General features: G+C 70.6%; 43 protein-coding genes and 1 pseudogene. 10 read left to right on the top strand and 34 right to left on the bottom strand.

What is annotated here, in order from left to right; all coding sequences use genetic code 11:
- Positions 1–544 precede the first annotated feature (544 nt).
- From metK to pyrR, 12 genes are all read right to left on the bottom strand, one after another.
- Complete coding sequence (gene metK, locus D0D37_RS29245) at positions 545–1,747, bottom strand: methionine adenosyltransferase (RefSeq protein WP_162834524.1); 1,203 nt, start codon at positions 1,745–1,747, stop codon at positions 545–547.
- Positions 1,748–1,836: 89 nt separating this feature from the next.
- A complete protein-coding gene (coaBC, locus tag D0D37_RS29240; RefSeq protein WP_162834523.1) occupies positions 1,837–3,069 on the bottom strand; it encodes a bifunctional phosphopantothenoylcysteine decarboxylase/phosphopantothenate--cysteine ligase CoaBC in 1,233 nt (410 codons plus the stop codon).
- Entirely contained in the window at positions 3,062–3,331 is a 270-nt protein-coding gene (gene rpoZ / locus D0D37_RS29235) for a DNA-directed RNA polymerase subunit omega (protein ID WP_020658117.1), read from the bottom strand. Before rpoZ ends, coaBC begins: the two co-directional genes overlap by 8 nt.
- Positions 3,328–3,999, bottom strand: a complete 672-nt coding sequence (gene gmk / locus D0D37_RS29230) for a guanylate kinase (protein WP_116203807.1) — start codon at positions 3,997–3,999, stop codon at positions 3,328–3,330. The genes rpoZ and gmk overlap by 4 nt, the downstream gene beginning before the upstream one ends.
- Complete coding sequence (gene mihF, locus D0D37_RS29225; RefSeq protein ID WP_003096398.1) at positions 3,996–4,313, bottom strand: integration host factor, actinobacterial type; 318 nt, start codon at positions 4,311–4,313, stop codon at positions 3,996–3,998. The genes gmk and mihF overlap by 4 nt, the downstream gene beginning before the upstream one ends.
- Positions 4,314–4,420: 107 nt before the next feature.
- Positions 4,421–5,263, bottom strand: coding sequence for an orotidine-5'-phosphate decarboxylase (gene pyrF, locus D0D37_RS29220; protein WP_116203806.1), 843 nt, complete (start codon positions 5,261–5,263; stop codon positions 4,421–4,423).
- Entirely contained in the window at positions 5,260–8,577 is a 3,318-nt protein-coding gene (gene carB / locus D0D37_RS29215; RefSeq protein ID WP_116203805.1) for a carbamoyl-phosphate synthase large subunit, read from the bottom strand. The genes pyrF and carB overlap by 4 nt, the downstream gene beginning before the upstream one ends.
- Positions 8,577–9,704 (bottom strand): glutamine-hydrolyzing carbamoyl-phosphate synthase small subunit, encoded by a 1,128-nt coding sequence (carA, locus tag D0D37_RS29210; RefSeq protein WP_116203804.1) that lies wholly within the window; start codon positions 9,702–9,704, stop codon positions 8,577–8,579. Before carA ends, carB begins: the two co-directional genes overlap by 1 nt.
- The gene (locus tag D0D37_RS29205) at positions 9,701–10,264 is read right to left on the bottom strand and encodes a PH-like domain-containing protein (protein WP_116203803.1); all 564 of its coding nucleotides are present in this window, start codon (positions 10,262–10,264) and stop codon (positions 9,701–9,703) included. Before D0D37_RS29205 ends, carA begins: the two co-directional genes overlap by 4 nt.
- On the bottom strand, positions 10,264–11,550 hold the full coding sequence (locus D0D37_RS29200) for a dihydroorotase (RefSeq protein ID WP_116203802.1): 1,287 nt from the start codon (positions 11,548–11,550) through the stop codon (positions 10,264–10,266). The genes D0D37_RS29205 and D0D37_RS29200 overlap by 1 nt, the downstream gene beginning before the upstream one ends.
- Positions 11,547–12,479, bottom strand: a complete 933-nt coding sequence (locus D0D37_RS29195) for an aspartate carbamoyltransferase catalytic subunit (RefSeq protein WP_116203801.1) — start codon at positions 12,477–12,479, stop codon at positions 11,547–11,549. Before D0D37_RS29195 ends, D0D37_RS29200 begins: the two co-directional genes overlap by 4 nt.
- Positions 12,476–13,072, bottom strand: coding sequence for a bifunctional pyr operon transcriptional regulator/uracil phosphoribosyltransferase PyrR (gene pyrR / locus D0D37_RS29190; protein WP_116203800.1), 597 nt, complete (start codon positions 13,070–13,072; stop codon positions 12,476–12,478). The genes D0D37_RS29195 and pyrR overlap by 4 nt, the downstream gene beginning before the upstream one ends.
- 260 nt (positions 13,073–13,332) lie before the next feature.
- Between pyrR and bldD the strand changes: the two genes are divergently transcribed.
- Positions 13,333–13,821, top strand: coding sequence for a transcriptional regulator BldD (gene bldD / locus D0D37_RS29185; protein WP_003096372.1), 489 nt, complete (start codon positions 13,333–13,335; stop codon positions 13,819–13,821).
- Between the two features lie 749 nt (positions 13,822–14,570).
- On the opposite strand, the gene nusB is transcribed toward bldD, so the two are convergent.
- Genes nusB through D0D37_RS29170 form a run of 3 tightly spaced genes read right to left on the bottom strand, consistent with a single transcriptional unit; the run spans position 14,571 to position 16,733 of the window.
- On the bottom strand, positions 14,571–15,029 hold the full coding sequence (gene nusB, locus D0D37_RS29180) for a transcription antitermination factor NusB (protein WP_116203799.1): 459 nt from the start codon (positions 15,027–15,029) through the stop codon (positions 14,571–14,573).
- Complete coding sequence (gene efp, locus D0D37_RS29175) at positions 15,029–15,592, bottom strand: elongation factor P (RefSeq protein WP_116203798.1); 564 nt, start codon at positions 15,590–15,592, stop codon at positions 15,029–15,031. The genes nusB and efp overlap by 1 nt, the downstream gene beginning before the upstream one ends.
- A gap of 43 nt (positions 15,593–15,635) precedes the next feature.
- Entirely contained in the window at positions 15,636–16,733 is a 1,098-nt protein-coding gene (locus D0D37_RS29170; protein ID WP_116203797.1) for a M24 family metallopeptidase, read from the bottom strand.
- A gap of 94 nt (positions 16,734–16,827) precedes the next feature.
- On the opposite strand from D0D37_RS29170, the gene D0D37_RS29165 reads away from it, so the two are divergent.
- A complete protein-coding gene (locus D0D37_RS29165) occupies positions 16,828–17,433 on the top strand; it encodes a B-4DMT family transporter (protein ID WP_116203796.1) in 606 nt (201 codons plus the stop codon).
- On the opposite strand, the gene D0D37_RS29160 is transcribed toward D0D37_RS29165, so the two are convergent.
- The 7 genes from D0D37_RS29160 to D0D37_RS29130 form a co-directional block, all read right to left on the bottom strand.
- Positions 17,357–18,796: a glycoside hydrolase family protein gene (locus D0D37_RS29160; protein WP_244223716.1), complete on the bottom strand. Its 1,440-nt coding sequence runs from the start codon at positions 18,794–18,796 to the stop codon at positions 17,357–17,359. The genes D0D37_RS29165 and D0D37_RS29160 overlap by 77 nt on opposite strands.
- A 523-nt stretch (positions 18,797–19,319) precedes the next feature.
- On the bottom strand, positions 19,320–19,751 hold the full coding sequence (gene aroQ / locus D0D37_RS29155) for a type II 3-dehydroquinate dehydratase (protein ID WP_116203795.1): 432 nt from the start codon (positions 19,749–19,751) through the stop codon (positions 19,320–19,322).
- Positions 19,748–20,863, bottom strand: a complete 1,116-nt coding sequence (gene aroB, locus D0D37_RS29150; RefSeq protein ID WP_116203794.1) for a 3-dehydroquinate synthase — start codon at positions 20,861–20,863, stop codon at positions 19,748–19,750. Before aroB ends, aroQ begins: the two co-directional genes overlap by 4 nt.
- A 74-nt stretch (positions 20,864–20,937) precedes the next feature.
- Positions 20,938–21,477: a shikimate kinase gene (locus D0D37_RS29145; RefSeq protein ID WP_208720191.1), complete on the bottom strand. Its 540-nt coding sequence runs from the start codon at positions 21,475–21,477 to the stop codon at positions 20,938–20,940.
- The gene (gene aroC, locus D0D37_RS29140; RefSeq protein WP_116203793.1) at positions 21,474–22,661 is read right to left on the bottom strand and encodes a chorismate synthase; all 1,188 of its coding nucleotides are present in this window, start codon (positions 22,659–22,661) and stop codon (positions 21,474–21,476) included. The genes D0D37_RS29145 and aroC overlap by 4 nt, the downstream gene beginning before the upstream one ends.
- A gap of 49 nt (positions 22,662–22,710) precedes the next feature.
- Entirely contained in the window at positions 22,711–23,730 is a 1,020-nt protein-coding gene (locus D0D37_RS29135; RefSeq protein WP_116203792.1) for a prepilin peptidase, read from the bottom strand.
- Between the two features lie 106 nt (positions 23,731–23,836).
- A complete protein-coding gene (locus D0D37_RS29130) occupies positions 23,837–24,787 on the bottom strand; it encodes an AraC family transcriptional regulator (protein ID WP_116203791.1) in 951 nt (316 codons plus the stop codon).
- An 82-nt stretch (positions 24,788–24,869) separates the two neighbouring features.
- Here D0D37_RS29130 and D0D37_RS29125 point away from each other — a divergent pair, with 82 nt between their 5' ends.
- Positions 24,870–25,286 (top strand): pyridoxamine 5'-phosphate oxidase family protein, encoded by a 417-nt coding sequence (locus D0D37_RS29125; RefSeq protein WP_116203790.1) that lies wholly within the window; start codon positions 24,870–24,872, stop codon positions 25,284–25,286.
- Here the strand turns inward: D0D37_RS29125 and D0D37_RS29120 are convergent.
- Entirely contained in the window at positions 25,274–25,660 is a 387-nt protein-coding gene (locus D0D37_RS29120) for a hypothetical protein (protein ID WP_208720190.1), read from the bottom strand. The two genes, D0D37_RS29125 and D0D37_RS29120, sit on opposite strands and share 13 nt — an antisense overlap.
- Positions 25,661–25,761: 101 nt before the next feature.
- On the opposite strand from D0D37_RS29120, the gene D0D37_RS29115 reads away from it, so the two are divergent.
- Positions 25,762–26,187: a Rieske (2Fe-2S) protein gene (locus D0D37_RS29115; RefSeq protein WP_116203789.1), complete on the top strand. Its 426-nt coding sequence runs from the start codon at positions 25,762–25,764 to the stop codon at positions 26,185–26,187.
- Positions 26,188–26,236: 49 nt separating this feature from the next.
- Here the strand turns inward: D0D37_RS29115 and D0D37_RS29110 are convergent, their stop codons facing one another.
- Both D0D37_RS29110 and D0D37_RS29105 read right to left on the bottom strand, forming a co-directional pair.
- Positions 26,237–26,692, bottom strand: coding sequence for a PTS sugar transporter subunit IIA (locus D0D37_RS29110; RefSeq protein WP_116203788.1), 456 nt, complete (start codon positions 26,690–26,692; stop codon positions 26,237–26,239).
- Positions 26,689–26,925, bottom strand: coding sequence for a PTS sugar transporter subunit IIB (locus tag D0D37_RS29105; protein WP_116203787.1), 237 nt, complete (start codon positions 26,923–26,925; stop codon positions 26,689–26,691). The genes D0D37_RS29110 and D0D37_RS29105 overlap by 4 nt, the downstream gene beginning before the upstream one ends.
- Positions 26,926–27,169: 244 nt before the next feature.
- Between D0D37_RS29105 and D0D37_RS29100 the strand changes: the two genes are divergently transcribed.
- The 5 genes from D0D37_RS29100 (at position 27,170) to D0D37_RS29080 (ending at position 31,933) form a co-directional block, all read left to right on the top strand.
- Positions 27,170–27,967, top strand: coding sequence for a GntR family transcriptional regulator (locus tag D0D37_RS29100; RefSeq protein ID WP_116203786.1), 798 nt, complete (start codon positions 27,170–27,172; stop codon positions 27,965–27,967).
- Positions 27,964–29,202, top strand: a complete 1,239-nt coding sequence (locus tag D0D37_RS29095) for a PTS transporter subunit EIIC (protein ID WP_116203785.1) — start codon at positions 27,964–27,966, stop codon at positions 29,200–29,202. The genes D0D37_RS29100 and D0D37_RS29095 overlap by 4 nt, the downstream gene beginning before the upstream one ends.
- A gap of 28 nt (positions 29,203–29,230) precedes the next feature.
- Positions 29,231–29,500: an HPr family phosphocarrier protein gene (locus tag D0D37_RS29090; protein ID WP_116203784.1), complete on the top strand. Its 270-nt coding sequence runs from the start codon at positions 29,231–29,233 to the stop codon at positions 29,498–29,500.
- Positions 29,501–29,624: 124 nt separating this feature from the next.
- Positions 29,625–30,440 carry a serine hydrolase domain-containing protein gene (locus D0D37_RS29085; protein ID WP_116203783.1) on the top strand — a complete coding sequence of 272 codons (816 nt, stop codon included), beginning with the start codon at positions 29,625–29,627 and terminating at the stop codon, positions 30,438–30,440.
- Between the two features lie 242 nt (positions 30,441–30,682).
- Positions 30,683–31,933 (top strand): alpha/beta hydrolase, encoded by a 1,251-nt coding sequence (locus tag D0D37_RS29080; protein WP_244223715.1) that lies wholly within the window; start codon positions 30,683–30,685, stop codon positions 31,931–31,933.
- Here D0D37_RS29080 and D0D37_RS29075 read toward each other — a convergent pair.
- From D0D37_RS29075 to D0D37_RS29035, 8 genes and pseudogenes are all read right to left on the bottom strand, one after another.
- Positions 31,930–32,874: a D-2-hydroxyacid dehydrogenase family protein gene (locus D0D37_RS29075; RefSeq protein ID WP_116203781.1), complete on the bottom strand. Its 945-nt coding sequence runs from the start codon at positions 32,872–32,874 to the stop codon at positions 31,930–31,932. The two genes, D0D37_RS29080 and D0D37_RS29075, sit on opposite strands and share 4 nt — an antisense overlap.
- 25 nt (positions 32,875–32,899) lie before the next feature.
- Positions 32,900–33,463, bottom strand: a pseudogene (locus tag D0D37_RS29070) (GrpB family protein); the annotation flags it as partial.
- A gap of 41 nt (positions 33,464–33,504) precedes the next feature.
- Entirely contained in the window at positions 33,505–34,371 is an 867-nt protein-coding gene (locus tag D0D37_RS29065) for a shikimate dehydrogenase (protein WP_116203779.1), read from the bottom strand.
- On the bottom strand, positions 34,355–36,757 hold the full coding sequence (gene mltG / locus D0D37_RS47155) for an endolytic transglycosylase MltG (RefSeq protein WP_244223714.1): 2,403 nt from the start codon (positions 36,755–36,757) through the stop codon (positions 34,355–34,357). Before mltG ends, D0D37_RS29065 begins: the two co-directional genes overlap by 17 nt.
- Positions 36,754–37,254 carry a Holliday junction resolvase RuvX gene (gene ruvX / locus D0D37_RS29050; RefSeq protein WP_116203777.1) on the bottom strand — a complete coding sequence of 167 codons (501 nt, stop codon included), beginning with the start codon at positions 37,252–37,254 and terminating at the stop codon, positions 36,754–36,756. Before ruvX ends, mltG begins: the two co-directional genes overlap by 4 nt.
- Positions 37,244–39,907 (bottom strand): alanine--tRNA ligase, encoded by a 2,664-nt coding sequence (gene alaS, locus D0D37_RS29045; RefSeq protein WP_116203776.1) that lies wholly within the window; start codon positions 39,905–39,907, stop codon positions 37,244–37,246. The genes ruvX and alaS overlap by 11 nt, the downstream gene beginning before the upstream one ends.
- Before the next feature lie 79 nt (positions 39,908–39,986).
- Positions 39,987–40,289 carry a hypothetical protein gene (locus D0D37_RS29040; RefSeq protein ID WP_037362888.1) on the bottom strand — a complete coding sequence of 101 codons (303 nt, stop codon included), beginning with the start codon at positions 40,287–40,289 and terminating at the stop codon, positions 39,987–39,989.
- On the bottom strand, positions 40,286–40,681 hold the full coding sequence (locus D0D37_RS29035; protein WP_101434608.1) for a DUF948 domain-containing protein: 396 nt from the start codon (positions 40,679–40,681) through the stop codon (positions 40,286–40,288). The genes D0D37_RS29040 and D0D37_RS29035 overlap by 4 nt, the downstream gene beginning before the upstream one ends.
- A gap of 155 nt (positions 40,682–40,836) precedes the next feature.
- Here D0D37_RS29035 and D0D37_RS29030 point away from each other — a divergent pair, with 155 nt between their 5' ends.
- The gene (locus D0D37_RS29030) at positions 40,837–41,742 is read left to right on the top strand and encodes a hypothetical protein (protein ID WP_116203775.1); all 906 of its coding nucleotides are present in this window, start codon (positions 40,837–40,839) and stop codon (positions 41,740–41,742) included.
- Here the strand turns inward: D0D37_RS29030 and D0D37_RS29025 are convergent.
- Positions 41,726–42,583, bottom strand: a complete 858-nt coding sequence (locus D0D37_RS29025; protein WP_116203774.1) for an NAD(P)-dependent oxidoreductase — start codon at positions 42,581–42,583, stop codon at positions 41,726–41,728. The two genes, D0D37_RS29030 and D0D37_RS29025, sit on opposite strands and share 17 nt — an antisense overlap.
- Between the last annotated feature and the right edge of the window lie 451 nt (positions 42,584–43,034).

Below are 43,034 nucleotides of genomic sequence, written 5' to 3'. Positions count from 1 at the left end.
AGATGGGTATAAGGGGCAGTCGTCGCGGCGGGGAGTTCCGGGGCGGGGGTTTGCTGGCCTTTGCGGGATCGGGCGGGTTTGCCGGGCTTCTTCGCCGGGGTGGCCTTCGGCTCCGGGGTGGAGCGCGGAGGCTCCGGGAGATCCCATAGGGGGGTGGATTCGGAGCTGGTCACCTGAAGATCTCTACCAGACTGGTCCGACAGTCCTGTCGTCGAGCATCGGGAAGGTTCCCCCTTCGGGGAGTGCGGCGGGGCACCCCGAAGCTTGATTGTGCTGACGGTTCGAGGGTGGTTGTCAAGGCGGGAAAGATGCCTTGACAACCACCCCCGAACCGCAGGGAGGCTTCGTATCGGGGTGCAGGGCGGGGGCTGGCTGCCTCGATCGTTGGGTGCGTCGGCGGCGGGTTAGGTCCGTGAGGGGAACCCTGAGGGACTCAGAGTCCGTGAAGGTTCCCCTCACGGACCTAACCCGCGCCCGAAAGCCGTGAAGGGCTCCTTGAGGGAATGAGATTCCCTCAAGGAGCCCTTCACGGACCTAAAGCGGGTCAGGCGCCTGCCAGCGAGCGCAGGGCGTCCGCGCGGGCGGTGCTTTCCCAGGGCAGGTTCAGGTCCGGGCGGCCGAAGTGGCCGTACGCCGCGGTCGGGGCGTAGATCGGGCGCAGCAGGTCCAGGTCGCGGATGATCGCGGCGGGGCGCAGGTCGAAAACCTCGCTGATGGCCGACTGGATCTTGGTCGGGTCGACCGTCTCGGTGCCGAACGTCTCGACGAACAGGCCCACCGGAGCGGCCTTGCCGATCGCGTACGCCACCTGCACCTCGACCCGTCCGGCGAGCCCGGCCGCGACGACGTTCTTGGCCACCCAGCGCATCGCGTACGCGGCCGAACGGTCCACCTTGGACGGGTCCTTGCCGGAGAACGCGCCGCCGCCGTGGCGGGCCATGCCGCCGTAGGTGTCGACGATGATCTTGCGTCCGGTGAGGCCGGCGTCGCCCATCGGGCCGCCGATGACGAAGCGGCCGGTGGGGTTCACCAGGAGGCGGGTGCCGTCGGTGTCGAGGCCCAGTTCGGCCAGTTCCGGCTCCACCACGTGCTTGCGCACGTCGACCCCGAGCATCTGCTCCAGGTCGATCCCGTCCGCGTGCTGGGTGGACACCACGACGGTGTCGAGCCGCACCGGCTGTTCGCCCGCGTACTCGATGGTGACCTGGGTCTTGCCGTCCGGGCGCAGGTACGGCAGCACGCCGTCCTTGCGGACCGCGGTCAGCCGCCGCGACAGGCGGTGCGACAGCGCGATCGGCAGCGGCATCAGCTCGGGCGTGTCCGAGCAGGCGTAGCCGAACATCAGGCCCTGGTCGCCCGCGCCCTGTCGGTTGATCTCGTCCTCGTCCGATTCCACGCGCGACTCGTACGCGGTGTCGACGCCCTGGGCGATGTCGGGCGACTGCGACCCGATCGCCACGTTCACGCCGCAGGAGTTGCCGTCGAAGCCCTTGGCCGACGAGTCGTAGCCGATGCGCAGGATGACGTCCCGCACGATGGTGGGGATGTCCGCGTACGCCTCGGTCGTCACCTCGCCCGCGACGTGCACCTGGCCCGTCGTGATCAGGGTCTCGACGGCGACCCGGCTGCGCGGGTCCTTGCTCAGCAGGCCGTCGAGGATCGAGTCGCTGATCGCGTCACAGATCTTGTCGGGGTGGCCCTCGGTCACGGATTCCGACGTGAACAGCCTTTTCGTGGACGCAGACACGACCTCGTCACTTCCCTCGGTCAAGCGATGGCGCCCCACCGGATTTCAGGCGCTCCTGGCAAGACCCACCCTACCCAGCGGGCCTGTAGCTAGAGTCGACGCTGGATCAACGCTGTTACGGCATCCCACAATGTGGCCGCCAGCCGCGCCTTGGCTCCCTGCGCGATGACCTGCTCGGCGCCGTCCGAAGCGAGCAGCCAGCCCGAATTGTCCTCGGTGCCGAACGCCTTGCCGTCGCCGACCGCGTTGACCACGAGCAGATCCGCGCCCTTGCGGCGAAGCTTGGCGCGGGCGTGGTCGAGCACACTGCCGTTCTCGTCGCCGGTTTCCGCGGCGAAGCCCACCACGATCTGTCCGGAACTCCGTCCTTGCACCAGTTCGGCGAGGATGTCGGCGTTGCGGTCGAGCGTGATGACCGGGTCCGGGCTGTCGTCGGACTTCTTGATCTTGTGGTCGGCCAGCGTGGCGGGCCGGAAATCCGCGACCGCGGCGGCCATCACGACGACATCCGCGTCCGCCGCGGCGGCGTGCACCGCTTTGCGCATTTCCTCGGCGGTGGACACGCGGTGCAGCGTCGCGCCCGCCGGGGACGGAAGTTCGTCGGTGTGCCCGGCGACCAGCGTGACCTCGGCACCGCGCTGCGCGGCGACCCGGGCGAGGGCGAACCCCTGCTTGCCGGACGAGCGGTTGCCAAGAAAACGGACCGGGTCGAGCGGTTCGCGGGTGCCGCCCGCGGAGATGACCACGCGGAGGCCTTCGAGGTCTCGCGGCAGCGCGCGCGGTTCGGCGAGCAGCAAACGGGCCAGGTCGACGATCTCGGCCGGGTCGGCGAGCCGTCCCTTGCCGGTGTCGACACCCGTGAGCCTGCCCGCCGCGGGTTCGGTGACGACCATGCCGCGCGAGCGCAGCAGCGCCACGTTGTCGCGGGTGGCCGGGTGCTCCCACATCTCGGTGTGCATCGCCGGGAAGAAGGCGACCGGGCACCGGGCGGTGAGCAGGGTGTTCGTCAGAAGGTCGTCGGCGAGCCCGTGCGCGGCCTTGGCCAGCAGGTTCGCGGTCGCCGGGACGACCAGCACGAGGTCGGCCTCTTTGCCGACCCGCACGTGCTGCACCTGCGGAACCTCGGTGAAGACCCCGGTGTGCACCGGGTTCCCGGACAGTGCCTCGAAGGTCGCCGCGCCGACGAAGTTCAGCGCGGCCTCGGTGGGCACGACGCGGACGTCGTGCCCGGATTCGGTGAGGCCCCGCAGGACCTCGCACGCCTTGTAGGCGGCGATGCCGCCGCCCACGCCCAGGACGACCCTGGGCCTGGCGTCATTCACCCTCGGTGTGCTCGAGCAGCCCGCCGTGGATCTCGCGCAGCGCGATCGACAGCGGCTTCTCGCGGGGGCCCGGCTCGACCAGCGGGCCGACGTACTCCAGCAGGCCCTCGCCCAGCTGCGCGTAGTAGTCGTTGATCTGCCGGGCCCGCTTGGCCGAGTAGATCACCAGCGCGTACTTCGAGGAGACCTTCTCGAGCAGGTCGTCGATCGGCGGGTTGGTGATGCCTTCGAGCTCTTCCAGCGTCGCCTGTTGCACAGTCACTCGGGGTGCTCCGTATCGTCACATCGAGCGGCGGCAGAATCGCCACCGCCGGTAATCAAGTCTAGCAACCGCCGCGCGGCGACCTCGACGTCGGCGTTCACGACCCGTTCGTCGAACTCCCCGGCCGCGGCCAGTTCGCGTTCCGCCTCCGCCAGCCGGGCGGCCACGGCGGCCTCGGTCTCGGTGCCCCTGCCGGTGAGCCGCCCGACCAGTTCTTCCCAGGACGGCGGCATCAGCATGACCAGCCGCGCCTCCGGCATCGCGGCCCGGACCTGCCGGGCGCCCTGCAGTTCGATCTCCAGGACCGCCGGACGGCCGTCGGCCAAAGCCTTCTCGACCGGCTCGCGCGGCGTCCCGTACCGGTTGCCCGCGAACTCGGCCCATTCCAGCAGCCGGTTCCCGGCCACCATCCGGTCGAATTCGGCGGAATCCACGAAGTGGTAATGGTTTCCGTCGACCTCGCCCGGCCGCGGCGCCCGCGTCGTCACCGAAACGCTGAAGTACAGGTTCGGCTCGAGCAGGCGCAGCTGTCCCACCACACTCGACTTCCCGACTCCGGAAGGGCCGGAGACGACCGTGAGCCGGGGGCGGGAGATGTCTCCTGCCACCGGCTCACTGCCGCGGTCGGCGCCCCGGGTCACCGGGTAGTCCTGACCGACGCCGCTCACTCGCCGCTGAACTCGGCCAGCAGCGCCTTGCGCTGCCGGTCGCCGAGCCCGCGGAGCCTGCGGCTGGGGGCGATCTCCAGTCGTTCCATCGTCTGCTGGGCGCGCACCTTGCCGACGCCGGGGAGCGCCTCGAGCAAGGCCGAAACCTTCATCTTGCCGAGGACTTCGTTCTCCTCGGCCTGCTTCAGCACGTCGACCAGAGTGGTACCGCCCCGCTTCAGCCGCTCCTTCAGCTCAGCACGGATGCGGCGGGCGGCGGCGGCCTTCTCCAGCGCCGCAGCACGCTGTTCCTCTGTCAGCTGGGGAAGTGCCACGTTTTCCTCCGGTAGTTCTCACATCTGGGTGGGTGACGCGACGGTACCCACCCCTGAGCAGGGGCCACAATGCGGGGGTGGCTGGTGGAGCGCGATTCCGGGGCCTGCTATTGGCCTTTTCCGCGCGGTCCCGCCAACCGGCCGTTCACCTCTTGGGCCGCACGGCGTAACGCGTCCGTGTCCGGGCCGTGCCGCAGCAGATCGCGCGAGGAGGCCGGGAGCAGGCCCGGCACGCCCTCCCCGAACACTGCCCGCAAATCCGCCTCGGTTGCCCCCTGCGCCCCGAAACCGGGCGCGAGCACCGGTCCGTTGAGCCGGCTCAGGTCGACTTCCCCAGGAGCCACAGTGGCCCCTACGACCACGCCGACGTCGCCGTACGGCTCAGCACCCGCGTTGTGGTCCGCAGCAGCGTCCACGACGCTCTGAGCGACCGTACGGCCGTCTTCGAGCCGCGCGCGCTGCAACGCGTTCGCTTCCGGGTTGGACGTGCGCGCGAGGACGAAGAGCCCGTTGCCCGCTTCGCGCGCCGCCACGACAGCCGCGTCGAGCGCGCCGAAGCCGAGGTACGGCGACACCGTGGCCGCATCGGCGGTGAAAGCCGCCTTTTCGGCCACGTACGCCGCCGTATAGGCCGCCATGGTGGAACCGATGTCGCCGCGCTTCACGTCCAGCAGGACGAGCGCTCCGGCGTCGTGGGCGACGTCTACGACGCGTTCGAGCACCGCCACTCCGGCGGACCCGAACGCCTCGAAGAACGCCGACTGCGGCTTCACGATCGCCGCCACCTCGCCCAGCGCCTCCGCGGCGCTGAGCGCGAAGCGTTCGAGCCCGCTCGCGTCGATCGGCAGGCCCCACGCCTCGATCAGGCCCGGATGCGGGTCGATCCCGGCGCACAGCGGCCCTCGCGCGGCCACCGCTTCGGCCAGCCGGGCTCCGAACCGCGCGGTCACGACGTCGCCTTCAAGGCCGCCTGGAGGTCCTGCAGGCTGCGCACGCCGATGTCGCCCCGGATAAGCGCTTCGATGCCGTGCACGGCCGCCGCGGCGCCCTGGACCGTGGTGACGCACGGAATGTCGCGCGACACCGCGGCGGTGCGGATTTCGTAACCGTCCACGCGGGGTCCGCTGTTTCCGTACGGCGTGTTGATCACCATGTTGACCTCGCCGGCGAGGATCACGTCGACGATGTTCGGTTCGCCGGTGCCCGGGTCCGGTTCGGAGTGCTTGCGCACGACCGAACAGGCGACTCCGTTGCGCCGCAACACTTCTGCGGTGCCGGAGGTGGCGAGGATTTCGAAGCCGAGGTCGGCCAGCCGCTTCACCGGGAAGACGAGCGAACGCTTGTCGCGGTTGGCGACGGAGACGAATACCCGGCCCGAGGTGGGAAGGGATCCGTAGGCGCCGCTTTGGGATTTCGCGAATGCTTTCCCGAACGAGGTGTCGACGCCCATGACCTCGCCGGTGGATTTCATTTCCGGGCCGAGCAGGGAGTCGACGCCGTGTCCTTCCGGCGTGCGGAACCGGTGGAACGGCAGCACGGCTTCCTTGACCGCGACCGGGGAGTCGGCGGGCATGCGGCCGCCGTCGCCCTCGGCGGGCAGGACGCCGCTGGCGCGCAGGTCCTTGATCGTCGAGCCGGTCATCACCAGCGCCGCGGCCTTCGCCAGCGGGACGGCGGTGGCCTTGGAGACGAACGGGACGGTGCGCGAGGCGCGCGGGTTGGCTTCCAGGACGTAGAGCACGTCGTCCTTGAGCGCGTACTGCACGTTGAGCAGGCCGCGGACGCCGACGCCGCGCGCGATGGCCTCGGTGGAGCGGCGGACCGCGTCGAGGTCCTGCGCGCCGAGGGTGATCGGCGGCAGCGCGCAGGAGGAGTCGCCGGAGTGGATCCCGGCCTCCTCGATGTGCTCCATGACGCCGCCGAGATAGAGGTCCTCGCCGTCGAACAGGGCGTCGACGTCGATCTCGATCGCGTCGTCGAGGAACCGGTCCACCAGCACCGGGTGCTCGGGGGTGACCTCGGTGGCGCGGCGGATGTAGCCGGCGAGGGATTCCTCGTCGTAGACGATCTCCATGCCGCGCCCGCCCAGCACGTAGGACGGGCGGACCAGCACCGGGTAGCCGATGTCGTCGGCGATCCGCTTCGCGCCCTCGAACGACGTCGCGGTGCCGTACTTCGGCGCGGGCAGCCCGGCCTCGGTCAGCACCTCGCCGAACGCGCCGCGGTCCTCGGCCAGGTCGATCGCCTCCGGCGGCGTCCCGACGACCGGCACCCCGGCGTCGGCGAGGCGCTGCGCGAGCCCGAGCGGGGTCTGCCCGCCCAGCTGCACGATCACCCCGGCCACGGTGCCGGACTGCTGCTCGGCGTGCACGACCTCCAGCACGTCCTCGAACGACAGCGGCTCGAAGTACAGCCGGTCGCTCGTGTCGTAGTCGGTCGACACGGTTTCCGGGTTGCAGTTGACCATCACGGCCTCGAACCCGGCCTCGCGCAACGCGATCGCCGCGTGCACGCAGGAGTAGTCGAACTCGATGCCCTGCCCGATCCGGTTGGGCCCGGACCCGAGGATCAGCACCTTGGGCTTGTCGCCCTGGGCGGCGACCTCGGAGACGGCCGCGGGGTCGGTCTCGTAGGCCGAGTAGTGGTACGGGGTCTTCGCCGCGAACTCCGCCGCGCAGGTGTCGACCGTCTTGAACACCGGCCGCACCCCCAGCCGGTGCCGCAGCGCCCGCACGCCGTCCTCGCCCGCGAGTTCGGGGCGCAGCGCGGCGATCTGGCGGTCCGACAGACCGGTGCGCTTCGCCCGCCGCAGCAGGTCGCCGTCCAGCACCGGTGCGTCGCGGACCTCCGCGCCGACCTCGCCGATCAGCGCGATCTGGTCGATGAACCACGGGTCGATCCCGGACGCCTCGTGCACCTGCTCGACGGTCGCGCCGAGCCGCAGTGCCAGTTCCACCTCGTAGAGGCGGCCTTCGTGCGGCGTGCGCAGCGAGTCCAAAGCGGACTCGACCGTCGCGCCCTCGGGGTCGGGCAGGGTCCAGAACCCGGTCGCCTTCGTCTCGATCGACCGCATCGCCTTCCCGAGCGCCTCGGGGAAACTGCGGCCGAACGACATCGCCTCGCCGACGCTCTTCATCGTCGTAGTCAGCGTCGGGTCCGCGCCGGGGAACTTCTCGAACGCGAACCGCGGCACCTTCACCACCACGTAGTCCAGCGCGGGCTCGAACGACGCCGGGGTCTCGCCGGTGATGTCGTTGCGGATCTCGTCCAGCGTGTAGCCGATCGCCAGCTTCGCCGCGATCTTCGCGATCGGGAAACCGGTTGCCTTCGACGCCAGCGCACTGGAGCGGGACACGCGCGGGTTCATCTCGATCACGACCATCCGGCCGTCCTCGGGATTGAACGCGAACTGGATGTTGCAGCCCCCGGTGTCGACGCCGACCTCGCGCAGCACCGCGATCCCGACGTCGCGCATCACCTGGTATTCGCGGTCGGTCAGCGTCATCGTCGGCGCCACGGTGACCGAGTCGCCGGTGTGCACGCCCATCGCGTCCACGTTCTCGATCGAGCACACGACCACCACGTTGTCGTGCTTGTCGCGCATCAGCTCGAGTTCGTACTCCTTCCAGCCGAGCACGCTCTCCTCGATCAGCACCTCCGTCACCGGCGACTCGGTGAGCCCCGTCGACGCCAGCCGCTCCAGGTCCTCGGGCGTGTGCGCCATGCCCGAGCCGAGGCCGCCCATCGTGAACGACGGCCGGATCACCACCGGCAGGCCCAGTTCCTCGACCGTGGAACGCACCTCGTCCATGTCGTGGCACACCCGGCTGCGCGGCACGTCGGCGCCGATCGAGCGCACGATGTCCTTGAACTTCTGCCGGTCCTCGCCGCGCTGGATCGCGTCGATGTCCGCGCCGATCAGCTCCACGCCGTACTTCTCCAGCACGCCGCGCTCGTGCAGCGCCACCGCGCAGTTCAGCGCCGTCTGCCCGCCCAGCGTCGCCAGGATCGCGTCCGGCCGCTCCGCCGCGATGACCTTCTCCACGAAGTCCGGCGTCACCGGCTCGATGTAGGTCGCGTCCGCGAACTCCGGATCCGTCATGATCGTCGCCGGGTTCGAGTTCACCAGGGACACGCGCAGACCCTCGGCCCGCAGCACCCGGCAGGCCTGCGTGCCCGAGTAGTCGAACTCGGCCGCCTGCCCGATCACGATCGGCCCGGAGCCGATCACCAGCACGTGCTGGATGTCCGTCCTCTTCGGCATCAGGCCTTCTTCTCCATCAACTCAACGAATTCATCGAACAGCGGCGCGGCATCGTGCGGACCCGCAGCCGCTTCGGGGTGGTACTGCACCGAAAACGCCGGAACATCGAACGCGCGCACGCCCTCGACCGTGTCGTCGTTCGGGCAGTAGTGACTGATCTGCGCGGCCCCGTAAGGGGAATCGAACCGCTGACCCGGCTCGCCCTCCAAGGCGAAACCGTGGTTCTGCGCGGTGATCGCGACCCGCCCGGTCGCCACGTCGATCACCGGAATGTTGATCCCCCGGTGCCCGTAGCGCATCTTGTACGTGCCCAAACCCAAGGCGCGGCCCAGGATCTGGTTGCCGAAACAAATCCCGAACAACGGAATCCGCTGCTCCAGAACCGTTTTCGTCAACGCCGTCGCGTGCGCGGTCGTCGCCGGGTCGCCGGGGCCGTTGGACAGGAACACCCCGTCCGGCTCCAGCGCCAGCAACTCCTCCGCGCTCGTGCTCGACGGCAGCACGTGCACCTCGATGCCCCGCTGCGTCATCAGCCGCGGCGTGTTCGACTTGATCCCCAAGTCCAGCGCCGCGACCCGGAACCGCCGTTCGCCTTGCGCCGCAACGACATACGGATTGTCCGTCGAGACCTCGCCCGCGAGATCCGCGCCCTTCATCGGCGGGCTCGCCAGCACCTCCGCGACCATCTGCTCGTCGCTGCCCAGCGCGTCACCGGAGAACACCCCGGCGCGCATCGCGCCCTGCTCGCGCAGATGCCGCGTCAGCGTCCGGGTGTCCACCTCGGAAATCCCGACCACGCCCTGGCGCACCAGTTCGTCGTCCAGCGTGCGCTTCGCCCGCCAGCTCGACGGCGTGCGCGCGGGATCCCGCACCACGTAACCGGAAACCCAGATCCGGGCCGATTCGTCGTCCTCGTCGTTCCAGCCCGTGTTGCCGATCTGCGGCGCGGTCTGCACCACGATCTGCCGGTGGTACGACGGATCCGTCAGCGTTTCCTGGTAGCCCGTCATGCCGGTGCAGAACACCGCCTCGCCGAGCGACCGCCCGCGCGCGCCGTACGCCGCGCCGCGGAACACCCGGCCGTCTTCGAGAACCAGGGCGGCGGGGCCGCGAGTGCCGGTGCTCACTGGGCACCTCCCTTGATGTCGTGATCTGTGTGTTTCGGGGGACGGACCCCCGAACCCCCGGCGGGGGCACTGCCCCCGGGCCCCGGGGAAAGTTCGTTGATCCATTGTGGATAGTCGTCGAGTTCGTCGCCGCGGAATCCGGTGTCCAGTTCGACGTCGCCGAGCCGCCAGGTGATCACCAGCAACACATCGGTGCCGGTGACCTTCCCGGCGAGCCGGGAGTCGCGGCGGATTCCGGTGATCGAGGCGCGCGGGATCCAGAAGTCCGGCAGCCCGCCGCGTTCCACGGCCACCCCGTCCGGGTGCAGCCGCCAGACCGCGCCCGACCGCGGGCCCGCGCCTCGCGTGACGACGCGGTCCTGCCAGTTGCCCGCGGTCGTGGTGCCCACGCACACGCCGACGGATTCGAGCTGGAACTCGCCGGGGTCGGCCGGGATCTCCGGGAACGGCGCGATCCGCGCGCTCTGCGAACGCGCCTTGCGCCGCCAGCCGATCCACATGCCCAGCAGGCACAGCAGGAAGAACGCGACGATCCCCAGCGTCAGCAGCAGCCGCTCCATCAGCAGATCTTCCCCTCGCGCGCGGTGATCCGCCCGCGCAGCAGGGTCGCCGTCACCACGCCGGGCAACCGCATTCCCTCGTACGGGGTGTTGGCGGCGATGCTGGCCAGTTCGGCTCCACGCACGGTCCATTCGGCGTCCGGGTCGACCAGCGTGAGGTTCGCCGGTTCGCCCGCTTCGATCGGACGGCCGTGCCCGGCCAGATTCCCGACCTCCGCGGGCCGCTCGCTCATCACGCGGGCGACGCCGCGCCAGTCGAGCAGGCCGGTCTTGACCATCGTCTCGACGACCACCGACAGCGCGGTCTGCAGGCCGAGCATGCCGGGCCGGGCCGCGGCCCACTCGGTGTCCTTGTCCTGCGGGGCGTGCGGCGCGTGGTCGGTCGCGACGCAGTCCACGACGCCCTCGGCCAGCGCGGCGCGCAGCTTCTCCGCGTCGCCGCCGGTGCGCAGCGGCGGGTTGACCTTGTTGACCGGGTCGTAGGTCTCCAGCCGGTCGTCGGTCAGCAGCAGGTGGTGCGGCGTGACCTCGGCCGACACCTTCGTGCCGCGTTCCTTCGCCCAGCGCAGGACGTCGACCGTGCCCGACGTGGAGACGTGGCAGACGTGCAGTCGCGCGTTCGCGTGCAGCGCCAGCAGGCAGTCGCGCGCGACGATCGACTCTTCCGCCGACGCCGGCCAGCCCGGGTAGCCCAGCCGCGACGCCTGCTCGCCCTCGTGCGCCTGCGCGCCGACGGTGAGCCGCGGTTCCTCGGCGTGCTGGGCGATCACCGCGTCGAGCGCGGTCGAGTACTCCAGCGCGCGGCGCATCAGCAGCGGGTCCGCGACGCAGACGCCGTCGTCGGAGAAGACCCGCACCGCCGCGGTGCCCTTGGCCATCGTGCCCAGTTCGGCGAGCTTCTCGCCCTTGAGTCCGACGGTGACCGCGCCGACCGGGTGGACGTCGACCAGTCCGACCTCCTGCCCGCGCCGCCACACGTGGTCGGTGACGAGCGAGTTGTCGGCGACCGGATCGGTGTTGGCCATGGCGAACACGGCGGTGTAGCCGCCCAGCGCAGCCGCGGCGGAACCGCTGTCGATGGTCTCGGTGTCTTCACGGCCCGGCTCACGCAAGTGCGTGTGCAGGTCGACGAACCCGGGCAGCAGCACCTGCCCCTTGGCATCGACAACCTCGGCGCCTTCGGGAACGTTCACCTCGCCGATGGCGGCGATCACGCCGTCCTCGATCAGGACGTCCACCGGCTCGCCCTCGCCGTACGGGCGGGCACCCTTGATCACGATGCTCACGCGGCAGCTCCTTCACTGGCCAGGAGGTGGTAGAGGACCGCCATGCGCACGTGCACGCCGTTGCGGACCTGTTCGGTAATGGCTGAGGAGGGGGAATCCGCGACCGCGGAGGAGATCTCCATGCCGCGCAGCATCGGGCCGGGGTGCAGCACCACGGCGTGGTCCGGCAGCAGCGACTGACGGCGCTCGGAGAGCCCGTAGGAGATCGAATACTCGCGCGCGGACGGGAAGAACCCGCCGTGCATCCGCTCGGCTTGGACGCGCAGCATCATCACCGCGTCGACTGCGGGCAGTTCGGCATCGAGATCGTGCGACACCGTGACCGGCAGCTTCTCCACGCCGACCGGCAGCAGCGTCGGCGGCGCGACGAGCACCACCTCCGCGCCGAGAGTGCTGAGCAGGTGGATGTTCGACCGAGCGACTCGGCTGTGCAGGACGTCGCCGACGATCGCGATCCGCCGGTCCTTCAGGGAACCGAGGCGTTCGCGCAACGTCGCCGCGTCCAGCAGTGCCTGCGTCGGGTGCTCGTGCGTGCCGTCGCCCGCGTTGACCACTGCGGTGCCCGGCCCGGCCAGCCAGCCGGACAGCCGGTGCGCGGCACCCGAGGCGGGGTGCCGGATGATCACGCAGTCAGCGCCCGCGGCGGCGAGGGTGAGCGCGGTGTCCCGCAGGGATTCGCCCTTGTTCACCGAGGAGCTGGACGCCGAGACGTTGATCACGTCCGCGCTCATCCACTTCCCGGCGATCTCGAACGACACCCGGGTGCGCGTCGAGTTTTCGTAGAACAGCGTGATCACGGTGCGGCCGCGCAGCGTCGGCAGCTTCTTGACCTCGCGGCCGAGCAGCGTGTGCTTCAGCTCGTCGGCAGTGTCGAGCACGGCGGTCGCGGTGTCCGCGTCGAGCCCGTCGGTGGCGAGCAGGTGCTTCACCGGGTTTCTCCTTCCGGCGCGCGCAGCAGCACCGCGTCCCGGCCGTCGGTTTCGGACAACAGCACGGAGACGCCTTCGGCGCGCGCGGTGGGCACGTTCTTGCCGACGTAGTCGGCGCGGATCGGCAGCTCGCGGTGGCCGCGGTCGACGAGCACGGCGAGCTGGACGGCACGCGGGCGGCCGTGGTCGCGCAGGGCGTCGAGGGCGGCGCGGATGGTGCGGCCGGAGAACAGGACGTCGTCGACGAGGATGACGACCCGGTTGTCGATCCCGCCCGGCGGCAGCTGCGTCTGCTCGAGAGCGCGCGGCGGACGGCGGCGGAGATCGTCGCGGTAAAGGGTGATGTCGAGGGCGCCGTGCGGCGGCGCGACCCCGGCGAACTCGCCGATCTTCCCGGCGAGGCGCGCGGCCAGCGGAGTGCCGCGCGTGGGGATGCCGAGCAGCACCGGGTACTGCTCCGGCGGACCGGCTCCGAGAGCGGTCTTCTCGATGACCTGGTGGGCCATCCTCGCGATCGTGCGCGCGACATCGCCGGCGGACAGCAGCTCGCGCTCTCCCGCCGGCTCCGCCGCGCCACGCGGACGTGACGACAAGGCGGACCTCCTTCCCCGCCTCTCTGGACGGGTCCTTAAAGGACGTCGGCAACCGGCTGCTGCCGGAAACCGCACCGACAGTAGCAGGGCCGGTCAATCAGTCTTCCGGGTGGTACGCGCACGGCCGCCACCTGCACGGACCGACCTTCTGCTTGACCTGGTGACAACTATGCGTAACCATTACTCTGAGTATTCGACTCGAGGAGTCCCCGGCCCGGTCCTCCCGGCCGGCGCGGGGTGAGGAAACGGAGAACCACCAGATGGGCGATTACGCCAAGGCGCTCGGGGCCAAGCTCCGCGGGATCCGCCAGCAGCAAGGCCTGTCCCTGCACGGGGTCGAGCAGAAGTCCGGCGGACGCTGGAAGGCCGTCGTGGTCGGCTCGTACGAGCGCGGCGACCGGGCGGTGACCGTCCAGAAGCTGGCCGAGCTGGCGGACTTCTACGGCGTCCCGGTGGTCGAACTGCTGCCGGAGGGCCGCGTCCCGTCCGGGGCCGAGCCCGCCACGAAGATCGTGATCAACCTGGAGCGGCTCCAGCAGCTGCCCGCGGAGAAGGTCGGCCCGCTCGCCCGGTACGCGGCCACCATCCAGAGCCAGCGCGGCGACTACAACGGCAAGGTGCTCTCCATCCGCACCGAGGACCTGCGCTCGCTCGCCATCATCTACGACATGACCCCCGGCGAGCTCACCGAGCAGCTCATCGACTGGGGCGTCCTCCCGCCGGAAGCCCGGCCGTCCAAAGAGGACTGAGGACTGATGGCGGCAGCGGCCGTGCACGACGCGGCGGGCTTCCCGCACCCGGGGTACCGGGAACGCCCGCCGCGCTTCGGGTGAGGCCGGAGCCGCCGAAATGTTCGTCGTCCGCCGCGGCGCCCGGCCGGGCCGATCTCGCCCGCCGACGCGCTGACGTGCTCCGTTTGCCGTGCGGTGAATCCGCCTGACTTCCCCCGCGGGCGCCGCGCCGAGAAGGGGAGTTATCCGGTTCCGGCGCGTTTTCCGCTCCGGGTCGCGTCGCCGGGGACTGTTTCCTCGCCCCGGCCGCTCCCCCGCTCCGGACTTCTGATTTCCGGGCGAATTCCCTGACCTGGCTTGCAGTTCGGCTTCGAGCGTTGGCTCGCCCTCTGCGACTGCTCATCCCGCACGTCGCGGGAATTGGCGCCCCACCGCGGTTTCCGCGGCTCCCGGCTGCGATTCCCCTCGCACGGCACCGGATTTCCCAGCTGGTCGCGGTCCTGCCGCCGTGCCGAGGTGCTTGCTCACTCACCGCAGCGAATCCGGAAGCCCGTCGCGCGGAACTCTCCGGATCGCCGCGGAACCAGCCGGGCTCGTCCGCCGCGAATGGCGCCCGCCGACCGGTTCTGATTTCGCTCGGTGATCAATTTTCTCCCGAGCGCCCCTCGCGGCGGCCGTCCGCGGCCCGGCGGTGACCCGATCAGGCAGCGGCCATTCAGGTGGCCGTTTCCCCCAGCCGGGTTACCTCTGACTACCGGGCCGCCGGGCTACAGAATCGCGCGCAGGCGGTCGGCGATCGTGCCGATGCGGCCGAGCACGCCGTTGATGAACCGCGGCGAATCGTCCGTCGAAAGTTCCTTCGCGAGGCCGACCGCTTCGTCGATCGCGACCGCGTCGGGGACGTCGGCCGCCCACAGCATTTCGTAGACGCCGACGCGCAGGACTGCCAAGTCGACCGGCGGCATCCGCTCCAGGGTCCAGCCCTGCGAGTGCTCCGCCAGGAGTTCGTCGATCCGCTCGCGGTGGGCCGTGACGCCCTCCACGACGGAGATCGTGTAGTCCGCGACCGGGTCGACCTCGACCGCGCCGACCCGGTCGGCCAGCAGCGTGACCGGGTCGGCGGACCGCTGGGCAGCCTCGTACATCATTTCGACCGCGCGCCGGCGGGCCTGGCGCCTGCTGATCGCGCCGCCGCGGTTCGGGTGCGGGGGAAGCTTGTCCGCCATCAGCTGGAGACGCGGCCGAGGTAACGGCCGTCGCGGGTGTCGACCTTGATCTTCTCGCCGGTGGAGAGGAACAGCGGGACCTGGATCTCCGCGCCGGTCTCGAGCGTCGCCGGCTTGGTGCCGCCGGTGGAGCGGTCGCCCTGCAGGCCCGGGTCGGTGTGCTGGACGAGGATCTCGACCGAGGTCGGCAGCTCGACGTACAGCGGCTCGTTCTCGTGCACCGCGACCTGGACCTCGGTGTTCTCGAGCATGTAGTTCGCGTTCTCGCCGACGGTCTCGGCGGGCACGGTGATCTGGTCGTAGGTGTCGCCGTCCATGAAGACGAAGTCCGCGCCGTCCTTGTACAGGTACGTCATGTTCCGGCGGTCCACCGTGGCCGTCTCGACCTTCGTGCCCGCGTTGAAGGTCTTGTCGACGACCTTGCCGGTCAGCACGTGCTTCAGGGTGGTGCGCACGAACGCGCCGCCCTTGCCCGGCTTGACGTGCTGGAACGCGGTGACGCTCCACAGCTGGCCGTCCAGTTTGAGGACGAGTCCGTTCTTCAGGTCGTTGGTGGTGGCCACGAGTCTTCAGGTCTCCTGTGTTCGATCTCTTCGGCCGCGGCCGTCAGACGGCCACGAGGTCCTTGGTGCTCAGGGTGAGGAGTTCGGGTCCGGAGTCCCGCACGACGAGCGTGTCCTCGATGCGCACGCCACCGCGTCCCGCGAGGTACACGCCGGGCTCGACGGTGACCGCCATACCGGCGGACAGTGTACCGACGCCCGCCGCGGCGAGACTCGGTGCCTCATGCACTTCCAGCCCGACGCCGTGGCCGAGACCGTGCGCGAACTGCTCGCCGTACCCCGCGTCGGCGATCACCGAGCGCGCCGCGGCGTCCACTTCGGACACCACAGCGCCCGGGCGGACCGCCTCGGAACCCGCCGCCTGCGCGCGGTGCACCAGGTCGTAGATCTCGCGCTGCCAGTCCGCGGGCTCGCCGATGACGACCATGCGGGTCATGTCCGAGTGGTAGCCGTCGACCGTGGCGCCGAAGTCGAACTTCACGAAGTCGCCACGGCTCAGCTCGGCCCCGGTCGGCCGGTGGTGCGGGATCGCCGAGTTCGGCCCGGCGGCGACGATGGATTCGAAGGAGATCCCGGACGAACCGTGCTCCAGCATCCGGTTCTCCAGGTCGCGGGCCACTTCCAGCTCGGTCCGGCCCGGCCGCACTCCCCCGGCCTCGATCAACCCGGCCAGCGCGCGGTCGGCGGCGGCGCACGCGGCGCGCAGTGCGGCGATCTCGACCTCGTCCTTGACCACCCGCAGCTGCTCGGTCAGCCCCGGCGTGCGGACCAGCTCGACCCGGTCGAAGGGCACCTTGAGGTTCTCGTGCTCCTCGACGCTCACGTGCTGGCTCTCGAACCCGGTCCGGCCGTAGTCCGCGAGCCGGCCCCCCGCGTGTGCCGCGAGCGCGCGGGCGCTGGCGCGGTCGAGCACGCGTTCCAGGTCCGGCACCTCGGACTCCGACTGGGTCGTGTAGCGCCCGTCGGTGCAGAACAGGGTCTTCGCGTCTCCGCCCGCGTGCAGCAGCAGCGCGGCGTTCGACCCGGTGAACCCGGTCAGGTAGCGGATGTTGAGCAGATCGGTGACCAGCAGCGCGTCGACCCCGTTCTCGTGGAGCAGGGCGGCGAGCGCGGCGCGGCGGCGAGCGTGGATTTCCGGCACGCGACCAGCTTAACCAGCACGTCGCGGCCGCTGTTCCGGCGCGACGGGAGGACGGCCTACTGGCGGTTGACTTCGGCGCGCCTACACTCCGTCCATGCTGGGTGCCTGGTTGACGCGCGGGCTGGTCATGGCGGTCGTGCACGCCGCCGCGATGACGCTGCTCGCCAAGTGGTCCGTGTTCCACCCGACCGGCCAGACGCTGTTCACGTCGCTCACCATCGCCGTACTGGTCGGCGTGGCGGCGCTGTGGAGCGCGATCGACGGCTGGCGCGGCCTGCGCGACAGAGGGCGCGCGTGGTTCATCGCCTCGCTGGTCGCGGGGGTGTGTTCGGGCATCCTGTACGTGATCGGGCGGGCGATTTTCGTCGACCAGACCGGGGTTTCCGAGCTGGGAGCCGCGCTCACCGGCGGGGCGGCGTTCTCCGCTCTGCTCGTGCTGGTGCCCGCCGGGCTGGGGTTGTTCGTCGGCGGCCGGATCCGGCGTCCGGCGGCGGACGAAGACTCCGCGGGCTCTGCCGGCCCGGAGCCGGACGACGAGGACGAAGACGGCACCGGCAGCCGTTCCGGCGAACTCGAACTCCCGCCGAGCCCGACCCCGCGGACCGCTGCGAAGCCTTCGCCGGTCAGCCGCCCAGCGGCAAACCGCGGGCGGCGCCGTCCCACTGTTGCGGGTCGATCTCCTGCACCCCGGAACCGTTGAGCGAAACGATCGTCGTGTCCGGCAGGCCGTAAAGCTGCCCGTCGAGCACCATGCCGTAGCCGCGGCCGTACGCGTGCACGACGGTCGCGCCGGAACGCAGGCGGGTCTTCACCGGCACCTCCGGCACCTGCGGCAGCGGCCGGTCGACCAACTCCCCCGCGAGCACCGAGGCGACTGAACGCCGGTCGATCCGGATGCGCTCGCCGCGCCGGTAGAGGTCGATCATGCGGTCCGGGGACGGCATCGCGACGCCGTCGAAGGTCGCGGTGCTGCGCGACGGGCTCGAACAGCCGCCCGCGCCTTTCACGTCGAGCCCGAAATGCTTCAGCCCGGTCGGCGCGCCTGCCGGGCCGATCTCGGTAGCGCGCAGGACGTCCAGCGAGACCAGGTCGCACGGGTCGCTGATCGACGTCGGCGCGTGCCCGTCGGGACGGCGGACGAGGCCGGGGCCTTCCTTCCACGCGCCCGGGATCACGACCGGTTTGTACGGCTGCATCGTGAAATCGCGGTCCCAGAAGGTGACCGTGGTTCCGTCGGCGGTCTCGTGCGCGATGGCGAAGGCGTCGAGCGCGCCGACCCACTCCAGGTCCACGCTGAACGCGTCGACCACCGACCGGGTGCGCGGCGCGGCGGTCGTCGCGGTGGGCTCGAAACCCTTTTCCCCCAACGCTTCCACGCCCTCGCGGAACGCCGGGTCGTGCGCCCGGATCACGAACTGGCCCGCCCCGTTCCACCCCGCCGCGCGGCCGGTGGTGTCGGTGAACATCAGGTAGTACCAGCCGTCGAGGAAGACCACCGAGGGCTGGCCGGCGCCGTAGACGTTGGCGCGGTGGACGTCGTGGGACGCGCCGAGAATGGGTTTGCCGCCGTTCGAACGGGTCCAATGGATGCCGTCCGGGCTGGTGGCCATGCCGATCGCGTTGCCGAGCGCGTGGTCGCCCGCCGCGCCGGTGTAGTACAGGAAGTACGTGCCGCCGACGCGCAGCACCGACGGGTCGCAGGTGTGCATGCCGTCGAAGTTGCCGGGCGCGCCGGACAACACCGCGGACGGCGCACCGCCACCCGGTCCAGTGAACGGCCCGTCGACCGAGGAGCCCTCGGCGTAGAGAATGTCGTCGCCCGGCGGCGGGGCGCTGCTGTACTGGCTGCACCACCAGACCCGGGTACGGCCGTTTTCGACCATCACGGTGGGGCCGTAGTTGTAGACCGCGTCCTGCGCGCCAGCGGCCACGACACCCCCGCTCGCGCGACTGGCCCCGACGGTGAGCGCGACGTCCGCCGCCCGAGGCGGATCCTTCGGGGCCTGCGGCGCGCCGCCCGCGATACCGCCGTGGCCGGTGCCCTCGGCTTGCGGCTGGGCCATTGTCTGACTGCACCCGGAAACGAGGGATCCGGCGATCAGCAGCGAGAGCAGCTGACGCACGGGCCGCCGACCCCCACGACGAAACGGGTGCATGATCGCCGAGTGTAGCGACAGCGGCACCGGATGGGTGAACCACGTGACGCATCGGCCGGTCAACCGGCGGGTTTACCGAGGGCTTGCTTCGCGCTGCTCGCTGCGACGCGATCCGGCGGCGCTGAGGCCGAGGACGGGGCATGCCGCACGGTGAACTGCTCAGCGATCCCGCGCAGCCGCCCGCGCGGGGACCGGTCGCACTGGTCGCGACGTCGGAAAGTGCGCTGTGCCGCCGAAATCATCCATTGCGGCCGGACCAAGCGGTTCGATCCTCGCCGCCAAGACGGGACGGGTGCGCGGCGATCCCGCACGACTGTCCGCGGCGAGACCGGCGATCACGCCAGTCAGCGAGGTCGGAAAACACACTGCACTGCCGAAACCACCCCGGCCGCAGCCCGGCAAGCCGCGAGTCTTGTTTCTCCCCGCCAGGTCAGGACGGGTGGGCAGCGATCCAGCGCAACGCGAGCCCGTAACCGTCCACCCCGAGGCCGACGATCACTCCGGTCGCGATGTCCGAAAGCACGCTGTGGTGCCGGAATTCCTCACGCTTGTGCACGTTGCTGATGTGCAGCTCGATGAGCGGCGCGGTGAGCTGGGCGGCGGCGTCGCGCACGGCGATCGAGTAGTGCGTCCACGCGCCCGCGTTCAGCACGACCGGCGCGCCCGCGTCGGCGGCCTCGTGCAGCCAGCCGACCAGTTCGCCCTCGTGGTCGGTCTGCCGCACCTCGACGTCGAGCCCCAGCTCCTGGCCGGTGGCGACGCACAGTCGCGCGAGGTCGTCGTGCGTGGTGGAGCCGTAGACGTCCGGCTCGCGTTTGCCCAGGCGGCCGAGGTTGGGGCCGTTGAACACGAACGTCTTCACAGCAGCACGCTCCCGCCGTTTTGCGGGGCCTCGGCCGCGATCGCCGAGTACGCGGCGGCGAGCAGCGACGGGTCGGGGCCTTCCAGCCTGCCAGGTTTGCCGAGCCCGTCGAGGACCACGAACCGCAGCACGCCGGAGCGGGTTTTCTTGTCGCCCTTCATGGTTTCCAGCAGCTGCCCCAGCGCGTCCGGGTCGTACGAGGTCGGCAGGCCGATCAGCTTGAGCACGGAGGCGTGCCGGTCGGCCGTGGCGTCGTCGAGGCGTCCGGCGAGGCGGGCCAGTTCCGCCGCGAACACCAGGCCGACGCTGACCGCCGCGCCGTGGCGCCAGCGGTAGCGCTCGCGGCGTTCGATGGCGTGGCCGAGGGTGTGGCCGTAGTTGAGGATTTCGCGCAGGTCGGACTCGCGCAGATCGGCCGCGACGACGTCGGCCTTCACCTGGATCGAGCGGCGGACCAGTTCGGCGAGCACGTCGCCCGCCGGGTCGAGCGCCTGTTCCGGGTCGGCCTCGATCAGCTCGAGGATCCGCGGGTCGGCGATGAAACCGGTCTTGACGATCTCGGCCATCCCGGCGACGAGTTCGTTGCGCGGCAAGGTTTCCAGCGTCGCGAGGTCGACCAGGACGGCGGACGGCTCGTGGAAGACGCCGACGAGGTTCTTGCCCGCTTCGGTGTTGATCCCGGTCTTCCCGCCGACGGCCGCGTCGACCATGCCGAGCAGCGTCGTCGGCACGTTCACCAGCCGGACGCCGCGCATCCAGGTGCCCGCGACGAACCCGGCGAGGTCGGTGACCGCCCCGCCGCCGAGCGCGACGACCACGCCGCGCCGGTCCAGCCCGATCCGGCCGAGGACCTCCCAGCAGAAACTGGCGACGGAGAAGGCTTTGCCGTCCTCCGCGTCGGGAATCTCGACGCGGTGCGCGTCGAGCCCGGCCGCGGCCAGCTCGTCGCGGACGGCCTCGGCGGTGGCGGTGAGCGTCGGCGGGTGGATCAGCGCGATCTTCGAGGCGTCGGCGAGCTGCTCGGTGAGTTCGCCGAGCAGGCCGCGGCCCACGAGCACGTCGTACGGCTGCGCGGTGGCGACCCGGATCCGGACGGGCTGGGTGGCGGACACGGTTCTCCTCACTGCTCCCGGACCCGGTGGTCCTGGAGCGGGGTGTGCGGTCCGTGAGGGGAACCCTGAGGGACTCAGAGTCCCTCAGGGTTCCCCTCACGGACTTGAGCGGGCGCGAGGGCGGCGACGGCGGCCGCGACGACCTCTTCGGGCGTGCGCTTGTCGGTCTCGATCTCGACGGTCGCCACCTCGCGGTACACCGGCAGCCGCTGGTCGAGCAGGGCTTTGAAGGTGGCGCGCGGGTTGATCCCGGCGAGCAGCGGGCGCGCGCTGGACATCCCGGTCCGCTGCACGCCGGCGGCGAGCCCGACGTTCAGGAAAACCACCGTGTGGTCCCGAAGCCGCGCCCGGGTGCCCGGGGTGAGCGGGGCGCCGCCGCCGAGGGAGAGGACGCCGTCGTGTTCGGCGAGTGCGGTGGCGACCGCTTCCTCCTCGATCGCGCGGAACGCGGCTTCGCCGTCGTCGGCGAAGATGTCCGAGATGGCTCGTCCGGCGCGGTCGACGATGTCGTCGTCGGTGTCGCGGAACGTCACGCCGAGCGCGGCGGCCAGCAGCGGGCCGACCGTGCTCTTGCCTGAGCCCGGCGGTCCGATGACGACCGCGCGCGGGCTCACCAGCGCTCCTCGAGCGCCTTCAGGTACGCCTGCGCGTTGCGCCGGGTCTCGGCGAGCGAGTCGCCGCCGAACTTCTCCAGCGCCGCGTCCGCGACGACCAGCGCCACGACCGACTCCAGCACCACGCCCGCGCGCGGCACCGCGCACACGTCGGAGCGCTGGTGGATCGCCACGGCGGGTTCGCCGGTCCGGACGTCCACTGTGGACAGTGCCTTGGGCACGGTCGAGATCGGCTTCATCGCGACGCGCACCCGCAGCGGTTCGCCGTTGGTGATGCCGCCTTCGAGCCCGCCCGCGCGGTTCGACCGGCGCGTGACGCCGACCGGTCCGTCGCCGCGGTCGATCTCGTCGTGCGCCTGGCTGCCCCAGCGGCGGGCGGTGGTGAAGCCGTCGCCGACCTCGACGCCCTTCATCGCCTGCACGCCCATCAGCGCGCCGGCGAGCCGCGCGTCGAGACGCCGGTCCCAGTGCACGTGCGAGCCGAGGCCCGGCGGCAGCCCGTAGACGATCACCTCGATCACGCCGCCGACGGTGTCGCCGGCCTTCCGCACCGCGTCGACCTCGGCGACCATCGCCTCGGTCCCCTCGGCCGAGAACGCCCGCACCGGGCTCTCGTCGATCGCCGCGAGGTCGCCCGGCTGCGGAAGCGGGCCGTCGGGCGCGTCGGCGCCGCCGATCGAGACGACGTGGCTCAGCACCTCGGCCCCGAGCAGCTGCCGCAGGAAGTTCCGCGCGACAGTGCCGAGCGCGGTCCGCGAGGCCGTCTCGCGGGCGCTGGCGCGCTCCAGGACGGGACGGGCCTCGTCGAAGCCGTACTTCTGCATGCCGGGCAGGTCGGCGTGCCCCGGGCGGGGCCGGGTCAGCGGCTCGTTGCGGGCGAGCCCGGCCAGCTCGGCCTCGTCGACCGGATCGGCCGCCATGACCTTCTCCCACTTGGGCCACTCGGCGTTCTCGATCTGGACGGCGATCGGGCCGCCCTGGCTGACCCCGTGCCGGACCCCGCCGAGGAACTGGACCTGGTCGGTCTCGAAGCCCATCCGCGGGCTGCGGCCGAACCCGAGCCGGCGCCGCGCGAGCTGCGCGGAAAGGTCCGAGGTCGTCACCTCCACCCCGGCAGGCAGCCCCTCGAGCACAGCGGCGAGGGCGGGTCCGTGCGATTCTCCAGCGGTGATCCAGCGCAGCACCGGACAATCCTGTCACGGCCGGTCCGGAGGCCTGGCAGAGCCCCTGGCCTCAGACGATGCCCGTTCCAGCGGCTGGGAAGACCGCACACGCCCAGGTGGCCAGAACCAGGCCGGGGCCGTAGGGGACGCGGAGGGGGCCAGCGCGGATTCGGGAGTGCGCGGTGCCGGTCGGCGGCGCGGAGGCTGCGGGCATCGGCACGAGTGTGGTGCCGGTTGACCCGAGGACAGTCCCTGTCGCCGCGGCAGCGGGGCCGGGCAGCACGAGAGCAACGCCGCTTGGCACGGGGGCGGTGCCTGTTGGCGCGGAGGCCGGGTCGGCTGGCTGGGCGGGATTGGTCTCCTGGGGCCCGGAGACGGGTTGATTCGGGGTGGGTTCGTGGAGTTCTCCCGCAGTTTCGGAACGGAGCGATGATGCGACAGCCGAATCGATGCCGGGCAGGGGCTTCGCGGTGACGAGGGCGGCTGCGGTCGGGTCGGGTTGAGCGGATGGCGGGCGGGCGGCAGCCCGGGACTCGCGTGATTGGCGGATCCGGCGCATCAGCCACATCGGCACCACGGCCGCCATGCTCACCATCGCCGCCAGGACCGCCGCCACAGCAGGGGCCAGTCCGCCGACCGCGCCCAGTACAGCACCGAAAGAGCCGGCCAGTTTCACGTCTCCAGGGCCGAGTCCACCGGCCGACAATCGGTGGACGATCAAGTGCGTACCGCCGAACAGCAGACACCCCAGGACGGCTCCAGCGGCCAACCGCCATCCGCCGCCGCTCAGGGTGGCGAGGGTGATCGTCAGGGCGACAGCGGGGTAAGCGGGCAGGGTGAGGACGTCCGGCAGGCGGCGGTGTCGGGCATCGGCCAAGGCGAGGGGTACGCCGAGCACCGAAACCAGCCACGCGACCGGCAGCCACCAAGCCGGGAGCGCGCCAGCGTCGGCACGCGTCGCGGCCACGGCAACTGCCGCGACGGCGGCCGTCATGCCGATCACGGCGGACACCGGAGCACCGGCTTTCTTCGTCATCACCAGCAGCACGGGGACCACCGCTCCGGCTGCGAGCACTGCTGTCAGGACCATGCGACCAAGCCTGTCGCCCACGCCCGGACCAGCGCAAACAGATCGGGGTGCGAGGGGACCCCTCGCGCGCGACACGCCGGAAGGTTCACCCGACGGAGGCGAAAAGTCAGCGGCGCGAAGAAGCCAGAACCCCGTCCTCGGCGAGAAAAGCCCGGCGGTGCCCAGTCGGATTGACGCCCCGCACCCGCTTGAACGCCGCGCTGAACCCGAACGCATCCGAATACCCCACCGCGCGCGCCACCTCGGTGATCGGCATCGACGGCTGTTCCGCCAGGAGGTCCGCGGCCAAGGTCATCCGCCACCGGGTCAGGTACGTCATCGGCGGCTCCCCCACCAAGTCCGCGAAACGCTTGGCAAGCGTGGAGCGCGAAACTCCGGTCCGGGCGGCCAGCGCGACCACCGTCCACGGGGCCGCCGGATCCGCGTGCAGCAAGCGCAGACAAGCGCCCACCACCGGATCCCGTTGCGCCGCCCACCAACGCGGAGGCGAGCCGTCGGGACGGTCGAACCAGTCGCGCAGGATGCAGACCAGCATCCAGTCCAGCAAGCGGTCCAGGACGACCTGCTGACCCGGCGCGTCGACGGCCAGCTCGGCTGCCAAATGATCCAGCACCGGGTCCTCCGCGGCCGAAGACGGCGGCCGGACGACTACCGGCAAAGCGTCCAGCAAAGCGGACATCCGGCTGCGGCTCCGGACGGGGTACGCGCCGACGATCAGGTTGGTTTCGCCGTAAAAAGGGTCGTTCCAGCCCAGGTGGTGCTGCATTCCGCCTTGGTCGGGAGTGGCGCAGAACTCTCCGCATTCGACCGGGGCGGCGGCGGTGTCCAGGCTGTCCACGAACGAGAACGGACCGCGGACGAGGATGGTCTCCCGGGCGCGCAGCAACTCCGGCCGATGGTCTTCCGGCACGACCCAACCCTCGCCGCTCAGCAGGGTGCACAGGGTCAGCGGGGCGCCGTCCACGAAGCGCAGCGACCACGGCGCCGACAGCGCCGTGCAGCCGAACAACGAGCCGTGCGCCCGGACCCCGCGGATCAAATCACTGAACGCGTCCACCGGCCCGAGGTTAGACGAATGGACAGGCGATCCGGCTTTTCGCCTATGGGATCGTCCGAGCGAGACCGGTTAGATCGAAGGCATGAGCACCCTCACCGACCACGATCTCGAGTTCCTCCGCCGCCCCCTGCACGGCTTCCTGACCGTCGCCGCCGGACCGCGGCCGCCGCAGCCTCGGCCGGTCTGGTTCGAGGCCACCGACGAGGGCACGATCCAGCTGTTCACCGCCCCGGACTCGGCCAAGGTCCGCCAATTGCGCGAGGATCCGCGCGCGTCGATCGTCGTCGCGGCGCCGGTCGGGGAAACCGAGCGCTGGGTGTCGGTCGCCGGGCGGGTCACGATCGAGCCTGACGGCGGGCACGACCTGGCCCGCCGGCTCGCTGACCGGTATTGGGGCCTCAACACCCCCAAGGGCGAAGCCGGACTGAAGATCCTGCAGGGCCTCCCCCAGGTCCGGGTCGTCATCCACCCGGAGAAGGTGCACCGCTACGCGTTCTGAGCCGTCCGCCGCACGCGGACCGCCCGCACCAGCAGCGCCAGGCCACAGATCACGCAGACCGCTTCGGCGATCACGCCCCAGTACTCGTACTGGCTGTTGAACTGGTCGTGCACGCCGTAGAAGCCCACCGTCACCGACAGCAGGTAGGCCAGCAGCGTCACCCCGCCGAAGCCCAGCGTGAAGAACGCCGGCAGCCAGTGCCGCCAGACGAGCAACGCGACCGCGATCACCAGGCCGGCGATGCCGTTCACCAGAAAAAGCGGCCCGACCACCGGGATGTCCGCGTAACCGCTGCCCCAGTACAGGTAGAAGTGGATCGCCGCCGAGCCGGCCAGGCCCGCCGCGCCCAGCACTCGCAACCAGGTCGTCAACATGGGTGTCTCCTTCCGTGCGGAATGCCGGATACGGACTACACGCACGGGCGACCGCGGCGGTTCACCGGCAACCAGGGACGTCCCGATTCGTTGCACAGGGCATGACTGCCGAACTTCACTCCCGCCGCTCCGCGCTCGCCGCCGGGGCGGCCGTCGCAGGGACCGCCGCCGTCGCTCTCACCGCTTGCGGGAGCGGCGACGGCGGGTCCGGACAGGCCGCGCCGAAGCCGGGCGGGAAGGTGATCGCGCTGGCGGAAGTGCCGGTGGGACAAGCGAAATCCGCGAAAACGCCGGACGGGCAGGAGGTGCTCGTGGCACAGCCGTCGGCGGGGACGGTCGCCTGTTTCAGCGCCGTCTGCACGCACCAGGGCTGCACGGTGAGCCCGCCGCAGAACGGTCAGGCGAGCTGTCCGTGCCACGGTTCGGTCTTCGACGCGCTGACCGGCGCGGTGAAGCAGGGGCCGGCGAGCCAGCCGCTGTCCAAAGTGGCCGTGAAGATCGAGAACGGCGACGTCGTCACCGCATGACCGGAAGTGCCCTTTGTGGACAATCACTGTCCACAAAGGGCATCGGTGATCAATCGTTCCAGGTGAACAACTCGTCGCCGGCGGCGACCGTGCGCCCGCCGTCGAGGCCGGCGAGCACGTCGGCGGACGCGTCGAGCCCGACGACCGGGACGATCGGCGAGTAGCCCTTGGCCGCGACCGCCTCGGGGTCCCAGCCCACGATCGGCTGCCCCGCCCGCACCTTCTCGCCCTTGACGACGTGCAGGGTGAACCCCCCGCCCTTTTCCTTGACCGTGTCGATGCCGAGGTGCACGAGCACCGCGCGGCCGTCCTCAGTGGCCACGACGTACGCGTGCGGATGCAGCGTCACCACGGTCCCGTCCACCGGGGCGACCGCGTCGGCGCGGCCGCCGGACGGCTTCACCGCGATGCCGGGGCCCACCATCGCCTCGGCGAAAACCGGGTCGGGCACCTCGGTGATCGCGACGACCTCGCCGGCGACCGGGCTCAGGATCGGCAGGCTCACATCAAGTCCTCGATGTCGCTGGCGATGGTGTCCGCCTCCGGGCCGACGATGACCTGGACCGCCGAACCCATCTTCACGACGCCCATCGCACCGGCGGCCTTGAGCGCCGCTTCGTCCACGACGGACACGTCCTCGAGCTCGCACCGCAGCCGCGTGATGCAGCCCTCGATCTCGACGACGTTGCCCGCGCCGCCGAGCGCCGCGAGAATCTTTTCCGGCCTGTCATCCGCCATCGCGGCCTCCTCGTATCCCGTTGGTTTTCCACCTGGAACAGGTGCTGCCCGCCACCATTACTACGCCGTTTGCCGCGTTGCCGAGCGAGCCCGGCCACGAACGGATAACGGTGGTTGACACCTGCTCGCGCTGCGGAGCATTCTGCCCCATCAGATCATTGGTCTAGACCGGAACGTACCAATCTTCCGGCGCGGACGCGAGCACCGGCCCCGGTGCGCGAAAAGCGAGGGAGGGGACACCGAGATGAGTGCGGCCGCGCACATTCCGCCGTCCGACCCCGCCGACCGCGTGGTCAACGGGCCGACCCCGAAGCACGCCCAGCTGCGGGAGATCCTGCGCCGCCTGGTGGAGCGCGAGCTCCCGCCCGGCGCGCCGATCCCTTCCGAGCGAGAGCTCGCGCAGCACTACGGCGTCTCGAGGCTCACCGTCCGCTCGGCGATCGGGAAGCTCGTCGAGGAAGGACTGCTGGCCCGGGTCAGGGGCAAGGGCACCTTCACCGCCGCCCGGCGGATGGAACTGCAGGTGTACCTGATGTCGTTCACCGACGACATGCGCCGGCGCGGGCTCACCCCGACCACCGAAGTGATCTCGACCTCGACCGAGGTCCCGCCGGTGACTTCGGCGCACGCGCTCGGCCTGGCCGAGGGCGTGGCCGCGCACCGGCTCGTGCGGCTGCGGCGCGCCGACGGCGTTCCGCTGGCCGTGGAACGCGGCTGGTACCACGCGGGCCGGACCCCCGGCCTGCTCGACCTCGACCTGACCCGTTCGCTCTACGCCCAGCTGGCCGACGCGTTCTCGCGTAGGCCGGACCAGGCGTACCAGACGGTGTGGGCCGAATCCGCGGACCGCGAAACGGCGCGCTTGCTCGGCATGCGCACCGGCAGTCCGCTCCTGGTGTTCCGCCGGGTTTCCAGCTCCGGCGGCGAACCGGTGGAGGACATGACGTCCTGGTACCGGGGCGACCACTACCAGGTGACCATGCAGCTGGACCGGAACACCCCGAGTTCCGGCGACAAACCCCACAATGGAGGTATCCGATGAGCGCCACCACCGCGGCTGGGGCTAGCGGAAAGAAGAAGGGCGGCGGCCTTGCCGGGCTGCAGCGCTTCGGCCGCAGCCTCATGCTGCCGATCGCGACCCTGCCCGCCGCAGGCATCCTGAACCGGATCGGCCAGCCCGACGTCCTCGGCAAGGACGGCCTCAACTGGGGCAAGGCAGCCGACGTGATCGGCGCGGCGGGCGGCGGCATCTTCGACTGGCTGCCGCTGATCTTCGCGATCGGCATCGCGGTCGGCTTCGCCCGCAAGGGCGACGGCTCGACCGCCGTCGCGGCCGTCATCGGCTGGGTCGTGTTCAACAAGGTGATCCAGGCGATCGCCCCGATCAGCGGCCAGCAGGGCTACAAGCCCGGCTGGGACCTCGCACCGATCCACTGGCCCTACAGCGTGCTGACCGGCATCGTGTCCGGCATCGTGGCGGCGCTGCTGTGGCAGCGCTACCACCGGATCAAGCTGCCGTCCTGGCTGGCCTTCTTCGGCGGCCGCCGGTTCGTGCCGATCATCACCGCGCTCGCCATGATCGTCCTCGGCGTCGTTTTCGGTCTGCTGTTCAAGTACGTCGACGAGGGCATCACCTCGGCGGGCAAGGCGGTCATGGGCTCGCCGGTGGTCGGCAGCGGCGTCTACGGCCTGCTGAACCGCCTGCTCATCCCGGTCGGCCTGCACCAGCTGCTGAACGTCCCGGTGTGGTTCATCTTCGGCGGCGGCGACCTGAACAACTTCTTCCACCACGTGGACGGCTCGGGCGCGTTCATGACCGGGTTCTTCCCGATCATGATGTTCGCCCTGCCCGCCGCGGCGTTCGCCATCGTGCACACCGCGCGCCCCGCGCAGCGCAAGCTGGTCGCTTCCATCATGATCTCGGCCGCGCTGACCGCCTTCATCACCGGCGTCACCGAGCCGATCGAGTTCGCGTTCATGTTCGTCGCGTGGCCGCTGTACATCTTCCACTCGGTGATGACCGGCATCTCGCTGGCGGTCTGCAGCGCGCTGGGCATCCGGCTCGGCTTCTCGTTCTCCGGCGGCGCGATCGACTTCGCGCTGAACTCGTCGCTGGACACCGCGCACAAGGCGTGGCTGCTGATCCCGATCGGGCTGGTCCTGGCCGTGATCTACTACGTGGTGTTCCGCTTCGTGATCACCAAGTTCAACCTGCGCACGCCGGGCCGCGAGGACGATTCGGTCGAGAGCGATCTCGAGCGCACGGCCGCGAAGTAACACCCGAGAACAGCAAGAGAGGTACACCATGCCGGAGAAACGCGTCACCGTGGCCAGCAAGGTGGGGCTGCACGCCCGCCCGGCCGCACTGGTCGCCAAGGCGGCCGCGGCCCAGCCCGTGGCGGTGCGGATCGCCAAGAACGGCGGCGACCCGGTGGCCGCCGGCAGCGTCCTCAACCTGATGACCCTCGCCGCCGCGTACGGCGACGAGGTCGTCATCAGCGCCGAGGGCGACGGTGCCGAGGCGGCGGTCGAAGCCGTCGCCGAGCTGGTCGCCACCGACCTCGACGCTCAGTAGCGATACCGCTCCACGGGGAAAACCACGAACCGTGCGGGGCGCCGGACTTCCGGAGCCCCGCACGGTTCGTCGCGTCAAGGCACTCCGTAGCAGCCGTCGGACGGGTCCTATTACGCTGGCGGACATGGAGAGCCTGCGCCTGATCGACGAATGGCCAGTGGACAACGCAACGGCCGGGGTGGTCTCCGCTTCCGGCGAGGTTCGCGGACACCACGGCGACCCGGCCCGTCTGTTCCGGCTCGCGTCGGTCACCAAGCTGCTCACCGCCTACACCGCGCACATCGCAATCGAGGAGGGCGTCGTCGAACTGGACACGCCTGCCGGGCCGGAGGGCTCGACCGTCGCGCATCTGCTCGCGCACACCTCCGGGCTCGCCTTCGACGCGCACAAGGCGATGGCTGAACCCGGCACGCGCCGGCTGTACTCCAACGCCGGGTTCGAGGAACTCGCGGACGCGCTGGCCGAGCACTCCGGCATCGCGTTCGCCGAGTACCAGCGCGAAGGGCTTTTCGAACCGCTGGGCATGACGTCGACCCACCTGGAGGGTTCCCCCGCCGCGGGTGCTGTGTCCACATTGGACGACCTGCTGCGGTTCGCCGCCGAACTGCAGGCACCCAAGCTGCTCGCGCCGGAAACCCTCAACGCAGCCACCGCGATCGCGTTCCCTGGCCTGAACGGCGTACTGCCCGGCTTCGGGCACCAGAAGCCGAACGACTGGGGGCTCGGCTTCGAAATCCGCGATCACAAGAGCCCGCATTGGACGGGTGCGAACAGCTCGCCGCGCACGTTCGGCCACTTCGGGCAGTCGGGGACTTTCCTGTGGGTGGACCCGGAAGCAGGTCACGCCTGCGTCGGGCTCGCCGACCGGTCGTTCGGGCCGTGGGCCGCGCAAGTGTGGCCGCCGTTCACTGACGCGGTGCTGGCGGAACTCTCCGCGTGAGACGCTGGTTGGCGCTAGCCGCCCTGCTGCTTGCCGCGAGTTGTTCCGCACCCGCAGCACAAACCCAAGCGCCACAAGCATTACCCGCGCCGGACGCTCCGCTTCCGTTGGGCACCAACGGTGCTGCGGCACCTAAGCTCGACTGGGCACCGTGCCACGGCGGTTTCCAGTGCGCGACCGCGCCGGTTCCGTTGAGCTATCGCGAACCTGGCGGCGCGAAGCTGAATCTCTCGGTGATCCGCATGCCTGCCACCGATCCCGCGCATCGCGTCGGCTCGTTGGTGATCAACTTCGGCGGTCCGGGCGCCGACGGCGTCGGCGAGCTGATGCGGTTCGGTCCGCGGTATCCGGAGGAATTGCGGGCCAAGTTCGACCTGGTGAGCTTCGATCCGCGCGGAATCGGCGGCAGCGCCCCGGCGCAGTGCCCGGGAACTCCCCCCGCGGCCGGTTCGCCGCTGCGGGACAGCGCGGCGTTCTGGGCGGCGAGCGCGGCCGTCGGCAAAGCGTGCGCGGCTGGCACCGGTGCTGAGCTGTCTCACCTCTCCACCGCGAATGTCGCGCGTGACATGGACTTGCTCCGCCAGTCCCTCGGCGAGCAGCAGCTGAACTACTACGGCTATTCCTACGGCACCTATCTCGGCGGCACCTACGCGAATCTGTTCCCCGGCAAGCTGCGCGCGATGGTCCTCGACGGGACGCTCGACCTCGTCGCGAACGCCACCGGACAGCCAGGTCAGCAGCACAAACCGGTCGACGTGCGCGCTGACGTCGCGACGGCCCAGCAGCAAGAACTCGAAGCGTTCTTCGCCGCCTGCGACGCCGCCGGACCGGGCAAATGCGCGTTCGCCGGCGGTGACCTGAAACAGAAATTCGCGGCGGTCTACGCGCGGCTGACGCATGGTCCGGTCGGCGGGATGACGGTGTCGTCGTTGATGGAAACGATCGATCGTGCGCTGTATCAATCGTCCCGGTGGCCTCGGCTGGCGAAGACGCTGGCCGCGCTCGTGCCGTCGTCGCCGGTCTCCCCCGCGCCGGTGCTCGACCCGCGCGTGCCGACGCATTCGCCCGGCTTCCTCGCCGTGCAATGCCTGGACAGCGAACTGCCGCAGGACACTGCCTCGTACGCCGAACTCGCTGCGGCTGAAGCGAAACGGCAGCCGTATTTCGGCGTGGCACCGGTGTTTTCGATGGCGCAGTGCGTCGGCTGGCCCGCCCGGGACGACGACCGCTACCTCGGGCCGTGGAACCGGCCGAGGCAGCATCCGATCCTGATCCTGGCCAACCGGAACGATCCGGTCACCCCGCTCGCCAACGCCCAGGCCACCGCACGGGAACTCGGCGACGGCCACGTCGTCGTGGTGGACGGTGCCGGGCATACGACGCTCGACGTGCCCAGTACGGCCGCCTCCGCGGCAATGGCACGGTATTTCGTGGATCTGACCGTGCCTCCGGACGGGACCGTCTACCCGCCGGAGGTCCGGCCGTTCCCCTAGCCGTTCAGGACGTTGATCGGCTCGCCCGCTTGGAACGCCGCGATGTCCTCCACCGCGCCGCCGTAGAAGACCTCGTACGTTTCCCGGCTCACGTAACCGATGTGCGGAGTCAGGATCGCGTTGTCGAGCGTCCGCAGCGGATGGTCCGCGGGCAGCGGCTCGACGTCGTAGACATCCAGCGCGGCCGCGGCGATCTCCTTGCCGCGCAACGCATCCAGCAACGCGGACTCGTCCACGATCGGCCCGCGCGAGGTGTTCACCAGCAACGCTGAAGACTTCATCGCAGCGAATTCGGCCGCACCGACCAGACCGCGAGTGCGCTCGGACAGGACCAAGTGGACCGACAACACATCCGCTTGTGCGAACAAGTCCTCTTTGGACACTGCCGTGACGCCGTGTTCGGCCGCTCGCTCCGGAGTGAGGTTCTGGCTCCACGCAATGGGTTTCATCCCGAACGCCTGGCCGATCCGCGCGACCTCGGCACCCAGCCTGCCGAGACCGAGCAGGCCGAGCGTCTTGTCCCGCAACGCCATCCCGAGGCCGACCTGCCAGCCGCCCTCGCGCATCGAACGGAACTCCAAGGGCAGATTGCGCGCACCGGCCAGAATCAGCGCCCACGCGTGTTCGACCGTCGGCGCGGCGAGCGCACCGGTCGCGGAAACGACCACGCCGCACCGCTTCGCCGCGTCCAGGTCGATCGCCGCGTTCCGCCGACCGGTGCTGACCAGCAGTTTCAGCACGGGCAGCCGGTCGAACACCGCGGCCGGGAACGGCGTGCGCTCGCGCATCGCGACCACGACGTCGAACCCGGCCAGCCGCGTCACCACCTCGTCCGGCCCGGCGAACGGCTCGCGGAACACCTCGATCTCCGCCCCGAGCGGCGCCCAGTCCGCACACTGGAGAGCCGCGTTCTGGTAGTCGTCGAGGATCGCGATCTTCATGCCGCCCACCGTAACCCGCGGGTCAGGCGTTCCGAGCCCGCTCGATGATCGCGTTGATCACCTCGCTCTTCGCGTCGGCGTAGTACTGGACGTATTCCCAGGTCCGCGACGCTAGTTCGCGTTTCTTCGCCAGGTACAGCGCCAGCTCCTCCGGGTGGCTGCGCAGCCGGCCGCGGAACAGCCGGTACCGCTCGGTCTCGCCGTTGCCCGGCGAATGGACGTGCAGGTTGATGTTCGTGTCCGGGCCTTTGAACAGGCGGTGTTTCTCCCAGTCCGGCTCGCGGATCACCAGCCGGTAGCCCGCAGCTTCGAGATCGGGCACATACGCCGCTTCGTCGTCCGAATCCGGCACTTCGAGCAGGATGTCGATGACGGGTTTAGCGGCGAGGCCGGGCACCGACGTGGACCCGACGTGTTCGAGCACCAGCACGCGTTCCCCGAGCACGTCGCGGATCCGCGCGGCCTCGCGTTCGTAGAGCCGCGGCCACTCCGGGTCGTACTCGGCGAGCGTGATGGGTTTGCCGTGCTTCGGCGCCGTGCCGACGAACGCCGCTTGGATCGACGCCTCGTCGTTCTGTTGACTGGACACAGTGATTCCCCCTGTCGACTGAAAAGCAGCCGACCAGGATATCAGGAAATCGGCAGCGGCAGAATGTTTCCGCTCGCCTCGCGCAGCGCCGCCCGCATTTCCTCGCGCGGCGCCGGTTGCCCGGTGAAATGCTCCGCTTGTCCGAACGCCTGGTGCAGCAGCATGTCGAGCCCGGTCGCGAGCCGTCCGCCGCGCCGCTCGACCGCTTCGGCCAGCGGAGTCGGCCACGGGTGGTAGATCACGTCGAGCACGCTGCCGACCCGGGACAGCTCCGCGACGTGCGGCACGACCGCGTCCGGCGGCACCGTGTTGACCAGCACCGCCGTAGCGTCCGCCAGTTCCGCGAAGTCCACTTCGGACCATCGCAGCACGTCCACGTCCAGACCCGCGCGCTTGGCCGCGTCCACGGTTTCCGCAGCCCGCGCCGGTTCCCGCACCACCAAGCGCACCGTCGGGACGCCCAGCGCAGCCAATCCGACCACCGCGGCCGCAGCCGTCCCGCCCGCTCCCAGCACCACCGCCTGGTCGCTCGCGGAAGGCGAGTACCCACCGGCGTACCGCAGGGCTCCGGTCACGCCGTCGACGTCCGTGCAGTCGGCGAGCCAGCCGGCCGGACGACGCACGAGCGTGTTCGCCGCGCCGACCGCCGCCGCGCGCGAGGTGACCTCGTCAGCGTGGTCGAGCGCGGCCCGTTTGCCCGGCATGGTGACCGAAAGGCCGACCCATTCCGGGCCGAGACCGTCGACGAAACCGGGCAGTTCGGCGGCGTCCGTCTCGACCCGGTCGTAGGTCCAGCCGTCCAGGCCCAGCGCCGCGAACGCCGCGCGGTGCAGCACCGGCGACAGCGAATGCGCCACCGGCTTGCCCAGCACCGCCGCGCGGCGCGGCCGGTCATTTGATGACGCCACGCTGCTCCGCCAGGCGCCTGTTGTCATTGTGCTGGTCGTTCGTGACCGCGAAGCAGGAATGCCCGTCCTTCTCGCATTTCACGAAGTACGCCCAGTCGCCGGGAGTCGGGCTGACCGCGGCCTTGATCGCGTCCATGCTGGGCACCGCGATCGGCGTCGGCGGGAGACCGTAGTTGGCGTAGGTGTTGTACGGTCCTGCCTTCGCCCGGTCCTCGGGTTTGGTGAGCAGCGTCGGGCGGTCCAGCACGTAGTTGACCGTGGAGTCCAGCTGCAGCCGGATGCGCTGCGCGACCCGGTTGTAGATCACCCGCGAGATCTTGCCGAAGTCCGGTTTGATCGCCTCGCGCTCGATGAGCGACGCGATGATCAGCGTCTGGTACGGCGACATTCCCGGCCCGGTGTTCTGCGCGGTGAGCCCGGCCGCCTGGATCGAATCGGCCGACTGCTTCACCAGGTCGGTGATCAGTTCGGTCGCGCTCCAGCCGGGTTTCACGTCGTAGACGCCGGGAGCGATCAGGCCTTCCAGGCGTTTGTCCTTGCTCAGCGCCTTGCCCGCGTCGGCCAGCGCCCACTCCGGCGCGCCGAGCGCCTTGAGGTCGGCGTCGGCGACGGTCTTGCGCAGCTGATCGACCGGAATGCAGGTGCTCTTGCCGCCCAAGGTCGCGCACGAGGCCTTCGACATCAGGCTGTACACGCCGGGCGTGACCTTGCCGTCGGGCTGGGTGATGTCGTCGAACTGCGTGTACGGCCGGATTTCCAGCCGCCCCACGCGCGCGGTCGGCGAGGTGATGAGGTTGACCGCCTCGTCGCCCGACATGTGCTGGCGCAGCAGGTAATAGCCCTGCTGGATCTTGCTGAGCGCGGTGTTCTCCGCGCCCGCCTTCACGAACGCCCGGGAACTCGCGACCACGCCCGCGTCGGTCAGCTTCGCGCCGATCGCGGACGTCGTGTCGCCCTGTTCGACCTGCACGAGCGCGTCGCCTTCGCCGGAACCGTCGAAGTCCGCGTAGCCGAAGATCTTCTGGTACCCGAAATAGGCGCCGCCGCTGAGCAGGACGAGCACGAGCAGCGCGGCGATCCAGCCGATCGCGCGCTTGCGCTTCTTGCGGGGCTTCTTCGCGGGCGGTTCCTCGACCGGCGGCTCGGCCGCGTCCTCGGGGTAGCCGTCCTCGTCGTAGCCGTCGTACTCGTCGTCGTAGTCCTCGTACTCGCCGTATTCGTCGTACTCGTCCTCGAAGAGGTCGTCGATCGGCTGCTGGTCGTCCGGGTGCTCCGGCTCGTGCGCGGCGGGCACGGCCGGAATCACTTCGGTGGGCTGCTCGACCGGCTGCCGGCGCGGCGGCTGGTTGCGCGGATCACGCGGCATCGACGCGTCAGCGAAACGCGGGTCGCGCGGCATGGAAGCGTCGGCGAACCGGGGGTCCGGCGGCATCGACGCCTCGGCGAACCTGGGATCGCGCGGCATCGAAGTGTCGGCAAAGCGCGGGTCCGGCGGTATCGACGCGTCCGCGAACCGAGGATCGCGCGGCATCGAGGCATCAGCGAACCGGGGATCCGGCGGCATGGATCCGTCCGGCGGCGGAGCGGGCGCGCGTCGAACCGGCGGCGGCATTTCCGGTGCCCGGCGACGGCCAGGCGCGGCAGCTTCCGCCGGTACGTCGACGTCGTCCTCCCGGCGACGGCGGCCGGACGGCGGCTCTACGGCAACGGGCGGAGGAATGTCCTCGCGCCGACGGCGACGCCCAGCAGGCGGCTCGCTCGGCGGCGGTGCGTCCTCAAGCCGGCGACGGCCTGCCGGAGGTTCGGCGTCGACCGGCGGCGGAACGTCTTCGAGACGGCGACGGCGGCGGCCGGCCGGCGGCTCGACGTCCGCGAGCGGAACTTCGTTCCCGTCCACTGGTACATCGCCGGGAGCTATGCGGCGCGGACGGGCGCGCGGAAGGTCGTCGGCCGCGTGCGGCGGCAGGTCCCAGTTCTCCGTCGACCGCTTCGGCCGGTCCTGCGGCGGGGCCGGACGACGACGCCGGGCCGGCGGCGCGTCGGCGGCCGGGCGGCGCGTCGGCTCGGCAGGAGGCATCGCGTCCGGTGCGGCGCGACGGGGCGCTTCGCCAGCCGGGCGAGGCGCTCCCTCGGGCGCGCGACGGCGTCCTTCCGCCGCGGGCGGACGTTGCGGCACGTCTTCGCCACGCGGACGTCGTCGTGCGCCGGACGGCGGCATGTCCTCCGGCGCCGCACGGCGCGGAGGAGGTTCGTTGTCAGGCTCGCGTCGCCTGCGCCGCCCGCCCGGAGCGCCGGAACCCGCTGCGGGGTCCGGGACTTCCGGGGTGTCGGGGTTGCGCAGCCGACGGCGGCCGCCCGGGTCGCCGGGGCCGCGGGGGTCGGTCATGAGTCGCCTTTCCGGGCGCGGTGCGCGGCGGCGGCGTCGAGCCAGGCTTGCAGGATCTCGACTGCCGCTGCCTGGTCCACCACGGCGCGCTGCTTGCGTCCCTTGACCCCCCGCTGGGACAGCATTCGCGACGCGGTGACCGTCGTCAACCGCTCGTCTGCCAGCCGCACGGGCACGTCCCCCACGCGCCCGGCGAGCTTCTCCGCATACGCGAGCGCGATGTCCGCGGCCGCGCCCTGCCGGTTCGCCAACGTCCTCGGCAAGCCCACGATCACCTCGACCACCTCGTGTTCGGTGACGAGGTCGGCAAGCCGGTCCAGATCGCTGTCGTCCTTCGCATCACGGGAGAGGGTAACGAGCGGGCTCGCGAGCACGGGGGCGGGATCGCTCAGCGCGACCCCCACCCGGACAGACCCGACATCGACCGCGAGCCGCCTGCCCCGTCCCGGATCGGACTCGCCGGGCCGATCCGGGCCCCTCCTGGAGTTAGCGGCCAAGGTTCGCGACCGCCGCGCGCAGGGCCGTCACGGCCTGCTCCGCGCCAGCCGGGTTGCTGCCGCCGCCTTGGGCCATGTCCGGCTTGCCGCCGCCGCGTCCGCCGATCGCCTCGGCGAACGACGGCACGAGCTTGCCGGCCGCGATTCCCTTGTCGCGCGCCGCCGAGGTCGTGGCGACCACGAAGGCCACCTTCTCCCCCGCGGGCGCGAACAGCGCGACCACACCGGCGCGGTCGCCGAGACGGCCGCGGATGTCGGAGGCGAGCGCGCGCAGGCCGTTGCCGTCGACGTCGGGCACGACCTCGGCGACCACCGAGACGCCGGAGACGTCCTGCGCCTTGTCCGCCAGCGCGCCCGCCGAGCCGAGCACCTGCTGCGTGCGCAGCTGCTCGATCTCCTTCTCCGCGTTCTTCAGCCGGGACAGCACGTCCTCGATCCGGCCGGGCAGTTCGTCGGACGGCACCTTGAACGTGTTCGCCAGCTGCGACACGAGCAGCTGCTCCTTGCGGACGTGCTTGAGCGCGTCCGGGCCGACCAGCGCCTCGACGCGGTGCACGCCGGAGCCGACCGACGCGTCCGACACCAGCTTGACCAGGCCGAGCTGGCCGATCCGGCCGACGTGCGTGCCGCCGCACAGCTCGCGCGAGTACTCGCCCATGTCGACGACGCGGACGTCGTTGCCGTACTTCTCGCCGAACAGCGCGACCGCGCCCAGCTCGAGCGCCTTGTCCTTGGTCGTGGTGTAGCTCTGCACCTCGACGTCGGTCTGCAGGTAGTCGTTCACTTCCTGCTCGACCTCGGTGAGGATGTCGGCCGACACCGCGCCCGGAGTGGTGAAGTCGAACCGCATCCGGCCCGGCGCGTTGAGCGAACCGGCCTGCGCCGCGCGCTTGCCGTACGCGCCGCGGACCGCCGCGTGCACGAGGTGCGTCGCCGAGTGCGAGCGCTCGATCGAGAGCCGCCGGTTCGCGTCGACCGATCCGGTGAGCCGGGTGTCGAGCGCGACCTCGCCCTCGGTGACCTCGACGCGGTGCACGAACAGGCCCGGCACGATCTTCTGCACGTCGAGGACCTTCAGCTCGACGCCGTCGCCGACCAGGACGCCGGTGTCGGCGATCTGTCCGCCGCTCTCGGCGTAGAACGGAGTGCGGTCGAGCACCAGCTCGGCCTTGCGGCCCGCGGCGACGCTGCGCACCGGAAGGCCGTCCTCGAGCAGGCCGACGACCTTCGCGTCCGCCTGCAGCTCGGTGTAGCCGAGGAACTGGGTTTCGCCGTGCTGCTCAAGCACCTTGCGGTATTCGGACAGGTCGCCGTGGCCGCTCTTGCGCGACGCCGCGTCGGCCTTCGCGCGCTTGCGCTGCTCCTCCATGAGCGTGCGGAAGCCGTCCTCGTCGACGGACAGGCCCTGCTCGGACGCCATCTCGAGGGTCAGGTCGATCGGGAAGCCGTAGGTGTCGTGCAGCTGGAACGCCTTGTCGCCGGCGAGGACGTCGCCGCCGCCCTTCTTCGTCTCGGCCGCGGCCAGGTCGAAGATGCGCGAACCGCTGGTGAGGGTGGCGAGGAACGCCTCCTCCTCGACGCGCACGACCTCGGAGATCCGGTCGAAGCCGCTGACCAGCTCGGGGTAGGTCGGTCCCATGGTCTTGCTGACGACCTTCGCGAACTCCTGCAGCACCGGCTCCTGCACGCCCAGCAGGCGCGTGGAACGGACGATGCGGCGCAGCAGCCGGCGCAGCACGTAGCCGCGGCCGTCGTTGCCCGGGGTGACGCCGTCGCCGATCAGCAGCACGCCGGTGCGCGCGTGGTCGGCGATGACGCGGAAGCGCACGTCGTCGGCGTGGTTGGCGCCGTAGCGGCGGCCGGAGAACTCCTCGGCGCGGCCGATCACCGGGCGCACCAGGTCGGTCTCGTACACGTTCTCGACGCCCTGCAGGATCGTCGCGACGCGCTCGACGCCCATGCCGGTGTCGATGTTCTTCTTCGGCAGCTCGCCGATCGGCGGGTGGCCCAGCTTCGGGCTCTGCTCGCCGCGGACGTCCTGCATGAAGACAAGGTTCCAGATCTCGATGTAGCGGTCCTCGTCGGCGACCGGGCCGCCCTCGCGGCCGTAGTCCGGGCCGCGGTCGTAGTAGATCTCCGAGCACGGGCCGCCGGGACCGGGCACGCCCATGTCCCAGTAGTTGTCCTTGCCGTCGCGGACCTGGATCCGCTCGCTGGGCAGGCCGGTGAGCTTGCGCCACAGGCCGGCCGCCTCGCTGTCCTTCTCGTAGACGGTCGCCCAGATCCGGTCCGGGTCCAGGCCGAAGCCGCCGTCGTCCTGGGACTTGGTGATCAGCTCCCAGGCGTTCTCGATCGCGCCTTCCTTGAAGTAGTCGCCGAACGAGAAGTTGCCCGCCATCTGGAAGAACGTGTTGTGCCGGGTCGTCTTGCCGACCTCGTCGATGTCCGGCGTGCGCACGCACTTCTGCACCGAGGTCGCGCGCGGGTACGGCGGCGGGGCCTCGCCGAGGAAGTACGGCTTGAACTGGACCATGCCCGCGTTGACGAACAGCAGGTTCGGGTCGTCGAGGATCAGCGGGGCGCTCGGCACGCGCGTGTGGCCCCGGCTTTCGAAATGGCGCAGGAAACGGTCGGTGATCTCGTGTGTGTCCACGGGTACGTCCTTGTGCTGAAGACCCGGCTTCGGCCGGGGAAGGAAACGGGGGTCGGAGGCGGCGGAAGGCGCGCGGAGATCAGCCCTCCGCCCGGCGAGCTCGCCGGGCGGGGCGACGTGCGGCGTGCCTGCCCGCGCCCGAAGGCGGCGCGACGGCGGCGGTCCGCTCCTCGACCATGTCGTGCAGCTCCTGTTCCCGTTCGTTCATCCCGGCGCGCACCTCGGCGCCGAACGAACCGACGGCGCCCGCGAGTTCCCGCACGGCGTCGCCCAAGTTCGATGCTAGCCCGGCCGGCGTGGCCTGACGAGCGGTTTCGCTCGCCTTGCGGCTCAGCGCGACTCCCGCGACGACCCCGACCCCGAGCCAGAACAGCCGCTTCACTTCTTCCCCCGGCGGGCCGGGCGCTGCGCCTTCGCTTCCTGCTTCTTGCGGCGCGCGCGGATGGCCTTGCTGATCCCGTACGACAGCGCGGCGGTCTTCACCAGCGGGCCGCCGAGCGTCGCGGTGAACACCGACGAGAGCGCGGACACGTTGCCGCTCACCGCCTGCGCGTTCGAGGTGATCCCGTCGACGCGCTCGAGCTGCGTGTTGACGTGCGTGATCGTCTCGTTGGCCCCGATCAGGATCGGGTCGCTGTTCTCGTGCGCCTTGCGGATCGCGATGGTCGCCTCGTCCAGCGTGCGGCCGAGCTTGAGCAGCGGGATCGCCAGCAGCAAGACCAGCAGTACGAAAGCTCCTGCGGCGATCAGCGCGGCGATCTGCCCTGCCGACACGGGCCCTCCTCGGGTGGTGCGGGGTCTTAGGTGGAAGTGAGGTTACCGCCTGCGGCGCTTCCCGGCCGGGACCCCCCGCCGCTGCGGTCACCCAGCGGAGTCGCCGCGACGGAAAACAGTTCGCGGAGACGCGTCCGGCCTGGTCTCCTCGGCCGATGGACTCCTCGAACGGCCCGCTCCCCCGCGTGCTCGCCGGACCGGGCGGCCCCGCCGCCGACGTCCTCGCCGACCTGCCCGGCGCGGACCTGACGACGCTGCAACTGGAAGTAGCCCGCCGCCGTGCCGCGAAGCTGCGCGGACCAGACGTCCTGCGCCGCTACCGCGCGGACCGCTTCACCACGCCCGCGCCACTCGCTTTCGAGGTGCTTCGCCCGGTCGAAGACGCCCTGCTTTCCGCTGCCCCGCCGGAATTCGAACGGGTCACGCTCTCCCCGGTGGTCCCGCTGGGCACTCACTCCACAGTGGCCGGACTCGCCCAGCACCGCGTCGTGCCCACCGGCCGCGGCACGGAAGTCGCCGCGGACCCGACGAACGGGCTGGCGCTGGAAGCCGCCGTTCGCCGCACCGGTTCCTCGCCGGTCCGGCTCGCCACCGTGCAACGCATCGTCCGAGCCCAGCCTCCGGGCCCCGGACTGTTCGCGCACTTCTCCCTCTTCGCCGCCGTCACTGCCGGTCGCGACCGCGGCAGCCTGGCCTTCGAACGCGAACACCTGATTGAGCACGCTCGATTCCTCACCACCGCAGTACGCACCGCCGGCGCCCGTGCCGCAGGCTTCCAAGTGACCACATTGGACAGCCGCTTCGCCGATCTCGCCGCTTCAGTGCAAGCCGCTCTGCCGGGTGTCGAGGTCTCCGCCACCCCGGACCGCGCCGTCGGCCGCGATTACTACTCCGGCCTTTGCTTCACCGTCACCGCAGACTTCGGCGCTGGACCGGCAGCCGTCGGCGATGGCGGCTTCACCCCATGGACCGCACGGCTGCTCGGAAACGCGAAGGAACGCCTGCTCGTCTCCGGCATCGGCGTGGACCGCGTCGCTTCGCTTCTCAACGCCCCTTCTTGACGATCCCCTCGTACACCGCAGCCATGTCGTCCTCGCCATGCCCCGCTTCGACCGCGGACTCGAGATGCGCCAACGCAGCCGCCGCCCCGCCGACGTCGATCGCGTGCCCCGCAGCCTCCACGACGAGCCGCGCGTCCTTCGCCGCGAGCGACGCCGGGAAGCTGGCCGGATACTCGCCGGACAGCATCATCGGCCCCTTGGCTCGCGCGTAAGGCACGTCGAACCCAGTGCCGCTCATGACGTCGAAGAACAACTGCGGGTCGACTCCGAGCACACCCGCGAGGGCGAGACTCTCGCCGGTGCCATTGGTGAGCGCGAGAATCCAAGCGTTCATCACCAGCTTGAGCCGCGTTGCCGTGCCAGGCTCGGTGCCAAGCCAGCGAGTCTTGGAACCAATCGCGTCGAACACCACCGCAGCACCGTCGTGCACGTTGTCCGGCCCGGCCGCGAGCACTTGGAGCTGTCCCTGTTCGGCAGGCCCCTTCGTCCCCATCACCGGACAATCCACGAACGGAACCCCCGCCGCGACGGACGCCTCCGCAAGCCGATCAGCCCACTCGACCCCGACGGTGCTGGTCTGCAGCCAAATCGTCCCCGGTTCGAGGGAAAGCCCGCGAAACACCTCCGCGACCGCAGGCCCGTCCGCGAGCATGGTGACCAGATAGTCAGCACCTTTCACGGCTTCATCGGGCGACCCGACAACGGTGACGCCCTCGGCGGCAAGCGGCTCAGCCTTGGCGCGAGTGCGATTCCAGGCCCGCACGGTCACCCCAGCGCGAGCAAGATTGGCGGCCATCGGACGGCCCATGATTCCGGTGCCGAGGAATGCGACAGTGGTCATCCGGCCATCGTGCCGCCAGGTGCGCGGATCGGCAGGATCAGCGCTGCCCCAGGTTCGCCATCATTCAGTGACCAACTCCGCGAACCGGACCATCCGCCCTCACCGCAGCCACCTCCGCCGTCCGTGAGGGGAACCTTCACGGACTCTGATTCCCCCAGGGTTCCCCTCACGACCCTCGAACGTCCGTGAAGGGCTCCTTGAGGGAATCTAATTCCCTCAAGGAGCCCTTCACGGACCACCAACGTGAGCGCCCCTCTACGCCCCAAACCGCTCAGCCGCGCACCCACCGCCCAACCGCACCGATGCACCCACTCACCAAGCACCCACACCACCCCCGCACCCCGATACGAAGCCAAAAATGCGGTCTGGGGGTGCTTGTCAAGGCATCTTTCCCGCCTTGACATGCAACACCAGACCGTCAACACAATCAGCTGCGGGGTGCCCCCACGCA

The organism is Amycolatopsis circi (assembly GCF_003385235.1).
In the GTDB taxonomy this organism is placed as follows: Bacteria; Actinomycetota; Actinomycetes; order Mycobacteriales; family Pseudonocardiaceae; genus Amycolatopsis; species Amycolatopsis circi.
This window is presented reverse-complemented; position numbering and strand designations above follow the sequence as displayed.

Coding starts and splice junctions, on each gene's coding strand:
- carB (WP_116203805.1), bottom strand. CDS start 8,577: ATGCCGAAGAGGACGGACATCCAGCACGTGCTGGTGATCGGCTCCGGG.
- D0D37_RS29205 (WP_116203803.1), bottom strand. CDS start 10,264: ATGGAGCGGCTGCTGCTGACGCTGGGGATCGTCGCGTTCTTCCTGCTG.
- bldD (WP_003096372.1), top strand. CDS start 13,333: ATGGGCGATTACGCCAAGGCGCTCGGGGCCAAGCTCCGCGGGATCCGC.
- nusB (WP_116203799.1), bottom strand. CDS start 15,029: ATGGCGGACAAGCTTCCCCCGCACCCGAACCGCGGCGGCGCGATCAGC.
- D0D37_RS29165 (WP_116203796.1), top strand. CDS start 16,828: ATGCTGGGTGCCTGGTTGACGCGCGGGCTGGTCATGGCGGTCGTGCAC.
- D0D37_RS29160 (WP_244223716.1), bottom strand. CDS start 18,796: ATGGCCCAGCCGCAAGCCGAGGGCACCGGCCACGGCGGTATCGCGGGC.
- D0D37_RS29135 (WP_116203792.1), bottom strand. CDS start 23,730: ATGGTCCTGACAGCAGTGCTCGCAGCCGGAGCGGTGGTCCCCGTGCTG.
- D0D37_RS29125 (WP_116203790.1), top strand. CDS start 24,870: ATGAGCACCCTCACCGACCACGATCTCGAGTTCCTCCGCCGCCCCCTG.
- D0D37_RS29120 (WP_208720190.1), bottom strand. CDS start 25,660: ATGTTGACGACCTGGTTGCGAGTGCTGGGCGCGGCGGGCCTGGCCGGC.
- D0D37_RS29115 (WP_116203789.1), top strand. CDS start 25,762: ATGACTGCCGAACTTCACTCCCGCCGCTCCGCGCTCGCCGCCGGGGCG.
- D0D37_RS29105 (WP_116203787.1), bottom strand. CDS start 26,925: ATGGCGGATGACAGGCCGGAAAAGATTCTCGCGGCGCTCGGCGGCGCG.
- D0D37_RS29100 (WP_116203786.1), top strand. CDS start 27,170: ATGAGTGCGGCCGCGCACATTCCGCCGTCCGACCCCGCCGACCGCGTG.
- D0D37_RS29095 (WP_116203785.1), top strand. CDS start 27,964: ATGAGCGCCACCACCGCGGCTGGGGCTAGCGGAAAGAAGAAGGGCGGC.
- D0D37_RS29090 (WP_116203784.1), top strand. CDS start 29,231: ATGCCGGAGAAACGCGTCACCGTGGCCAGCAAGGTGGGGCTGCACGCC.
- D0D37_RS29085 (WP_116203783.1), top strand. CDS start 29,625: ATGGAGAGCCTGCGCCTGATCGACGAATGGCCAGTGGACAACGCAACG.
- D0D37_RS29080 (WP_244223715.1), top strand. CDS start 30,683: ATGCCTGCCACCGATCCCGCGCATCGCGTCGGCTCGTTGGTGATCAAC.
- D0D37_RS29075 (WP_116203781.1), bottom strand. CDS start 32,874: ATGAAGATCGCGATCCTCGACGACTACCAGAACGCGGCTCTCCAGTGT.
- mltG (WP_244223714.1), bottom strand. CDS start 36,757: ATGACCGACCCCCGCGGCCCCGGCGACCCGGGCGGCCGCCGTCGGCTG.
- D0D37_RS29030 (WP_116203775.1), top strand. CDS start 40,837: ATGGACTCCTCGAACGGCCCGCTCCCCCGCGTGCTCGCCGGACCGGGC.
- D0D37_RS29025 (WP_116203774.1), bottom strand. CDS start 42,583: ATGACCACTGTCGCATTCCTCGGCACCGGAATCATGGGCCGTCCGATG.